Origin of the sequence: Parabacteroides faecis (assembly GCF_014647375.1) — a bacterium.
Lineage (GTDB): Bacteria > Bacteroidota > Bacteroidia > Bacteroidales > Tannerellaceae > Parabacteroides > Parabacteroides faecis.
Genome location: NZ_BMPB01000020.1, coordinates 1 through 57178, shown reverse-complemented (window position 1 = coordinate 57178; position 57178 = coordinate 1). Strand labels below are relative to the sequence as shown.

The window sequence follows — 57178 nt, the reverse complement described above, 5'->3', positions numbered from 1 at the left end:
TATTGAGTGGAATCGTTCTTTGGACATTTTTGTAAAAACAATATGAGTAAAAACAGTAAAATAACATACTAATAATTATGAAAGATGCATTGAATAACGGGCTGATAAAAGCCATGAGAGAACATCTCCCGGAGGAGACGAACCTAGCTAACTATATTATGGATATTATATCCATAGGAAAAGAAGCTGTTTATCGCCGGTTACGCGGAGAGGTTCCGTTTACTTTTTTTGAAGTATCATTATTATCCCAAAGTCTGGGGATCTCACTCGATCAGATCGTGGGAACCAACCGGGCGGAAGGGGCCGTTTTCAATCTGAATGTCTCTAATACCATGAGTCAGATCGATAATTACCATGATATTCTCAAACGGTACCATAAGCTATTTGCTTTCATCAAGGACGATCCGAAGGCAGTCCTCAGCGCGGCATGCAACATCGTGCCGTTCACTTTCTATTCGCCTTTCGAACGTTTGACGAAGTTTCGCCTCTGCCGCTGGATGCATCAGAACAACGGGATGAAGATCACTGCCAGCATGTCTGATGTTGTAGTTCCGGAGAAGGTGCTGGAGTCGCAGCGTAAGTTGATGCAGGAACTCCGGCAGGTCCCGTCTTCCTATACCATATTAGATAGCAACATTTTCCAGTCGATGGTCAGGGAGATCAAATACTTTGCAGGATTGAATATGCTGACCGACGACGATATCGACGTTATGAAGCAGGAACTCCACCGTTTGCTGGACGAAATGGAGCTGATCGCGGCACGGGGAGAGTATTCGAACGGCAACAAGGCGTACCTTTACCTGTCGAACATCAATTTTGAAGCAACCTATACATTTCTGGAAAAGGGAAGTTTCCAGCTATGTATGTTCCGCCTTTATGCCATCAACTATATGGATTCGCAGCATCCGGAGATCTGCCGTGCCCAGAAAGAATGGATCCAGTCGTTGAAACGTTATTCCACTTTGATATCGCAGAGCGGGGAGATACAGCGAATGATCTTTTTCACGAAGCAGCGTGAGATCGTCGATACATTATAATAATGTAGCCGTGTGCTAATATGCCGGTCAGCCAATTATAAAGATATTTCTTAATTGGCTGATCGGTATATTGACCTATTGGCACATTATTACTACTTTTGTCCTGCAATAAATAATAAACAGATATTATGAGGATAGAAGAAAATTACTCCCTGGAGAAGCATAATACATTCCATCTGCCGGTGAAAACACGGTGGTTCATGGAATATACCGATGAAGAAGAATTAGGACGGATCTTACGGGACGAGTATTTTCAGGAGTGTTTGTCGCTGCATATCGGATGCGGAAGCAATCTGTTGTTTATAAATGACTTTAACGGTATCGTTCTGCACTCGGCTATCAAAGGCATCAGTGTGGAGAAGGAAACCGACGAACATATCTGGCTGCGCGTCGGAGCCGCCGAGAAGTGGGACGACGTTGTTGCGCATGCCGTTGCCAACGGGTGGGGAGGGATCGAGAACCTGTCGCTGATCCCCGGCGAGGCAGGTGCCGCCGCTATCCAGAATATCGGAGCCTATGGGGCGGAGATAAAAGATGTGATAGAAAGTGTGGAAACATACAACCAGCTGACTTTTGAAAAGCGGATTTTTACGAACGAGGAATGTCAGTACGGTTATCGCTCCAGCTTCTTCAAAAACGAACATAACGATCCGTACATTGTTACATATATACTGATACGGTTGGATAAGCGCCCTGCTTTTTCCATAAACTACGGTAACCTGAAGGAGGCGCTGGCCGGTTGTCCGGAGCTTACTCTGGATGCCGTTCGCCGGACGGTGATCGCGATCCGTGAGGAGAAGCTGCCCGATCCGGAGAAGCTGGGAAATGCAGGCAGTTTCTTTATGAACCCGGTCATTTCGGCCGCCCAGTTCGGAAAACTGAAGGAGCAATATCCTGCGATACCTTCTTATCCGGCAGGCGAGGGGAAAGTGAAAGTCCCTGCCGGCTGGCTGATCGAACAGTGCGGTTTCAAAGGAAAGTCGCATGGCCAGGTAGGGGTATATGAGAAGCAGGCGTTGGTTCTCGTCAATCTGGGAGAGGCCAGGGGGCACGAGATTGCTTTGGTGGCGGAAAGTATCCGTACCGCCGTAAAAGATCGTTTTGGCATCGAGATAATGCCTGAGGTTAAATATGTAGGATAATGAAAATTACATTTCTGGGAACGGGAACTTCGACCGGGGTTCCCGAAATAGGCTGCCAGTGTGAAGTATGTACAAGCAAAGACCCTCGCGACTGGCGTCTGCGCACATCGGTATTAGTAGAAACGGAGGGCAAACGTCTCTTGTTGGACTGCGGACCGGATTTCCGCTGGCAGATGATCCAAAGTAAAACGTATCAGCTGGATGCAGTCCTGATTTCACACGAACATTATGACCATGTCGGAGGGCTGGACGACCTGCGTCCCTTTACCCGTGACAAGAGTGTGGATATATACGCGGAGGAGAATGTGGCCGAAGCGATCCGTACCCGCATACCTTACGTCTTCCGCGAACATAAATATCCGGGTGTCCCCAAACTGGAACTTCACACTATAGACAATACACCTTTCGTAGCCGCCGGTTTGCCGGTCGTGCCGATCCGTGTGATGCACGGGCGCCTGCCTATCCTGGGTTACCGGATAGGGAATATGGCCTACCTGACGGATCTGAAGTCGCTGCCGGAGGAAGAGTTTGCCAAATTGCAGGGATTGGACGTGCTTATCCTGACCGCCCTCCGGAAAGGAGAGCATCCGGCACACGAGAGCCAGGAAGAGGCGCTGGCCATGATCGGACGTTTGCGTCCGAAGGAAGCCTACCTTATTCATATGAGTCACCGCATCGGTTTGCATGCCGAGGTGGAAAAAGAATTACCCCCGCATGTGCATTTTGCGTACGACGGACTGATGCTTTTCAGTTGACAGTTGACAAGTGACAGTTGACAGTTGGAAGAACAGTCTGGTGATTGTGAGTAATCCGTATCTGTCATCTGTCAACTGTCACCTGTCAACTAGAAAGTACATCCCGTATAAAAGAACTTTCCGTTCTCTTCGTAAATCTGGTTGGAGATATGGAGTTGTGGGAAACGCTGTTCCAGCCTGACCGCCAGCGTATCGGCTATCGTCCGGAAAAGCGTGTCGGCAGGTTCAAGATAAGACAGGCTGCTGAAATAACAGATATTCCCTTCACTCTCGAACAAGTCCGCTGCCAGCCACCTGTCGCTGACCCTCCACTGCGTCGAATCGTTGCTCTTTACGTATAAGTCGAGCAATTTCGACTGTATCAGCAGGTTGACCGGGGCATTGTTGTCGAGCGTTTTGCGAAGCCTCATCTGTTCTTTCGACAGGTTGTTTTTCTGCTTCCTTTGTATGGCGGCCACTTCCTCCAGCAATTTCTTGCTGTAACTGGCCACCCAGACACCATTATATTCGTAATAGCCGAAGAACTTGTTTCCCGTATCCGGGCAATAGGTGAAAGTAATTCCCCCTCTTGCCTGTTGTTGGGGAGCGAACGACCTGAAAGCCTGTTTCAGCACATTCTCCTCGATTTGCCGCACGATGTTGTTGTCCACTTTCGCATACATGACGACACCCTGCGGATGAAACGAGAGATGCAGCGAGGCGATCTCCGGATTCTTCCGTATGATGTTCAGGTATATATCCGGAATTTCGGAAGCGAACGCCTGATAAACAGGCTCTTTCGTCAGTATGACCTTGGCGAAGACGGCGGGGCGGTTGACGGCCAGTATGGCTTCCGGTGCCGGTGCGGTCAGGGTGTACAGGTCGGTTTGTGCCAGCTCCTTACTCTTCTTCATGTCACCGAAAAAGTAGCAGACTGCCGACAGGGTAGCGAGAGCAGTTAAAATGGTAATCACTATTTCCCGCCTGTATATTCTCATGCTTTATATTTTTGCCTTCAGGAAATACTTGCACCAGGGCTTCAGGCCGCAGGCTTCGCACTTGGGTTTTCGTGCCACGCAGACATATCGTCCGTGCAGGATCAGCCAGTGGTGGGCGATGGGTATCTGTCTTTCCGGTATGTTTTTCACCAGTTCCTTTTCCGTTTCGAGCGGCGTTTTGCTGTTGTTGGTCAGGCCGATGCGGTTGGCTACGCGGAAGACGTGTGTGTCTACCGCCATCGTCGGTTTGTTGTAGACCACCGATGCGATGACATTCGCCGTTTTGCGTCCTACGCCGGGCAGCTTCTGCAACTCGTCGATGTCGGACGGCACCACGCCTCCGAAATCAGAGATCAGCATCCGTGCCATGCCGACCAGATGTTTCGATTTGTTGTTGGGATACGAGACGCTGCGGATATATTCGAACACCACCTCCGGCGTAGATGCAGCCAGCACTTCGGCTGTAGGGAAATCCCTGAACAGGGCGGGGGTGATCATATTTACACGCTTGTCGGTACACTGGGCCGACAGGATCACGGCAATAAGCAGTTGGTACGGATCGTCGTAATGAAGCTCTGTCTCAGCAACCGGTACGTTTTCTTCGAACCAGTTCAATACACCTTTATATCGTTCTTCCTTTCTCATATTGTTATTTCAATAAAGATAAGACATTTTTTCCGAGTAACAAACCCAAAAATACCGCAATAAGTCCTAAGATATTGCTAGCCAGTATATTTAGAAATGCTAATTTATAATCGCCCGTTTTCATGAGCGACATTGTATCCAGTGCGAACGAAGAGAAAGTAGTAAATCCGCCGAAAAGTCCGGTGAACAGGAAAGCTCTTGTGTTGGCAGAGAAGTTGTAATTTTCGGCCAGGCTCCAGCAGAAGCCGATAAGGAAAGAGCCGATTACGTTAACGGAAAGTATCCCGAAGGGAAAGGAGTAAAGCAACGACCGCTGCACCCACATGGAAACCCAATAGCGTAGTGCCGATCCGATTGCTCCTCCTGTAATTAAAATCAAAACCTTTATCATCTTTCATCCTCCAGTGTGTTTTCCCCGGGCTGGTTAGAGGCCCGGGGATGATGGTACATGATTTAGGTTTTCAATTTAATTGGCTGATTCGAATTGTTTCAGGAAACGGACATCGTTTTCAGAGAACATTCGAAGGTCTTTAACTTGGTATTTCAGGTTGGTTATACGTTCGATACCCATTCCCAGAGCGTAGCCGGTATAGACTTTACTGTCGATACCGCAATTTTCGAGTACATTCGGGTCTACCATACCGCAGCCGAGGATCTCTACCCAGCCGGTATGTTTACAGAAAGCACATCCTTTACCGCCGCAGAGGTTGCAGGAAATATCCATTTCCGCAGAAGGTTCCGTGAACGGGAAGTAGGAGGGGCGCAAACGTATTTTCGTTTCCGGACCGAACATTTCTTTTGCAAAGAAAAGTAATGCCTGTTTCAGGTCGGCGAATGAGACATTCTTATCGACGTAAAGCGCTTCCACCTGGTGGAAGAAGCAGTGAGCACGGTAAGAGATGGCCTCATTACGGTACACACGTCCCGGGCAGATGATACGGATGGGAGGTTCTTGATTCTCCATCACGCGGGTCTGTACCGACGAAGTGTGCGTACGCAGTAAAACGTCCGGGTTATGTTGTATGAAGAATGTGTCCTGCATATCACGCGCAGGATGATCTTCAGCGAAATTCAGGGAAGAAAACACGTGCCAGTCATCTTCGATCTCCGGTCCTTCAGCGATGCTGAATCCCAGGCGTCCGAAAATATCACAGATTTCTTTTTTAACGATCGAAAGGGGGTGGCGTGTACCGAGTTGCACCGGATAAGCGGTACGGGTCAGGTCGATGTCGTCGTTGCCTGTCTGTACGTTGTCAAAACCTTCTTTCAGTTCGTTGATCTTATTTTGAGTAGCTTCTTTCAGCTGGTTCAGAAACTGTCCCACTTCACGCTTCTGATCGGCCGCAACGTTGCGGAAATCGTTCATCAGGGAAGATATCTCACCTTTCTTGCTGAGATATTTGATACGTAAAGCTTCCAGTTCTTCGGCATTTGCAGCCTTCATATTCTCTACTTCCTGAAGCAGAGCTTTAATTTTATCGATCATTTCTAATCATATTTGTTTTCGACGTGCAAATTTACTCCTTTCTTTTGGATACTGCAACCGATTGCAGCAGGTTTTTTATTAAAAACGTGATTCTGCGGGTTGATTGCTATATTCTTGTTCCTTAATCCGGTCAGAAGTTATAGGCAAGTCCTACACCGAGTATCTCTTTGAACTGCACTTTCGCGCCGTGCTTCGTGCCGTTGTCGTCGAACGTTTTCACGTCGTTGTCATATTTCAGGGTGGTGTTGAGCGTGGCCGAGAGGAATTTGTTGATCTTCATGCTGATCAATACATCCCAGTTGACGTCGATATTCCCGAACTGGTCGTTGTACGGGGTGAAGAAGTCGGCCGTCGTGATCAGGCTCACGTTTTCCATCACCGGCATTTCGGCACGGGCTTTCAGGTAAGCGCCGCATTCGATCTTGAAACGGTCGCCCGGATCGACGCCGAATGCACCTATGTCGGAGAGGTAATCGTCTGCCACCCAGGTCATCTTCGCGGAAACGGGCGAGAGAAAGACCGAATAGTTACTCCTGGGGCGGTACTCCATACCCAGCGAAATGTTGGAGTAGGCCGGGGCAAAGAAGTTGGAGATGTAATGTTCCTTGTCCGGGTAATTGTAGCCTTTGGCGAACTGGGTGTTGAGATCGCCCATCAGGGTGTAGAACCAGACATTGTTGGTCGAATAGCCTAGCTGGGTCGAGATTCCGATCTTGTCGGTGCTCTTCCTGACACCCTGCGATTTGGTTTTCGCCAGACCGTAGTCGGCAACCAGGGTGGTCATCCATAGCCAGTTACCGCTTTTATGTGTCAGCGAGCCGTTCAGGTAAGCATTTCCGGCAACGGAGTTTTCGCCGCCTGCCGACCAGTTGGTCATGGCGGTCTGCGACAGGTTGAGGCCTGATACGCCTTTCAATACCCATTTTCCTTCTTCATATCCTTTATCGTCGGTCTGGGCATGAGTGATGCCGGCCAGCACGGCGAATACTATCATTAAGCATGTACGTTTCATATTCTGTTTTATTTTAGTTGTTTTATAAGGGGCGCCCTATTATTTAAACATGCTTGATTAATTTTTGTTCAGTAAAGGTTATAATTGAATAATAGGATACATGCTTTTTAATAAATGACCGGGTATATGCTCTCTGTAAAATAGGATGCATGCTCTTTCGGAAAAGGGTGCATGCTTTTCCGAAAAAGGGTGCGCCCTTTTTAGAAAAGGGATGCGTCCTTTTCCGGACGGGGGAAAAGTGCCTTGTTTGGGGCTGGTGAAGTTCGCCGGTCAGTTCAGCAACGCCATCAGCAGCGGCATGTAATCTTTGAGTTCCGTGCGCAGTATTTTCAGTGATTGGGAGATGCGGTAGGCGATGGTTTTGGGCGATACGCCGGTGCGTTCGGCTATCTCGTTGTAGGTAAGGTGGCCGAAGCGGTTCATCTCGAACGCCTTCCGGTATTCCTCCGGCAGCGCGTGGATTGCCTTGGCCGCCAGGGCGATCAGTTCGCTTTCCATGTAAAAGTCGGGATCTTCAAATTGCTCTTCAAACCGGGCATATAGCGCCTCGTGTACCCGTTGTTTGATCTGGTTGTGCGTGATGTTGTTGAGGCATTTATTTTTTACCATGGTGAACAGCAGCGATTTCAGGGACATTTCCGGGATCAGCGCAGAACGGTTTTCCCAAAGCCACATCATCACTTCCTGCACGATTTCTTCAGTTTCTGTTTCGGCCACATATTGGGATGCAAATGCGCATAGCCCCCTGTAATATTGTTTGTAGACCGTATCAAATACGCTTTCGTCGCCGGTTTTTAGTCTATTTAAGGTCTCTTCGTTGCTTGTAATCACTGATAGTTAATTTGATTGAATGCAAACTTAAACAAATATTTGGTGAATAAAGAATCAACGCCCGGAAAATTTCCAAAAAAATCCCGGGCGCGGACTGTGAAAAACAACTATTTCTTTTCTTTTTTTCCTTGGTTTGCAACGGCTTCCATCAATTTCTTGATCTCTTCCGGGTCACCCAGGAAATAATCTTTTACCAGGTTCAGGTTGTCATCGAATTCGAGTACGTAAGGAACGGCCGTAGGCAGGTTCAGATGCACGATATCCTCGTCCGGGATGTTGCGTACATATTTAATGATGCCCCTCAGACTGTTCCCGTGGGCCGTCACCAGGATCTGGTCGGCAGTTTCGAGCGACGGGAAAATCACGTCTTTCCAGTAAGGCAGGATGCGTTCGACGGTATCTTTCAGCGACTCCGTGCGCGGCAGCTCCTTGTCGGGTACATCTTTATAACGGATCTCGAAACGTGGGTTACGCGGATCGTCCTCGTTCAGGGCATGTGGTGCCACATCGTAGCTTCTGCGCCAGATCAGCACCTGTTCGTCGCCATACTTCTCGGCCGTCTCGCTTTTGTTGAGGCCCTGCAGTGCGCCGTAATGCTTCTCGTTCAGGCGCCAGCTTTTTTCTACCGGAATCCAGTCCTGGTCCATCCGGTCGAGTACATTATTTAATGTCTTAACAGCACGCTTCAAATAAGATGTATAGGCTTTGTCGAAAACATACCCTTCTTTACGCAGCAAATCGCCCGCCTTGCGAGCTTCCTCAATACCTTTTTCGGTAAGATCGACGTCGGTCCATCCGGTAAACCGGTTCTCCTTGTTCCAGGCACTTTCGCCGTGGCGGAGCAAAACTATCTTTTTCATGTTCTTTTTTATTTATGATAACTGTCTGTATTTTAGATAACAAACGGGGATAGGAAAAAGATTTTGAATTTTTTCTTAAAAAAGTAACATTTTCGTTTAGTATATCCTTTTTCTGAATTGTATTAATAATAGAAACAGGAGAAACAGCGATGATAGTAGACGAATACATACTGATAAAATATATCGAAGGGACACTGCCCGACGACGAACGCGCCCAGGTTGACGACTGGGTGGCAGCCTCGCCGGAAAACGCAAAGTTGCTGGAGCAGGTTTATTTTACCTTGCAGGTGACAGACCGCGTACGGGTGATGGAGTCGGTCGATCCCGAAATGGCCCTGGTCCGTTTCAAATCGAAAGTACGTAAACAAAATAAGAAAGTTAGTTTACACCGTTCCCTACAGATGCTGCAAAGAGTTGCAGCCGTACTTTTTATCCCGGTGTTAGTTTTATCTGCATACCTTTTCATGCAGATTGGGCAAGAAGAGGTGCGCATGGTCGAAGTGCGCACCAATCCCGGGGTAGTTTCGACGTTCGACCTGCCGGACGGTTCGAAAGTTTGGTTGAACGCAGGAAGTTCATTGAAATATCCTAAAAATTTCTGGCCCGAATGCCGCCAGGTCGAACTGACCGGACAAGGGTATTTTGAGGTGGCGAAGAATCCGGAGAAACCTTTTATCGTGAAAGTCGATCCGTCTTATTCGGTGGAAGTGCTCGGAACCCGCTTCGACGTATCGGCCTACAAGGATGACGAGTTTGTCTCGACCACCCTCGTCGAAGGCTCGGTGCAGCTCAACATCGCGCAGGCAGGCGGCCACGTCACCCATCAGATCCTGAAACCCGACGAGCGGGCGGAGTTTACACGGGTGGGCGGTAAGTTGTACATCACTTCGGTCAACGCCGACAACAATACCGCCTGGCGCAACGGCGAGATCATCTTCAAAAACCAACCCATGTCGCGGGTACTCAAGGCGTTGACGCGCCATTATAACGTACGGTTCGATGTGAAAGACAAGGAAGTGCTCGAAGCCATCATCACCGCGAAGTTCAAAGAGGAACAGTTGCCGCAGGTGATGGAATATCTCAAACTGGCGTCGAACGTCAAGTTTAAGATCAGCAAACCGGCGATAACGGCCGACAACCGGCTGGAAATGTCAGTCATAGAAATATCAAAAGAGTAAAATAATAGTGTAGAACCTTTTTAAATCGAAATGCCTATGTGGAAGTAGAAAAAAAGTCCAAAAACATACGGAAAGATGTTGACGCATCTCCCCGCATGCAAAAGTCCAAGCTGTTGACGCAGCTATAGTTAACTTTATATTAAATAATAAGCATCACAAAATTATGAATAAAATTGTAACCTTAGAAATTATCGGGAAGAAAAGTTTTCATCTTTTCCGAAAAATACCATTAGTTATGAGATTGAGCGTTGTATTCTTTTTCCTTAGTCTTGGTATCGCAGTAGCGGGTAATACGTATGCACAGAATGCTACGCTCTCGCTGGATATGTCGAACAGCACGATAGCCAACGTGCTCGAAGCCGTTGAGAACCAAACGGATTTCTCTTTTATCTATGATGCCAGTATCGTGAACACCAGCCGTAAGGTGTCGGTGAAAGTGGACGAAAAAAACATTTTCGATGTCTTGAACAAATTGTTCGGCGACTCCGATGTGGCCTATACGGTGGTAAACACCAAAATTATCCTCAACAAGAAAGAGGCGATCATGCAGCAGGCAGCCAAGACTGTCAAAGGAGTTGTTACGGATAAGTCCGGCGAACCGATCATCGGTGCGAACGTGCTGCAAAAAGGTACAACGAACGGGACGATAACCGATGTCGACGGCCAGTTTACATTGACCTTGCCCGATAATTCCATCATCGTTATCTCTTATATCGGATATAACCCGCAGGAAATCAAATATGCGGGACAAGCATCCCTGAAGGTGCTGCTGGAAGAAGATTCACAGAATATCGAAGAAGTGGTGGTGACTGCTTTGGGTATCAAGAAAAAAGAATCCTCCCTGACTTATTCGACCCAGCAGGTCGGCGGCGATGAGCTGACTCGTGCCAAAGACCCGAACATGATCAATGCCCTGGCAGGTAAGACCGCCGGTGTGCAGATCAACAAGAGTTCTTCCGGTTTAGGTGGATCTGCCAAAGTTTCTATCCGTGGTAACCGCTCGGTAAGCGGTAACAACCAGCCGTTATACGTTATCGACGGTGTGCCGATGCTGAACAGCAGCAACGAACAGGCAGTCAGCGCAATCGGTGGCACGGCGGACGCTGGTAACCGCGACGGTGGCGACGGTATTTCCAACCTTAACCCGGACGACATCGAGAGCATGAGCATTTTGAAAGGGGCCTCGGCTGCTGCCCTGTATGGCTCGCAAGCTGCCAACGGTGTCATCCTGATCACTACAAAGAAAGGAAAAGCGGGTGTGCAGAAAGTAACTTTCTCTTCCAACCTGACGGTGGATCATGCGATGAGTTTGCCCGAATTCCAGAACGAATATGGCATGGACAAGGAAACGAAGACGAGCTGGGGCGCGAAGGGGAATCTGGCTGATTATGATAATGCCGGCGACTTCTTCCAGAACGGGGTGACGGCCATCAACTCGCTGTCGCTTACGACCGGTAACGAAAAGATGCAGACTTACTTCTCCTATGCCAACACCAGTGCCAAGGGTATCGTGGAACATAACAAGATGCAGAAGCATAACCTGAACTTCCGTGAAACCGCCGGTTTCTTCGACGATTACCTGAAACTGGATGCTAACGTGAACCTGATGTCGCAAAGTATTAAGAACCGACCGGCTTCCGGTGGTTATTATATGAACCCGTTGGTGGGCCTTTACCGTTTCCCGCGTGGCGAGAACATCGGCGAGTACCGCACGAACTTTGAAACTTTCAACAACGACCGCAACCTGATGCAGCAAAACTGGTACACGGATGCCGAACGCGATATGGAACAGAATCCCTACTGGATCACCAACCGCATCCAAAGTAACGACAAACGTTCGCGCGCCATCGCTTCTTTGACTGCCAACGTGAAGGTGACAGATTGGTTAAGCCTGCAAGCTCGCGGAACAGTCGATTATACACACGATACATACAACCAGAAAATGTATGCCACCACCGCCCCGGCTATCGCCGGATCGAACGGCCGTTATATCGATCTGAATCATACGGAGACGCTCTATTATGGCGACGTTATGGCCATGTTTAATAAAAAGTGGGACGACTTTGCTTTGACAGGCGCCATCGGTGGTAGCATCAACAGCACGACCGTCAACTCGTTGAGGCTCGACTCGAAGACGGCTTCACTGTATTACCCCAACCAGTTCTCGGTAGCTAACATTATGATGTCTACGGCTTCTTACATCGACCAGCAGATCGACCAGAAACGTGTGATGCAGTCTATCTTCGCAACCGCCCAGCTGGGATGGAAAGAAAGTCTGTACCTGGACCTGACCGCCCGTAACGATTGGTCGTCGACCCTGGCTTATACGAAGCACAGCAGCTTCTTCTATCCCTCGGTAGGTCTGTCATGGATCATCAACAACTCGCTGACGATGCCGGAATGGATCAACTTCGGCAAGCTGAGAGGTTCGTGGAGTAAAGTAGGTAATGACCTGCCTCTTTTCATCAGCAACCCGATTGCCGGAAGCAACGACCTGATCGTGGCTGGTGGAGCTATCCAGACAAATTCAAAAGCTCCGTTCGATGAACTGAAACCTGAAATGAGTACTTCATGGGAAGTAGGTACGGAGTGGAAATTCTTCGACTACCGCCTGGACTTCGATTTCACTTACTATAAGACAAACACGAAGAACCAGTTGTTTACGTTGCCTTCTTCTGCCGGTGCAGCTTATAAATATTACTATGTGAATGCGGGTAACATTCAGAACCAGGGGGTTGAAATCAGTTTGGGCATCACGCCGGTGATGACGGAAGATTTCCGCTGGAAGACTTCCTTTAACTTCTCGACGAACAAGAACAAAGTGATCGAGCTTCACCCTGACCTGAAAACATTTGTTTATGGCGACGAAGGTTTCTCTTCTTCTTACTCTATGCGCCTTGTAGAAGGGGGTGCGCTGGGTGATATCTATGGTAAGGCGTTTGAACGCGACGAAGCGACAGGCCAAATTGTTTTCTCGAAGGATGATGATGGCGATTTGATCCCTAACGTGGTCGGTTCAGGCAACACGATCAAGGTCGGCAACAGCAACCCCGACTTTATGTTGGGTTGGGGAAATACCCTGACTTATAAAGGATTTAGCCTTTACTTCCTGATCGATGGCCGCTTTGGTGGCGATGTTTTGTCGCAGACACAGGCCGATATGGACCAGAAGGGTGTGAGCGTCGAATCAGCCGCAGCACGTAATGCCGGATTTGTAGACCTGGAAGGTACGCAAGTGAAACCGGATAAATTCTATACGGCTGTCAGCGGTCGTAACGGATGTACCGAATATTATATGTATAGTGCAACCAATATCCGCCTGCGCGAACTATCTTTAGGATATACGTTCCCGAAGAGATTGCTGGAGAAAACGAAGGTTTTCCAGGATGTACAGTTGTCATTTGTCGGTCGTAACTTATTCTTCTTCCACAAATCGGCTCCTTTCGATCCGGATGCAGTCCTTTCAACAGGCAACGACAACCAGGGTATCGATGTATTCGGTATGCCGACTACCAGAAGCTTAGGTTTCAATGTTAAATTTACATTCTAATAAAGACAGTATATTATGAAAAAGAATTATAAATATATAGCCGCAATTTTTCTGGGCGGATTGATCGGTTTTTCAGCTTGTACGGATGATTTTGAATCTTATAATACGAACCAGGCCGGTTTCCCGGACAAGTCGAAGGAGCAGGAGTTCAATAAATACGGGATTCCTCTGGGAGTTGTTCAGCAGGGCATTTACTTCAATTACGACTGGGGTGGTGGTAAAAACTGGCCTTTCCAGGTTATGCAGAACCTGAGTGCCGATATGTTTTCCGGTTATGTGCACGACTTCAACCCGTTTAACGAAGGCCGTGCGAACACAACCTACAACATGCAGGACGGATGGAACGGCTCGTTTTGGGAAAATACCTACGGGTATATCATGACGGAGATACAGAAATCCGAGGACCTGACAGAAAAGGATTATCCTTCTTTCTACGGGATCACCCAGATTCTGAAGGTGGAATTGATACATCGCGTCTCCGATTTGTACGGCCCTGTTGTCTATACACAGTTCGGATCGAAGACCGGTTCCATGCCGGATACGCAGGCTGCTGCCTATAAGGCTTTCTTTGAAGACCTCGATAACGGGATCGGTTTGATCCGCGCTTACATGGAAGCTCATCCGGATGTGGAGAACTTCGCGAAGTTCGATATCCTGATGCCGCAAGGCAAACGGACCTATTCCGAATGGATCAAGTTCGCTAACTCGCTGCGCCTCCGTCTGGCTGTCCGTATCGCTATGGCCGATCCTCAGCTGGCTGCCGCAGAAGCGAAGAAAGCATTCGCGGATGCAGGTGGTTTGCTGGAAGACGACAACGATATCGTGGCTGTTTCTACCGATGGCACCGGTTACAATAATCCGTTTGGTGAGATCAATAAAGGATGGGGCGAAGTATTCCTGAACGCGAACATGGAATCCTATATGGGAGGTTATGAAGATCCCCGCTTGCCGAAGTACTTCGATAAAGCGGCCGGTGGCGAAGGCACTGAGATCGTTCCGGTAAAGGGTACCTACAAAGGAATCCGCCAGGGTACAGGTTTCAAACATAAAAATTACAGCAAGCATTCAAAGAGTACCGTCGCACAGACAACCGATGCGGTCCTGATGACGGCAGCCGAAGTATGGTTCCTGCGTGCAGAAGCTGCTTTGAGAGGCTGGTCTTCTGAAAATCCGGGCTCTTGTTACGAAAATGGCGTCAAGGCTTCTTTTGCCCAGTGGGGTGCTAAAGAGGTGGCTACTTACCTGGAAAGTACGAAAACTCCGAAAGACTATCTGGATGCTTTCGATGCCTCTTTCAACGCAAAAGCGGTAGGTACCGTCACTCCGGCATGGGATAATGCTGCAACGAATGAGGAGAAGCTGGAAAAAATCATCACCCAGAAATGGATCGCCTGCTTCCCGGAAGGTTGCGAAGCCTGGGCCGAACAGAGACGTACGGGTTATCCTAAGTTGTTCCCGGTTCTGGTGAACGACAGCCAGGGTACGATCGACTCGAAGCTGGGCCCGCGCAGGTTGAATTTCTTTGTCGGCATCAAAACCGCCAATCCTGATCAGTATGCTGCTTTAGTAACGGCTTTAGGTGGTGCAGACAATTGCGGAACCCGCCTGTGGTGGGACACCGGAAGAAACTTTTAAAGGATACAACGTTATTAGATTGATAACACAGAGTTATTAGATTATAGTTAGAGTATGAGGTAATGAGGACGGGAGTTGCAGGAATGTGACTCCCGTTTTTTGTGAAATCAGTAATACTGGTAATAATATCTGTAATTTATATTACATTATTTCTTTTTAGACAAATTATCTTTGTACCGGTAATAAAATAGTATATTTACCGCTCAAAATAAATGAAGCACTATATGTCGATAAAACGTTTTGGCGTCTCTTTGGAAGACAACCTGTTGGAATCGCTGGATCAGTATGTGGACGAGAATGGCTTTGCCAACCGCTCGCAGGCCATCCGCTTCCTGATAGAAAAGAACGTGGCTGAGAAGAAATGGCAATGCAATCACATCGTGGCCGGCACAATTATTATCATGTACGACCAGGAAAAGAAGGCTATTTCTGCAAAGATCGTAAGCATCCAGCAGGACTATCAGGATGCGATACTGTCTTCTTCCCAATATTATGTCAATCAGAATTTCTGCCTTCACATCGTTACTGTGATGGGAACCGCCCATCGCCTGACTGAATTGTCGGATAAACTGACTGCTATCAAGGGAATTAAACACGGCAAATTGGTGATGAGTCGGGCGGATTAAGTCTATTTTTTTTGCTCGAAAGGTAACACGATTTGATTATTTTGTGTTACCGATGGGGACGATTTTACATTATACAAGAATAAATTATGAAGAAAGGATTTTTACTTATTTCAGGATTGTTGGCAGGAGCGACAGCTTATGCAACCGAACCTGTCGAACCAATGGAAATAGATAGTCTGATTAATCTGCAGGGTGTTGTCGTATCTGCGAATAAGATACAGGTGAACCGTAACAGTGTCCCGCTGACTGTCTCGGTGATAGACCGGGATCAGATAGAAGCAAGTAGCGAATCGGCTTTACTGCCGGTTCTATCGGAGCGGGTTCCCGGGTTGTTTGTGACCGAGAAGGGTGTGACTGGCTTCGGGGTTTCTACCGGATCGGCGGGAACCGTGAACATCCGCGGGGTAGGGCAAGGGAGTAAGGTACTAATGCTGTTTGACGGCCAGCCGCAGTGGGCAGGCGTTTTCGGACATTCCCTGCCGGATACTTATGTGGCTTCTGATATTGAAAGGGTGGAGGTGATCCGCGGGCCGGGTTCGTTGTTGTATGGATCGAATGCGATGGGTGGCGTGGTCAACATTATAACCCGGCAGCATAAACAGCAAGGCCGCCGTACGCAGGCCCGAGTGATGTTCGGTTCTTACAATACACAGAAATACATGGTTAACAACGGCTATAACATAGGAAATTTCAGCAGTTTCATCTCTTTGAACCATGATCGTTCGGATGGGCATAGGCCGGATTCCAAATTTAATATCACCAACGGTTTTGCCAACCTCGGATACCGTATCAACAACCAATATAAGGTTACCGGCAATTTGAGCCTGGCCAAGTACAATACCGAAGACCCCGGGACGATCACGAGCCCGTTGTTAGACCATGATATGCATATCCTTCGTGGTACAACCTCGTTCGCTTTGGAGAATCACCATGAGAAGACAAGCGGTGCCCTGCGCGTTTTTTATAACTGGGGCCACCATAAAATCAACGACGGGCATGCGGTAAATGCCGATCCTCGCGAGTTCCTTTTCTATTCCGACGACCATAACACGGGGGTACAACTATACCAGTCTTTCCGCTTGGTGGAAGGAAATACGTTTACAGCCGGTGTCGATTATAAGAATTGGGGAGGGCATGCCTGGAACGATTCGATTAACGGACCGATCGGAGAGATTGTCAAGAAATCGGTGAACGAGGTGGCCGGTTATGCAATCATGCAGCAGGATTTATTTGATATCCTGAGCCTGAATGCCGGTGTGCGTTATGAACATAGCAGTGTTTATGGCAACGAATGGGTGCCACAGGCGGGATTTGCACTCCGTCCGTTTGAAGGAAATACGATCAAAGGATCTTTTTCAAAAGGCTACAGGAGTCCGACGTTGCGTGAATTGTATATCTCATATCTCCCTTATTCAAAAGCGAATCCGGATCTGAAGCCGGAAAGTATGCTGAGTTATGAGTTATCCGTCGGGCAATATCTACTCGATAATCGCCTGCATGCCGAACTGACAGCTTTTTATATTGAAGGTAAAGATATGATCTCTGTTGTAGACCGTCAGATGTCGAATATCGGGCGTTTTTATAATAAGGGTGTCGAGTTTGAAGCCGGTTATCAGATTCTGAACAACTTGAACGTGGATATGAACTACAGTTACCTGTATATGAACAAAGATATAGTAGCCGCCCCTGCCCATAAATTTTATGCCAGTGCTACCTATATGCCCGGACGCTTTACATTTAATCTGAGTGTGCAATCTATTTTTGACCTGTATACAAATGTAGGGAATAAGCCGGAAGATAATAGAAAGGAAGACTATACGGTACTGAACGCTCGTGCCTCTTATCGTTTCGGCTCACAGGATAAAGGGTTGAAGCTGTTTGTAAAAGGAGAGAATCTGACGGCCACCCGCTATTCCATCAACGATGGTTATCCGATGCCCAAGGCTGTGTTTATGGGAGGGATTGATGTGACATTCTAGTTCCTGTTAAATAAATTACTTCTAAAGGAGGTTGTTCCGTATATTGGGGGCAATCTCCTGTGTGGTGAATGTGGCAGGCGGGAAAAAAACTTTTATCTTCCGGTTTCCCGGTGCAGTACCTCTGTTTGATTTCACGTATGAATCGGGATAGGTTATTTTTGAGAAAGGTAGGGGGAAAAAAGTAAGTCCTAAATAACTTTTTACGGTTATTTAGGACTTGACTTTTTGAATTTTATCATCTGAAATCCTGCAACTTCTTCTGTAGTTCCTGCCGGGCGAAGAAGATACGGCTTTTGACTGTTCCGAGCGGAAGATTGAGCTTTTCGGCTATCTCGTTGTACTTGTAGCCGCTGACGAACATGGAGAACGGCATTTTCAGGTCGTCATTCAAGGCGTTGATTACTTTCGTGATCTCCTGAATGTTGTATGCCTTTTCAGGCGAGTCGAAACCGGAGTCGTTGGCCACGTCCAGGTTGTAAAGGTCTGCGCTGGAGTCTACCACCGTCTGCACGCGTACCACCTTGTGGTAGTTGTTGATGAAAATGTTACGCATGACGGTCAGAACCCAACCTTTGAAATTAACGTTGTCAACGAATTTATCCTGATTATCTAAAACCTTAAGTGCTGTATCTTGCAATAAATCCTGGGCATCGTCCCGGTTTGCTGTGAGCATAAGAGCGAAATTCATCATGTTCTCTTGTAAGCCCAATAATTTTTGTTGAAATTGTATCCCATTCATAATTTTAACTTTTTGAATGTTTATAAGTCGGTTAATAGCTGTAATTCAACAACTAATACAATACAAAAATAAACTTATACTTTATAAAAAACTAATTATTTTACTAATATTAATGATGCAGCCTCACTATTAATATTTGTATGCTAAAACCGTCTGAATTTGAACGGAATATACAAGTTTTCCACTTGTAAATTGTAATATTTGCAAGTAGTGCGTCATAATTTTCAACTGCTATGATAATCAAACGTTTTCGTCTGTTTCCGGCGGCCGGTTCCGGAGCGGTCTGTTTCCGGGGCGGAAGAGGGGGAAATATCGCGGCATTCTTCCCTAAAAACAGTATATAGAGGACGACCGCCCTGAAAGCCCGCATCCTTTTGCCCAAAAAGGGTGCACTCTTTCCGAAAAGAGCATGCATCCTTTTTGGAAAAAGCCCGCACCCTTTTAAAAAATAGGGCGCATGCTTTTTTTCCAGCATGCGCCCTGTGGCTTTTCATCTTTTCAGGCCCTTTTTCAGCCTGTTTCTATGCATATATAAATCCCATAGTTTTGTGTGTATAGTTCCATAGTTTTATTTATTTTTTCTGTTGGAAGCCCTCTTTTATTCCTCTGTCCGTTCCTTATGGTTCAGGATCAGCGTCGACGGCATCTTCTGCAACGCTTCGCGGCGGTGTTCGGAGACGTCGTTCCAGCTATCGTAACTGATCAGCATGAAGTTGTAGCCGTTGAAAATAGCCGGTGTCATGTCTTTTTCCGCCAGCAGGTTCGCCTGCTTGGCCGATTCGGTGAACTGGCGGATGGCATACTGTATCTTCTCGCTGCCCGGCGTCGTCGAGCTGCTGCGGTCGAGGATGCTAGCCGAGCCGTGGGTCGTCTTGAGCAACGTCGAGGTATAATCCAGGAGGAAGAGATCCTTCTCCGAGTCGATCACCACGATCACATTGCTCGCCTTCACGAATCCCCGGTTCACGAATACGCCCACGTCGCAATTGCTTTTCCCGATAAACATCTTCGTCTTGTCTTTCAGCAGCGCGCCGGGGTAAAACCACGATTCGGGTGCTTTGAAACGGCGGAAGAAACGGTTGTAGAACGACGTGCGGTAACGGTTCGCCTCGATGTCGTCAGGCTGGTTGCTCATCGAGATGCCCGAGCCCACGAGCAGGAAGTCGAAACCCTCCGTGTTGACGATGTCCGTGATATCCTGTCCGGCGTTGTTCGACACCTCGTAGCGCGTTTCGATGTTGATCCCCAGCTTTTTCGCTCCGTAAAGGATAGGGCCGAAGCTCACTTCCTCGAAGTTGTCGGTGTGGAGCGGGTTCACGTCCGAGCCGACGGTGAGATGGAGTGCCGTAAGGTCTACCTGGTGGCGGCGGTGGGCAAACATCTGGTACGCCACGTCGAGCATGATCTGCCCGTTACCCGCGCGTCCGAACGAGAGCAACACCTTGTAGGTGCCGTCGGCCACGTCTACCGCCTTGTATTCTTTGATCTTCTCGCGCGTCTGGAAGCAGAACTTGATGAACGAAACCAGCGGGATCGTCATAAACGTCGTTACCAACGTCATCAGCACCAGCATCACGAAAATGGAGGGGGGGAGGATATGCATTTCGTAACCGATGGTAAGCACTACCAGCTCCATCAGTCCGCGCGTATTCATCAGCGCGCCGATATATAAACTGTCTTTCCAGCTCTCGCCCACGAAACGGGCGGAGAACATCGCCCCGCCGAACTTACCGACGATGGCCACCACGATGAACACCCCGCACATCCACCACAGCTCCGGACTGTTGAGCAGCCCGATCTCCGTGCGCAACCCCGTCGAGACGAAGAACAACGGCAGGAACAACGCCAGCGAGACGTCTTCCACCTTCTCGGTCATGATCTTGCGGAACTTCACGTTGCTCGGCATCACCACGCCCGCGATGAACGCACCGAACAGCGCATGCAGCCCCAGCATCTCCGTCAGGTAAGCCGAGATGATCAGGAGGAGGAACATAAAGGCGACCAGACCCTTGTCGATCACTTCTTTGTTATGATAGATATGCCCGATCATCTTCAGGAACGGACGGACGGCGAAGAACATGAAAGCGATGTAAAGCATCGAGAAGAGAATGTTGTAGATCGCACTCAGCATCGTGCCCGCCTGTGCGATGGCGATCACGACAGCCAGCAGGCACCAGGCCGTGATGTCGCCGTTGGCGGCGCTGGCGAGCGAGATCGTCCCCAGATGCGTCCGCGTCAGTCCCTTCTCCTGTATGATGCGTGCCAGCACAGGGAAGGCGGTGATACTCATGGCGATACCGATAAACAGGGCGAACGATAGGAAGGGGGTGCTTTTATCTGCATAGGTGTCGTAGACGAAGTAGGCGGTAAGCATCCCGCAGAAGAAGGGCACGATGGTGCTCGTATGGCTGATCAGGATCGTTTCCTTCAGCTTCTTCCGTACCTCGGTGATATCCAGCTCCATACCGATGGCAAACATAAACAGGATCAGCCCGAACTGGCTCAGGATGGTGATGTTGGCGAGCGACTCGACCGGGAAGAGGAACCCCGAAACTTCGGGCATGAGATGCCCCAGCACCGAGGGGCCCAGCACGATACCCGCCACGATCTCGCCGATCACCGTCGGCTGCCCGATCCGCTGGAACAACCATCCGAACAGGCGGCAGGTCAGCAGGATCGTGATGATCTGCAACAATAATATTCCGATGGGCGACTGTATATGGTGCGTCATCAGCTCCCAGAACAAAGAAAAACCTTCACCAAGGTCTTTCGGGGCGTCGTAGGCAGCAGTGATGGCGCTTTCAATCTGTTGTCTTTCTCCTTCTTTGGCGATCAGATACATTAATGAACCAAAAACCAGGATCATTATAAAATAAAAGGCAATACTCTTTGTTCCTTTACTCATATGTTATATGGGGTTTGACGCAAAATTAAGAAATATCCCGGGAATATCAATACAGTATGTTTTTTTCTTTTATCTTTGCGCTAAACCAATCTCAAATAAATCATGGAGTCTCTGAATCTAATAAAGAATGACCCTTGGCTTGCCCCTTATAAAGAGGCGATAGAAGGACGGTATCAATACGTGATTGATAAGGAAAGGAGCCTGACGAACAAAGGAAAACAAACCTTGTCGGAAATGGCTTCCGGATATCTGTACTTCGGTTTGCACAAGACCAACAAGGGCTGGGTATTCCGCGAATGGGCCCCGAACGCCACGGCCATCTACCTGATCGGTACATTCAACGACTGGAAAAAAGAAGAACGATATAAAATGAGACGCCAGGGATATGGCGTCTGGGAGATTGCTCTCGAAGAAGATCTGTTGCACCACGAAGACCTGTTCAAGCTGCTGGTCGAGTGGGACGGGGGCAGCGGCGAACGCATCCCGGCATGGATACGGCGCGTCGTACAGGACGACACGACGAAGATATTCAGCGCACAGGTCTGGAACCCGGCTACGCCGTATGTGTTCAAGAACAAGCGTTTCAAACCCGATACCGCCCCGCTCCTCATCTACGAATGTCATATCGGCATGTCGACGAACGAGGAAAAGGTCGGCTCGTACGATGAGTTCCGCCGCAACGTTCTGCCCCGCATCGCCCGCGAAGGCTACAACGCCATCCAGATCATGGCTATCCAGGAGCATCCTTATTACGGCTCCTTCGGCTACCATGTCAGCAGCTTCTTCGCCGCTTCGTCGCGTTTCGGCACGCCCGAAGAGCTGAAACAGTTGATCGACGATGCGCACGGGATGGGTATTGCGGTGATCATGGACATCGTGCACAGCCATGCTGTCAAGAATGAGGTGGAGGGCCTCGGACGTTTCGACGGCTCCTACAACCAGTATTTCCTCAGCGGTTCACGCCGCGAGCATCCGGCCTGGGACTCGCTGTGCTTCGACTATGGTAAGAACGAGGTGCTGCATTTCCTGCTTTCCAACTGTAAATTCTGGCTCGAAGAGTATAAGTTCGACGGTTTCCGTTTCGACGGTGTCACCTCGATGCTTTACTACAGCCACGGGTTGGGCGAGGCTTTCTGCAATTACGGCGACTACTTCAACGGGCATCAAGACGGCGACGCGATCGCTTACCTTACCCTTGCCAACAAACTGATACACGAAGTGAATAAAAATGCCATCACCATCGCCGAGGAAGTGAGCGGCATGCCCGGACTGGCAGCCAAATATGAAGACGGCGGCTATGGCTTCGACTATCGCATGGCGATGAACATTCCCGACTACTGGATCAAGACGATCAAGGAGAAGAAAGACGAGGACTGGCATCCTTCCTCCATCTGGTGGGAGACGACCAACCGCAGGGCCGACGAAAAGACGATCAGTTACGCCGAAAGCCACGACCAGGCGCTGGTAGGAGATAAGACCATCATCTTCCGCCTGATAGATGCGGATATGTACTGGCATATGCAGAAGGACGACCGTAACTTCGTGGTCGAACGTGGTGTGGCACTCCATAAGATGATACGCCTTGTGACGGCTTCGACCATCAACGGCGGCTACCTCAACTTTATGGGCAACGAGTTCGGGCATCCGGAGTGGATCGATTTCCCGCGCGAGGGCAACGGCTGGTCATGCAAGTACGCACGCCGCCAGTGGGAGCTGGTAGACAACATGGATTTGAAATACCACTACCTCGGCGATTTCGACCGCGAGATGATCGAGTTGATCCGCAGCGTGAAGAATTTCCAGTCCACCCCGATACAGAAGGTGTGGGACAGCGATGGCGACCAGATCCTGGCCTATATGCGCAAAGACCTCGTGTTCGTCTTCAATTTCAGTCCTTCAAAATCCTATACCGATTACGGCTTCCTTGTGCCCCAAGGCGAGTATGAGGTGGTTTTGAACACCGATGCTACCCGTTTCGGAGGCTTCGGCATCGCGGACGATTCGGTACATCATTTCACACAATTTGACCCTTTGTATAAAAAAGAGAAAAAAGAGTGGTTGAAACTGTACATTCCGGCACGTAGTGCTGTTGTACTGAGAAAAGTAAAAGTAAAGAAATAACCAAACAACAAAAACACAGTTATGTTATATCCAATGACATTTAAGCCTATCCTCAAGAAGATCATTTGGGGAGGCGCAGACATCTGCCCGTTCAAGGGCATCACGCCAGTAGAAGAAGGTATCGGCGAAAGCTGGGAACTTTCTCATGTGGAAGGAAACTATTCGATCGTCGATAACGGCGAACAGGAAGGCAAATCGCTCGACGAACTGATCCGTACCTACGGCAAGCAGTTGCTGGGTGAGAAGGTGATGGAGCAATTCGGTTCCACCTTCCCCCTGCTCATCAAGTTTATCGACGCCCGCGATGACCTCTCTATCCAGGTGCATCCGGATGACGAACTGGCCATGAAACGGCATCACTCTTTCGGAAAGACGGAAATGTGGTACGTGATAAAGGCCGAAAAGGGCGCGGGGCTTTACTCCGGTTTCTCGCAGCAGATCGACGCGGACGAGTATGTGAAACGGGTAGGCGACAACACCATCATGGATGTTTTGCAGCGCTATGAAGTCTCTCCGGGCGATGTTTTCTTCCTGCCTGCCGGACGCGTGCATGCCATCGGTGCCGGGTGCTTCATCGCCGAGATACAGCAGACCAGCAACATCACTTACCGCATATACGACTACGACCGCAAGGACGCCAACGGCAACGGGCGCGAGCTGCACACCGAACTGGCTAAGGATGCGATCGACTATACGACGCTTCCCGACTACCGCACGCATTACAAGGCGCATACCAACGCTACGGTCGAGCTTGCCAACTGCAAGTATTTCACGACCAACCTGCTCGACCTGGATACGATGATGGTGCGCGACTTCTCCGAACTCGATTCGTTTGTCGTATATATATGTATGGAGGGCAAGGCTTCCATCCGCGACAATAAGGGGAACGAGGTCTTTATCCACCAGGGGCAGACCGTGCTGATCCCGGCTGATACGGAAGTGGTGACGATCTCGCCGGCTCCGAATGCGAAGTTTATGGAAACTTATATCGGCTGATCTTTCGGGAAAAACGGTATGCGTCTTTCTGAAAACAGATTTCAGGGAACGCAGATAAAATAGAATACGCAGAGTCTTGCAGGATATTTGATTACCGATCAATATGATACCTGCACTTCTCTGCGTATTTTGCGTTGTCTGCGTTCCCTTTTGTTTTGTCAGGCTGTCCGGACGTTCTCCGTGAACCTTAGCGGGGATAGGGGAATTGGGTCAGCCCTTTGTACATGAACTGGTAGGTTGGGACTTCCAGCCCCAGCGCCTCCGCTTCGCGTATCACGTAGCCGGTCAGCGTCTCTATTTCGGTCTTGCTTCCGCGTCTGAAATCGCTGTGCATGGAGGTGGTCGAACCGTTCGGCATCATCTGCTGCGACTTGATCGACGAGAAAACGATGTCTTCCGGCAGTTTGATCCCTTTGGCCTCTATTACGCTTTGGAGTTCGTATCCCAGGGTGATGAACAGGTCGATGTGCTTGTCTATCACTTCGTTGATCGTCTCGTTGAAATAGGAGGTGACCGTAGCGGCCGTAGAGATCATAAAGAATTTCTTCCAGATCTCGAAGTCTATGTCGTCCGGATTGGTCGACAGGATGCGTGCGCTGCTAAGTATTTTCTGCAACTCGGCTTGTTTTTCCTTGTCCTTGCCGTTGAGTCCGAAGAACAGACGGTCCTTCAGCGTGAACTTTTGTACATAGCCGGGGGCGACGAGCCGCGAGCCGATGTAAACGCAGCCTTTCCATACCTTGTTGCCGGGCAACACCTGCTGTATCCGTTCGGAGATATTCGCGCCGTTGAGCAGCGGGATGATCACGGTGTCGGGACCGATCGCCGGGGCAAGGCTCCGGATATTATCCTCCAGGTCGTAACTTTTGGTGCAGCAGAACAGGTAGTCTACCGGGCCGATCTCTGCCGGATCGTCGGTGGCCAGCGTCGGACGGGCGTTTATTTTCTTAAATGATTTCTTTATTTCTAATCCGTCTTTTCTGATAACCTGCAGGTTTTCGCCCCGTGAAATGAAGAAGATATCCACGTTTTCCGAGTTCTGATAGTAGGCTGCCAGCAACCCACCGTAATAGCCTCCTACAGCTCCTATTCCGGAAATAGCAATTTTTACTTTACTCATATCTGTAATATCGGCGGTTTCAAGTTTATACTTTATTATAATAGCGCAAAGATGAAAAATAAAATCGAAACTATTTATATGAGTTTCAGTTCTTTTAGAAAGTCGGGAAAACTTTCTTCAAAATTAACACCGAAGCGGTAGTCTGTCTTTGCTTCATAGGTGCGGCGGATGCTTTCGGCGGTGAAATGCACGGCGATAGCGGCCGCTCCGATCAGGGTGAAGCCGTTCAGCAAGGCGGCCAGCAAGGCGCTTGCGAACACGTCGCCCGTCCCGTGGTAATAGCCGGGCACTTTCTTGGTGAAGGCATAGTCCACCGCATTCGTCGTCCGGTCGTAGGTAGCTGCGCCCAGCTCGTCATCTTTGAAATAAACGCCTGTCAGGACCACCTGTTTCGGTCCGAGGTCAGCCAGCTTGTGCAGCATACTTTCGATGTAGGCGTGCGTATAAGGTCCCGGCTGATAAGGCTCGTCCAGCAGCAAGGCGGCCTCGGTCAGGTTGGGCACGATGATGTCCGCTTTCTGGCAGAGCGCCCTCATTCCGGCGGCAAACTGGCGGGTGAAGCTGGTGTAGAGCTCGCCGTTGTCGCCCATCACGGGGTCGACCAGTATCAGGTTGCCGTTTCTGCGGAAGGTGTCGAAGAACTCCTTTACGATGTCCAGCTGCTCGAACGATCCGAGATAGCCGGTATAGATGGCGTCAAATGGTATGCCGAGCGACTTCCAGTGCTGCATGATCGGGTGCATATCGTCGGTCAGGTCCCTGTAGGTGTATCCGCTGATTCCTCCGGTATGGGTGGAGAGGATGGCTGTGGGGAGCGCCGAGGTCTCGATTCCTGCGGCCGATAAAATGGGTAACGCTACCGTCAGCGAGCATTTTCCGAAGCCGGAAATGTCGTGTATGGCTGCGACTCTTTTTTGGTGTGTCTTATTCTTCATTTTCTTTCTTTTTGTATCAATACAACAACAGGCGGATGCGAAATGTTGGAGGCGTATTTCCTCCGTTTCTGCCAGCCGTTGCAAAATAAGCTGATTTTATCAACAAACAGTCAGCTTTGATAGAAAAGGAGTATTTTTTCTTTCCACTCTCCCGTTTTGGCATTTTTGGAGTATTCCGGCTAAGCGATGCCCCACATTTATAAATTTCGTAAATAAAATAGTTGGAGATGGGTGCAAAACAATACATTCGGTAGGATACCTTTACATCAGAGTTAAAAAAACTCTTACCAGGGTCACTTGAGAAAATTTATTTATAGATGATTGGAGTTGAATATTTTGGTGCTGAAACTAATTTCTTCCCCCGGAAGGGTGGAGGGAACAAAAGAAGACAGAGATCAGTGTATGCCGTTTGCCTTGCAAGACGCAAACGTGGTGCTTCACCGGTATGGAATTGTAAAAAGCCTGCTGACGGCGACGATAAAACCCAGGAGGCAGGTTACGGATCTGATTATACAGGTGCTTTTATTACGGATTGGGAAATCCCTAAGGAGCCGCAGGGTACAAGAGAGGACCCCGGCGTTGATTTTGTAGTTGATTGGACTAACTAATTTTTTTATGAATTCAATGTAATTGGTGAAATCATACTTTTTACTCTATAACGTTAATCCTCATATCTAATAACGTTGTATCCCAAGCCCTTTAGTGGGCAAACATCCGCCCTGTTCGTGAGAATGGGGCGGTTTTTATTTGCCGTATTAAATAGTATTATCTATTTAATCAGAAAAAGTGTGATTCTCATTCCGAAGAAATCTTTTTAGTGGCTGCAAACCTTCGTGATATCCACAGTGAAACCATCATCCTTCGGCATGAATTTCCCTTTTTGTTTCAGGAATTCGATCAACTCATCCACATTCATATTTTCAGCCGAACAAGCATAAAAACGTTGTTCCCGGCCAAATTTCCCGATGATAGCTTCCCGCAGGCTGGCTTCCGAATAACTATTTCCTTCCATCATGAAAAGGACTTCGTGTGCATGTAACTGTTCCATATTTTAATTCTTAAATAATTTGGAACAAAGGTACACGATACTTCTATTTAAAAATGTAACAAATGTTACAGTAAATAATAACTGATGCAAATACAAACTAAATATCCTGTAATTGGCATCGGTGATGTTTTTACATTAAATCATCCAGATCTTTCTTTTTCCCTTTTTCATCTCTTTTGGCCTTTTTGCCAGCCTGTTTTTCATGCCATTTAGAGTAGGGAAGTACACCTGTATATATTGTATAGGTATATATGTTATAGGATTCGTCGATCGACTTAGCCAAAGCAGCCGTATTTCCTGTAGTCGTGCTTACTCCCACCTTTTCAATGTCCAACTCGACGGCGTAATCTTCATAATTAAATTTCTGCATGGTCAGTTTTCCGGAACTGGTTTCCAGTACATCGATATTATTATCGGCCAACCATGTTTGTATTTCGTGGAATGTTTCGTCTTTATAGAAAACGACAGTTAATGAAGATACTTTCTCTTTTCCTTCTTGCAGAACGATGACATAATCATCAGGATGAGGTTTGATGTCTGCCGTTTGTCCGTTTATCGCACTAAGGACGTTCATGGTACTGTTAAGTCCGTTACTTTTTTTGAGGACATACTGGTTTTTATTTTTGTCGTACTTGAAATGTCCTTCTTTTAAGCCATCTTCGCTGAGTCCGAGTAGTTTTGAATAAGGTAGTTGGGCATTTACGGTACACAGGGTAATGAATGCCAGTAGCAGTGTTGTCAGAATTTTTTTCATTTGACAGATGATTTAGATTGTTTTTGATTTGTTATTTTCAAGTTTTTTATATTTGAATGCGGTTGTTTCTGCTTGATTCTCTTTGTATTGTATGCAAAAAAAATAGATGCGTTTTTTATCTTTTCATAAAAAAGAAAAACCTTTCGTAGTTTATTTACGAAAGGCTTTCAGAATAAGAATGTAATTCTTTTTAAGTGACCTGGGAGGGGCTCGAACCCTCGACCCAATGATTAAGAGTCATTTGCTCTACCAACTGAGCTACCAAGTCGATGTTGGTATCTTGGAGTGACCTGGGAGGGGCTCGAACCCTCGACCCAATGATTAAGAGTCATTTGCTCTACCAACTGAGCTACCAAGTCAATCTGTTGCTATCTTCGTTTCCTGATCGTGATCTTTGTTTCTCGATTGCGGGTGCAAAGATAGGGGTTTAATTTTTCTTTGCAAATTTTTTTGTCGCTTTTTTCTGACTAAATTTTACTCGAATTCAAATATATCAGACGGAGTCGTACGCTTAAGTGCTATAAGTGAGACATCTTTGCCGACACGAACACCCTCCTGGAAAAGGCGGATATCGACGGTTTTATAGGCTAGCTCCGGATGATTATTGTCGCGGCTGAGGTGGCACAACCAGATATCCTTCAGTTTGGGGTCGTAGTTGGCGGCCAGGAATTCGGCAGCTTCGCGGTTGCTCAGGTGGCCGGTCGGACTTGCTACACGCTCTTTCAGGAAAGCGGGGTAGGTGCCGAACTTCAACATTTCCTCGTCATAGTTCGCTTCGATGATGAGATGGGTCGCCAGCCGCATGTAATGACTGACCGTATCCGTGATATGGCCCACGTCGGTAGCGAAGGTGAACTTATGATCGCCATACTCGATATAATAGCCGACGTTGTCGGTGCTGTCGTGCGGAACTTCAAAGGCGGTGATCAGGAAATCGCGTATCGAGAAAGGCACTTCCTTCTCGATGATCCGGCGCGAACCGATCAAGGTTTCCTCCACATAGCGGCTCTTTTCGATCCCCCGGTGGACGGCGGCGGTAGAATATACCGGAATGTTCATTTTCTCTCCCAGGCAACCTACCGTCTTTATATGATCGGCGTGGTCGTGGGTTATCAGGACAGCCACGATTTTAGAAAAGTCGATCGCCTTATCTTTCAACACCTTCTTTATGGTACGTATTCCGATACCAGCATCAATCAGTATCCCGAACTCGGGAGTACCCAGATAATAGCAGTTACCACTGCTTCCACTTGCTAAGCTAAGAAATGATAGTTTCATGTTTTTCTATTCCGCCTCGCGGCTCATTCTGTTTTACATAGTATATTCAGGAACGGAACGTATCAGGGATTGTCACTTCCCCGATCAGCGAGCAGTTCATGTGGTCCTTCACTTCCTCCGGAGAAAGTCCGTGGCCGAAAAGGAACATCAGCTTGGCGACGGCACTTTCCGTTGTGCTGTCGAACCCGCTTATAACGCCGGCTTCCAGTAATTTATGGCCCGTTTCGTATCGGTGCATCTCAACGCTTCCGGCGCAACACTGGGTTACATTTACGATCACGATACCACGGTCGACCGCCTCTTTGAGCATCTTCAGGAACCAGTCGTAGCTCGGAGCGTTTCCGCTGCCGAAGGTTTCCATCACGACCCCTTTCAGGTCGGGAATATTGAGGATGCTTTCCACCACTTGCGGCGAGATGCCGGGAAACAGCTTCAGGATCGCTATGTTGCGGTCGAGCAGATAGTGGGGTTTCAGCGGTTTGCGCGAAACAGGGTGATAAATCTGGCCTGTGTCATATTTGATATAGATACCGGCATGCGCCAACGCCGGGTAATTGTATGAACGGAATGCGTTGAAATTGTCCGCATTGATCTTGCTTGTCCGGTTGCCGCGCAACAGGTCGTTTTCAAAGAAGATGCAGACTTCGGGTACGATCGGTACGCCGTTTTCCTTGGCAGCAGCTATTTCGATCGCCGTGATCAGGTTTTCCTTCCCGTCCGTCCGCAACATGCCGATGGGCAACTGCGAACCAGTGAAGATGACCGGCTTGCTCAGGTTTTCGAGCATGAAACTCAAGGCAGAGGCGGTAAACGACATCGTATCCGTGCCATGCAGCACCACGAAGCCGTCGTATTTCGCATAATTGTCTGCGATGATCTTCACGATCTTCATCCAGGAGTCGGGGCCCATCTCCGACGAGTCGAGCACCGGGTCGAACTGATAGGTCGAAACCGCGTAACCGAGCTTCTTCAATTCCGGCATATTGTCTCTAAGATGCTGGAAATTAAATGATTCTAATACTCCGGTTTCGGGGTTTTCAATCATACCGATTGTTCCGCCTGTGTAGATGAGCAGGATGGAGGCCTTATCTCGCTGATCATTCATATTTACTGTCATAATGCAAAGGTAATAAATTTATTCTTCTCCCTTCAATACGGGAACGCTTATGTGATATTTTACGGCTATAATACGTGCCAGGAATATGCCCAGCGCCGCCGCGAACTGGGTGATGGAGGGATTCAGCCCGGCAAGCATACATAAATAATATACGCCTCCGCCGAACACGCACGCCAGGGCATAGATATCTTTCCGGAAGATCAGCGGTTCCTCGTTGATCAATATGTCACGCATCATACCTCCGAACGACCCTGTGATCGTTCCCATCACGATTGCCACCCACATGGGGAAGCCGAATTCGAGTGTTTTGGCGATCCCGACCACGCCGAACAGCCCCAGGCCGATGGCGTCGAATATGAAAAAGGTATTATTCAGCCGGATCACATATTTCCGGAAGATGATAACAAATAATAAGGCGAGAGCCGAAACTGTTAAATAAGAAGTCTGCTCCATCCAGAAAGGAGTCGCGTTCAGCAGGATATCGCGTATCGTACCGCCTCCGACGGCCGTCACCAGCCCGACCACATAGGCGCCAAACCAATCAAATTGTTTGGCAGAAGCTAGTCTGATCCCACTAATTGCGAAGGCGAACGTTCCGGTGTAGTCGCAAAAGGTAATGAAATCTATCATTTTGTTTTTTTCTGCAAAAGTAAGTATTTCCTTTGAATTGTGTCTGTTTCTAGCAACACAACCTAAGAATAATTTAAACCAAACGAGTTCCATACTGTTAATTATGTATAAGTTTGCATGAGTTAGTTGATTAGTCTTTAAGGCACAAGATTGAAAAAAATGAAAAAGTTTATTTGGATAGGGGTGCTGGCTCTGTTTTCGACCCAATGGATTCGGGCGCAGCACTTCCCAAAAATGGATACAAGAAATTACGTGAGCGACTCGACCACCTTTATGCCCAAGAAGCCTTGGCTGGCAGCCGGTGAGGTGTTTGGCCTGAACATGGCGATCTGGGCCTTCGACCGTTTTGCGATGAACGAAGACTTCGCCCGCATCAATGGCCGTACGATCAAGAACAATTTCAAGACAGGTCCCGTCTGGGACACGGATAAATTCTCTACCAACCTGGTGGCGCATCCTTATCATGGATCGTTGTATTTCAATGCTGCCCGTAGTAATGGGATGAACTTCTGGCAATCCATTCCCTTCGCCGCCGGAGGAAGTCTGATGTGGGAGTTCTTCATGGAGGCGGAGCCGCCCTCCATCAACGACCTGATGGCCACTACGTTCGGTGGCGTGGAACTGGGCGAGATCACCTACCGTCTGTCCGACCTTTTCATCGACGACCGTACCTCGGGAGCCGAGCGTGTCGGGCGCGAGATCCTTTCGGGACTGATATCGCCCGTGCGCGGCATCAACCGTCTGATAACAGGTGAGGCGTGGCGTCATCGTCCGCACAAAGGCCGTACCTATTCGTTTGTGCCCGTGAACTTTATCGTGAGTGCCGGTCCCCGTTTCCTGGCTGAACAGGAGCATTCGAAGCATGGCACGACCAGTATGCACCTGTCGCTGCGGCTGGATTATGGCGACCCGTTTGAAGATGAGTTCTATTCGCCCTACGAGTGGTTCCAACTGCGTGCCGGTTTCGATTTCTTCTCCAGTCAGCCCGTCATCACCCAGGTGAATGCCATCGGCGCCCTGTGGGGAAAGCGGGTGTGGGAGAAAGGGCCGCGCACGTTGACGGCAGGTATCTTCCAGCATTTTGACTATTATGACTCGCAGCTGCGCGACAGCGAGGGCGACAAGGTTTCCCCTTACCGCATCTCGGAAGCGGCAGCGGTGGGTGGCGGCCTGATCTATTACAAACGGTCGGAACCGAGTGACAAGGTGGATGCTTACGGCGAATTTTATGTGAACGGTGTCGCCCTGGGCGGTGGCTCGTCCGATTATTTCCGCCTCGACGAACGCGATTACAATATGGGAAGCGGTTACAGTGTGAAGGCTTTCACGGGGTTGACTTACAACAGGCACTGGTCGTTTCTGCTGAATATGGAGAACTACCATATCTTTACCTGGAAAGGTTACAATCCGGACATCGATTTGAGTACGGTCGACCCGAATACCTTCAGCGTACAGGGCGACAAAGGGCATTCACGCCTGACGGTGATGGGCATCAAGCTGGTTTATTTCTCCGGGAAAAAATGGAATATCGCGCTCTCGAACCGCTATTTCTCGCGGCGCACGCATTATAGCTATCATGACGACGTGAACCGCGCCACTTACGACCTCATGCTCACTTTCGGAGTGAAGATTTAAACTCGCGAAAAAAAGGATGCGCCCTTTCGATAAAAAGGGTGCATCCTCTTTTGAAAAAGCATGCACCCTTTTTCGGAAAAGCATGCATCCTTTTCAGGAGATAGGTCGGCTGCTCTGCGGACGGCCGCCTGTTGCTCGCTTGTCTCTTCTCCGCACACCTTCGTGGCGGAGCGTTTTATTTCTTCTGGTTTCTCTCCAACTCGTTCAGGTTTTCCATCTTCTTCCGTTGCAGGAATTCGTAGATGCCTTCCAGATGTTCCGTCACCCGCTGGTTGCCGAACTCGTAGACTTTGGTTACCAAGCCGTCGAGGAAGTCACGGTCGTGCGACACCACGATCAGCGTACCGTCGAAGTCGAGCAACGCCTGTTTCAGGATGTCTTTCGTTTTCATGTCCAGGTGATTCGTCGGCTCGTCGAGGATCAGCAGGTTGACCGGTTCGAGCAGCAGCTTGATCATCGCCAGACGTGTGCGCTCGCCTCCCGACAGAACCTTCACCTTCTTGGCTGAATTTTCGCCGCCGAACATGAACGCGCCCAGCAAGTCCTTGATCTTGTTGCGGATATCGCCCACCGCCACGTCGTCGATGGTCTGGAAAACCGTCAGGTTCTCGTCCAGCATCGAAGCCTGGTTCTGCGCAAAATAGCCGATCATCACGTTATGCCCGATCGTCAGTGTGCCGTCGTGTTCGATCTCTTTCATGATACATTTCACGAGGGTGGATTTTCCTTCACCGTTTTTCCCTACGAAAGCGATCTTGTCGCCCCGTTCGATGGTCAGGTTGGCGTTGCGGAACACCACATGGTCGCCATACGCCTTTGCCACGTCCTCCACGATCACCGGATAGTTGCCGGAGCGGGGAGAGGGTGGGAATTTCAGGCGAAGTGCCGAAGTGTCTTCCTCGTCCACCTCCAGTATCTCAAGTTTTTCAAGCATCTTGACGCGGCTCTGCACCTGCAGGGTCTTGGAGTATGTACCTTTGAAACGTTCGATAAATTCCCTTGTTTCGGCAATCATCTTCTGCTGCTCGTCGAAGGCTTTCTGCTGCTGTACGCGGCGTTCCTGGCGGAGTTGCAGGTAACTGCTGTAATTCACCTTGTAGTCATAGATGCGGCCCATCGTGACCTCGATCGTACGGGTGGTGATATGGTCGACAAACGCGCGGTCGTGGCTGATCACAACCACCGCCTGTCCGTTGTCGATCAGGAAGTCTTCGAGCCACTGGATCGATTCGATGTCCAGATGGTTGGTCGGCTCGTCCAGCAGCAGCACGTCGGGTTTCTTCAACAGCAACTTTGCCAGCTCGATACGCATGCGCCATCCGCCGCTGAACTCGCTGGTCTGCCGCCCGAAGTCGTCGCGCTTGAATCCCAGTCCGAGCAATGTTTTCTCGATATCGGCATCATAGTTGATCTCTTCGATCGAATAAAACTTCTCGCTGAGTGTCGAGACACGCTCGATCAGCTCCATATAACTGTCCGATTCGTAGTCGGTCCGTGTCTCCAGTTCCTTGTTGATCGCCTCGATCTCCGCTTCCATCTCATGCAGGTGGGCGAAGGCCTGTGCCGTTTCTTCAAAAACCGTCCGGCCGTCTTCCGTCATCAAGTGCTGGGGCAGGTAAGCGATCACCGTATCTTTGGGAGCCGACACTTTTCCGCGTGTCGGTTCGCGTGTCCCGGCAAGTATTTTGAGCAAAGTCGATTTGCCCGCACCGTTTTTCCCCATCAGGGCGATCCGGTCCTTCTCGTTAATCACGAAAGATATATCAGAAAAGAGGGCGCTTCCACCAAACTCTACTGTAAGTCCGTCTATAGAAATCATACGTACATTATATATATGTGTAAAAAGAAGGCGCAAAGGTAGGAAAAATGTCTGTAAAAGCAACCGGCGATCCAATTTGTCGCATAAAAAGTCCGGATTTCCCGGATATTTCCTCTCCGAAGATTTGTTTTATGAATCGAAACAACTTATCTTTGCACCCGCTAATACAAACAGCTTAAATTAATTATTCAAACATGGCAACAAAAATTAGATTGCAGAGACACGGTCGCAAAAGCTACGCTTTTTATCAGATCGTAGTCGCAGACAGCAGGGCTCCACGTGATGGAAAGTTTATTGAAAGGATAGGTTCTTATAATCCGAACACTAATCCTGCTACAGTAGATTTGAACTTCGAAAGAGCTTTGTATTGGTTACAGGTAGGTGCACAGCCTACAGACACAACTCGCAACATTCTGTCACGCGAAGGTGTATGCATGAAAAAGCATTTACTGGAAGGTGTAAAGAAAGGTGCATTCGACGAAGCAGCAGCGGAATCAAAGTTCCAGGCTTGGTTGAAAAACAAACAGGCTTCTGTTGAAGCAGTAAAGTCTAAAGACAGCGAAGCAGCTAAGGCTGCTGAAAAAGCTCGTATGGACGCTGAAAAAGAAGCTAACAAGGCAAAAGCTGAAGAAGTAGCTAAAAAGAAAGCAGAATTAGCAGCAGCTGCTGCAGCAAAGGCAGCTGAAGAAGCAGCAGCCAACGCTCCTGCAGAAGAAGCTCCCGCAGCAGAAAGCGCTGAATAATTCGCTCAATGCCAAATAAAAAAGAGGACATCTCGTTGAGGTGCCCTCTTTTTTTATGGTTGAAACCACGTGGAATGATATAACCACGTGGCTGAAAATTACTTTTTACCCAGCAGGAATCCGTTGATCTGTTCAACGAACTGTTCCTTTGAAAGCGCGCCCTGTGCGATCTGCGGTTTTCCTTTTGCCGGGATGAACAGCAGGGTAGGGATGCTCTGTATGCCGAAAGCGGCGGCCAGTTCCTTTTCGTTATCGACGTTGATCTTATAGATGATGATGTCGTTCTTATACTCTCCGGCCAGTTCCTTCAGGATCGGCGATACTTTCTTGCAGGGGCCGCACCAGTCGGCATAGAAATCCACGATGCAAGGTTTGGTGCCTTCGTACACCCATTCCGATTGATTTTTTTCGTAATTATATACTTTGGTCAGGAAATCTGCCTTGTTCAGAACGACCACTTCGCCCTGAGCAGCGACACCTCCCGTTTCGTTTTTATCCGATTTGGCAGACATGGAGCAACTGACGAGCAGCAACACGACTGAAATCAGGAATAAATCTTTCAACTTTCTCATATAAAACTTATTACTTCATTGATAATTATAGAATACAAAAATAGCAATAAAACGGATACAACTCCCATCCCTTGCGGTTAAAAGAAAAATATTAGCGTAAAAAGAAAAAAATCTCTCCAAAGATTAGGAGATATAAAAATAATCACTACCTTTGCACCGCAATCGAGAGAAAACGATAGCAAAACGTACTGGAGAGATGGCAGAGTGGTCGATTGCGGCGGTCTTGAAAACCGTTGAACTGAGAGGTTCCTGGGGTTCGAATCCCTATCTCTCCGCAGAGTATAAGAAGTCCTTGTAAACTTAGGTTTATGAGGATTTTTCTTTTTATGCAGATTACAAATGTCTTTTATCTGGAAAATTCATGTATCCTATCCGGGCAATGTATCTTTTTTGTTGAAACAACGGACAGTTTCCCTATAACTTAAAATGTATGAAAACACCTGTTATCCTGTTGTTTCCTCCCTGTAAAGTTTGTAGATTTGCTGTCATACAAATAAATACGATACCCAAATGGAAGAAACGATCCGGATACAATACTATCAGTCCCCTTGCGGAAAATTGATTATCGGTTCATACGGTGATAAACTATGCCTGTGCGACTGGCAGGATGAGGGGCGTAGAAAGTTGATCGACGCCCGGCTTCAGAAAGAATTGCATGCCGGATATGAGGAGGGCGGATCCGCGACGATCGAAGAAGCGATCACCCAGCTCGACGAATATTTCGACCATAAACGTACCTTTTTCGATATCCCCCTGCTTTTTGCCGGAACCGATTTTCAGAAAAAGGTCTGGAATGAACTATTGAAGATCCCTTATGGAGCGACCGAGTCGTACGCCGGGCTTTCCCAACGCCTGGGCAATCCCAAGGCAGTGCGTGCGGTGGCGGCGGCTAACGGTGCGAATGCCCTCTCAATTTTTGTACCCTGTCATCGTATTATCGGCAGCAACCGCCAACTGACAGGTTATGCCGGAGGTCTTCCGGCGAAGAAGCTGCTGCTCGAATTGGAGTCGCCTGCCGGCCTGTTTGGGTAACCCGTCTGCTGGCAGACGGGCGATCAAATTCCGACAATCTTCTCGAACCGCTTCTCCATACATACGCTGACGTCGGTCGTAACGAACTTCCCGTTGTAGAAAAGAGTGAACAGGGTAGCCGGGGTAGGAGCGTCCTGTGCCTGTTCCATCGTCTCCAATTTAATGATTTTCAGCGGTATACCTTTCCTTTCGGCCATCTCTGCCAGCGTACCGCGTACATGAAATTCCGTGAACGGGCAACGGTTGGTGTAATAGACGACCGCGCCGTTCTTCTCCTCGCATTCCCCGCTTCGCACGCTTGCCCTGAACGACGGGTCAGGGGCTTCGGAGTCGATTTTCAAAGCCAGCAGGCTGAAACCGTCAGGCAGCTTCTCCACCGTTTGGAAACCCTGGCGCAAAAGCCATTTGGTGTCGCTCATAAAATGGAACTTGGAGGTGCCCGCTACGGTGACCAGCCCCGCCTTTCCCTGTGCCCTGGCATCGTCGATGGCGGATTGCAACAGGGCCTTTCCGTGCCCGCATCCTTTGTACTGCCCTGAAACCCAGAAGCAGTTTATCATCAGATAACCGGGGGCATCGACGGGAACCCATGCCTTTTCGGCGGGAACATATTCGATAAATACCTTGGCGCGTTCGTCGAGACGGCGGAATACGTATCCGTTATCGAACTCTTTCCTGAGCCATTCCTTTTTCAGCTCGTAACTTTCCTTGCATTTCTTGTCGGAGAAGGCGCAGCAGATATGTTCGGTTGCGATGTTTTCCTTCGTCAGGGTGATGTATTTCGTTTCCATGATGATCTTATTTTATGGGTATGTAAATCTTGGTTAGAGCCGTTTCGCTGTCCGTCCCGGTGTAATGGATGTATTCCTCGAAAGGCATCCCGTGGCGGATGGTGTGGTTGAAGCTGACGCTGATGTTGTTGTAAAACTCCTGCAGGCTGGAATAACTGCCTTTCAACGTATAAACGGCATATTTCCCTTTCCGCAGCCGGAGTGTGCCGAAGACGCCTGCCGCTTCGACCGGCTTATCCACCGTTGCACAGGCGTAGAAGCGGCATTGTCCGGCTGTGGTGACATTCGGATCGTCGAAGCTCAGGCCGATGAAGCGGGTGGCGGCGGATAGTGCCTGCTTTTCTTCCAGGAACTTTATCAGCTTGTTCCAGGCCGTTTCGTAAGGCTTTTCCTCCCCGTATTGTCCCACGATGCGGATATAAATCAGATTTAGGTCTTCCTCCTCGCAGATTTCCGAAGGGACGGTTTCGTATTTGCCACCGCTGCTTTTCACATATTCCTGCAAGCGGGCGTTCAACCCGTTGATATAGGCTTTCGGCGAGATTCCGAACAGCTTCCTGAAGGCTTTCGAGAACGATTGCGGATTGTCGTAGCCTACCCGCGCGGCCAGTTCGGCAAGCGTCATCTCCTCCGTCTGCATATACATGATGGCCCGTTCCATCCGCTGCCTGGCCATGTAGGCATAGAGGGATTCGTCGAGGGCGGAGAGCATGATGCGGAGCAACTGCCGCCGGGATACACAGATCCTTCCGGCTATAACGTCCAGTTGTAACGGCTGGTGCAGGTTAGCGCTGATGTAATCGATTACCTGGTTCACCTTTTCCTGATAGATATTTTCGGTACTGCTTCGCATGCTTCTGATTCTTTAGCGACAAAAGTAGGCAATCTATACTGACCGGGAGTTGTCCAATCCGGCCAAATTCAGACTTGTTCTTTTGCCCGGTTCGTTATTTCGCGGATGAAACCGGTTTTTGCATCGGTGTAGCCGTCGCGGTCATGTTCGTACTCTTTTTGTAGTTTGACTTTCAATTCTCCGTAGGCTTGCGCCGTGTCGGGATGGGAGAGAAGGTAGTCGCGGAAATAGAGTTCGTCCCAGTCGCCGGAGTATCTTATGTGGAGGTGGAAGGCCTGACCTTTAAAGCCTTCGGGGGTATAGCCTTTCATAAACATCATATGAGGAGGCGGATTCCCGGGTTGGGGGGAATAGATGTAACCCTCCGCTTCGATGGTCGGGATGAGGCGGATGAGGTCGGTTTCCAGTTGTATTTCCAGCAATATGTCGATCGTCGGTTTGGCTGTCAGTCCCGGTACGGATGTGCTTCCGATATGGCTGATGCGGACGATGTTTTCCGCTCCTATGGCTTTCACGAGGCGGTCTTTTTCTGTTTCGTAACGATTGGGCCAGTCCCGGTCGTGTGCCGAGAGGATGATCGGGAACAGTTGCCAGAGTTCTTCGTTACTCATTTCGTTCAAATTCTTATTTTTCATGGCGGTAGGGTTGGAAAGGTTATTCCGGTTCGTCCGTATCCAGGCAGAAAGGATGGCCGGAGGGGTCGAGCAGTGTACGGGAAGTTTTGAAGTATTGCTCGCCTGCCAAGCTGGCTCCCAGGCTGAGGGCGTGGCGGACGGCTTCCTCCAGATCGTCGACGTAGAAGTCGAGGTGGAGCATTTGTCCCTGTCTCCCTTCTTGCCAGGGCCAGACGGGCGGTTCGTATTCTTCTATCTCCTGGAAGGCGATGACCATGCCGGTGGGAGAGGTGATGGCCGACCAGACGTTTGCCTGCGGGTGTGTCCACTGCCAGTTGAGGAGGCGGCTGTAAAAGGAGGCCATGAGGCCCGCGTCCTTACAGTCGATCACGATGTTGATCCGGTTGATTGTTGCTTGCTTTGTTTCCATGTTTCCAAAGATAAGATAAGTTTTCGAGATATGGAATTTCCGGGAAAGAGATGCTATTCGGAGGCATAACAGATGCTTCCCGGTAGCATAACAGATGCGCAAATAGGGGAGAGAAAGGAAGAATGGATGGAAATAGTCTTTTGTTTCTTACCGAAAAGGATTAATTTTGTGAGGAAACAAATAAGCAGAAATATTCATGTTCAATAAACTTGTGGCGATAGAGCCTGTAAGCCTGATTCCGTCAGCAGAAAAGAAATTGCAAGATTTTGCGAAAGAAGTAGTTATGTACGATGACATACCCGCGGGGGATGAAGAGGTGGCTGCCCGTATCGGGGATGCGGACGCTGTCCTTTTGAGTTACACCTCCCGGATCGAACGGGCGGCACTGGAGAAATGCCCGAATGTCCGCTATATCGGGATGTGCTGTTCCCTTTACTCGCCGGAGAGCGCCAATGTCGATATCCGCTATGCTAACGAACGGGGGATTGTTGTGACCGGTATCCGCGATTATGGCGACGAAGGGGTGGTGGAGTATGTTATCAGCGAGCTGGTTCGTTGCCTGCACGGCTTCGGACAGGAGGCATGGGATGAAATGCCTCGCGAGATCACCGGATTGAAAGTGGGGATCGTCGGGCTGGGTAAGTCCGGTGGGATGATTGCCGATGCCTTGAAGTTCTTCGGTGCCGATGTCGCCTATTTCGCCCGGAGCGAGAAGGAAGAGGCATGTAGGAAAGGTTACCGTTTCCTGCCACTGGGTGAGCTGCTGGCACAAAGTGAAGTGGTTTGCTGCTGCCTGAATAAGAACACGGTCTTGCTGCATGAAGCGGAATTTAAGCAGCTCGGTAATAAAAAGATATTGTTCAATACGGGGTTGTCTCCCGCCTGGGACGAGACTCCGTTTGTGAAGTGGCTGGAAGGCGACAACCTTTGTTTCTGCGATACTGCAGGTGCTTTGGGCGGTGCCCAGTTGTTGAGCCATCCGCACGTACGTTGCATGCAGGTGTCGACCGGCCGTACACGCCAGGCGTTCGACCGCCTGAGCGAAAAAGTACTGGCTAACCTCTCAGAATACGATGGGTGAGGTGATATTGAGCAGGGTGTTCACTACTGACCATCCTGCTATCTCTGCCGTTGTGCTGTAGACGTCGATGACGGCATGCACCTGATCGTTCCTGATCTCTACCCGCTGGGTATCGCCCGTAAATCCGGGGGTGGACTGCATTGTCACCTCCATGTTCGCTGGTCCTACCGAAGCCCGCGAGGCCGCTACCGTAACATTGACTTTCGTCGGGAAGAGTTGGATGGCTTCCACCGCATTTCCGGAGAAGACGACGCGCTGTTCCGTTTGCAGCGATTCATCGTAGACGGCGGTTCCTTTCAGGGCGTTAGGGCCTTTCTCGTTGAAAAAACGGGCGGTGGCGTTTCCCATCAGGGCGGCAGTCCGCAATACATCGAAGCCGCCGGTAGCCCCGGAGGCCAGGTAGACACGGGTGCCGTTTGCCTTGGCTGTCTCCGCTACCTCGCGATAAAAGAGGTCGTCGGCCAGCGCCCCGATCGAAAGGGTGACAATGGAAGTGCCGTTTTTCAGTGCAGGCAACGCCAGCTCTTTCATGGCGGCAGGCGAGGCGGCTTCCACCAGATAGTCCGGCTTCAGGGCAAGCAATTCTTCGATGGTCGCACATACCCGGCAAGGTTTCCCGTGTTGTTGCATCCGGGCAGCCAGGTTTTCTGCTTTGGAGACTGTGCGGGAATAGACCCCCACTAACTCATATTCGGGCAAAATGCCTTTGATTACAGCGTCGGCCACGATACCTCCGAGCCGTCCGCATCCAACAATTACTAACTTTTCCATGCAGGCAAAGGTACTTGATTTTAATCTGATTTCCCAAACGGGACTGGCGAATATGTGAAGGCAAAGCAGCCCCCGCAGTGAAGTCCGCAGGGGGCGATATGTTTCTTTATGATTTCGTTGGGTTGCATATGCGTCTATTTTAATCCTTTTTTGAAAAGTATCATCGATAAGGCATCCTTCACCTGCTCTTTTTCGGTGATGGCAACAGTCATAGGGATGAGTTTTCCGCTGGGTTTGGCCCGGTAGAATTCTTCTTTGATACTTTCCGTAATTTCCATCCCGGCGATACGGTCCAGGTGTTTTTCCGTGAAGTAGGAAGTGACTTTGAAAAAGCTCTGGTAGATGACCAGCCAGGCAAGGTTTTTCTTCTTTGACAGGACTTTGCATAACCAGGCCTTCCCGTCGTTGTAATAGTTCCACTCGAGTGTCAGGTCGGCGGCTGCGGCTGATGCGCTGAATTCTTCGAATGCGGGAAAACTTGCCTCCAGAACGTCGGCGATGACTTCATTAGTGGGGAAAACGTTTTTGTCTTTTAAAATCAGAGGTTCCATAATGTTGTGTATTTCGGTGTATAAAATAAAGAGAGTTGTATAAGGATATGTTGCCCGTTAAAGGGTCAATATTTTTTCTCCGTTCTTGAGATATTCGGTTAGCGGGGCTCCCATGTATCTGACGGTAACACCCAGTTTCTCGATGATTGGCTTCACTTCGAACCTTTCGCAGCAGTCCTGGCAGGCTTCGACGGTGACGCCTGCTTGAAGCATTTCCAGGATTTCCGTCTGCACCTGCGTATCCTGGGCGGCGAGTTTAACGGAGGCTCCCCAAAGGATCACGTTCACTTCTTTCCACCAGCCTCTCTTTTTGGAGTTGAGGGTGTACATCGATAACATATTGAATATGGTGTCTTTATTGTCGGTTGTCCAGAGAATGTTTAATTTGTCGTTCATAATAAGATGATTTATGTATATGGTTATGTCGATTCGCAAATGTATATAAAAAATAGAATTAAATACTCTTTGAGGGATAATCTCTACTCTTAAGGGAAAGCGCTTTTGTATATTGGAAAAATATTTTGTTATTTGGAATAAAGTGAGTAGCTTTGTCGCAAATAATTAATCATGAGAATAATCACATTTGCAGCCATAAGAGAATATTCTAAGAAACATGCTGATGCAGATGTCGCTTTGAAAGATTGGTATAAAAAGACGGAAAGAAGCGATTGGTTATGCCTGGCAGATGTAAAGCAAACATTCAATAGTGTTGATTTTGTGGGTAATGACCGATTTGTTTTTAATATAAAAGGTAATGACTATAGATTGGTTGCTATCATATTATTTGCTGCCAGAAAAGTTTTCATTCGCTTTATAGGCACACATAATGAATACGATAAAATAGACTGTTCTAAGATATAGTATTTTGCATTAGTGGGACACACTTTAAACTGTAGATAAATATGGCAAAGATAAAAGATAAAAAACAGTATGATGCAGCCTGTGCAAGAATAGAAGAACTGCTGAAGGTTGTAAATAACAATACACCTACTGATAACAAGAATTTCCTTGAACTGGATTTGCTTTCGGACTTAGTAGCCGATTACGAAGAAGAACATTTTCCAGTGGAAACCCCTCTTCTGGTAGATGTACTTAAGCTTCGTATGTATGAAATGAATCTTACCCAGACAAAGCTCTCAGAGTTGTTGAGTGTTAGTCCTTCCCGGATTAGTGAGTATCTTTCCGGTAAATGTGAACCGACATTAAAGGTAGCCAGAGATATAAGCCGGAAATTACATATTGATGCTAATATTGTTTTGGGTGTGTAATTGGATCTTATTTGTACAAAACGACTACCTTTTTTGAAATAAACCGTAGTTTTGTATAGATGTTTCTGATGAAAAGAGGATTGAATGATAGCTTAATTCTATGCCTCGCCGTCTTTCTTTTGCAGGAGGCCGATTTTTTTTTTAATCACGTAGCTCAGATAGGAGAAAATGAAGGAGATCAGGATAATTATGCAGACTCCCATAACTCCCCATATCCCGTGACTATAAGGGAAATTGGGAGGTATAGGAACAATATTCCCTGATAAAAATAGTCCGATTGCTGTTCCTGTTATTATAGGATATATCTTTCTTAACTTCTTAAATATTCTATCAATTTGAGTATTATCAAGCATACGATTTTAGATTTATGGTTTGAGTTGTAAACTTACATAATAAAAAGGAAAACTCTATATCCTTTGAAATAAAAAAGAAGGAGACCTTTCATTTATCTGAAAATTGTTCGGTTTTCGGAGTATGATCAAGTGGCCTCGTCGTTTTCATTCAACTCAAAGATAGCTTCGACGGGAGCGTTAAAATATCGGGCGATCCTTAATGCGAGGATAGTTGAAGGGATATATTTACCTGTTTCGATGGTATTTATGGTTTTGCGGGTAACCCCGATGGCAATGGCCAGTTCTTCCTGGCTGATCTTTTTTATCGCCCGGTAGACTTTTATTTTATTAATTAGTTCTTTGTTTTCCATCTGACTATTATTTATATAGAATCAACCGATGTACACCTACCGTAATAACGGCGATGAACAGAAGGATTAAACAGTACATCTTGACCGGCAAATGGATATAATCATCCAGCAAATAAATAAGTATTACGCTTATAAGTGTGGAGAATAAGCCACTGGTTCGGGCTTTGTAATCGAAACTTTTGTACATTTCGTTACTTAGAGCATAGAATAACTCTTTATTGTTCTTGATCTCCCGGCTGAGGAACAGGTTCTTAAACGTTGCATAACAGAATAATAAGCCGGAAATAGCCGACATTACACTACATATAATAATAACAGGTTTACTGAAAGGAAATTGAATTAAAATCCCTCCGGCCATCCAAAATCCAAAACTGATTATCTGTAATAACATGACATTAAATCTAGCTTTCTCTGTTTTTTCAATGATAGATGCTTCCATAATGACAAATGTGTTAACTAGTGTTTATTAATATAACCTCTAGGTTTTATAATGTAACCTATGGGTTACAAATATAAATACTTATTGTGATATACTCTATCTTTTCCTCTCTTTTTTTCATCACCATCGAAATAAAATGTTTTTTACTATCGAAATAATCTCTTCCCTGCTGACATACTGTTGTCACCGCCTCCCCATACCTTTGCTTCACAGTTCAAATATTAACATTAAAAAACTACGAAGATGGAAATGAAATTGTTTTATTTAGGGGAAGTTGCGGGGATGACGAAAGAGCAGGTGGAAGAAGCGGAAAAGTTCATCCGGGGATTTGAATATGGCATCGTTGCCACCAACAATCCGGAGACGGGACCACGCCTTTCGGGGCTCAACAACCTGGCAGGCCAGACCTTGCAGCAACTCCATTTTGCGACAGAAGCCAGCTGTCAGAAATTAGCGAACCTCCGCCTGGATCCGCGCTGTGAAGTGATGTACGCCACGATGGAGAGCGGACAGGTCCAGATCGCAGGCAAAGCCGAGATCATCACCGACGAAGCATTGAAACGCGAACTTTGGCAAGACTGGATGAACGAATACTCACCCGAAGGACCGACGGGAGAGGGCATCTGTATCATCCGCCTTATCCCGGCTTCTATCCGGGCGATGATCTGCTGATCCCGCTGCCGGTAACGTAAAAGTTGTATCTTTGTCACCAATCAATCCGACAAACGCACACAATGAACCGCCTGGAACGAATATCCGCTATACTGGTCAAGCTGCAATCCCGCCCGGTCGTCACCGCACGTGAGATAGCGGATCAGTTCGGTGTAAGTCTCCGGACGGTTTATCGCGACATCCGTTCGCTGGAAGAGTCGGGGATCCCTGTCGGCGGCGAGGCTGGGCTGGGTTACTCGCTGGTGGACGGTTTCAAGCTGCCACCCCTGATGTTCACGATCGACGAGGCCCTCTCTTTTCTCGTGGCGGAGAAACTTGTCCGCCATCAGACCGACGGCGATACCTACGATGTATTCCGCAGCGGGATGGACAAGATACGTGCCGTGCTGCGGACGGCCGACAAGGATATCCTCCATCATTTCGACCCCTATATCCGTATCTCGGGTATCCACCAGAATACGCGCACCGCCTCTGCCAACGTCCTGCAAACCCTTATGAAGGCGTTGCTGAACAAGAAACAGCTCGTCATGACCTACAAGGCGGGCTACAACTACCAGGTCACCCACCGCACGATCGAACCCCAGGGTATGTTCTTCATGGGCGGCATCTGGTATGTCCTCGCCTGGTGTAAGTTGAGGAGGGATTACCGCACCTTCCATCTCGGCAGAATCGTCCACCTCTGTCTGGGCGAAAACGGTTTCGAGGAGGAGCATCTTCCGCTCGACGAGCTGATCCCCCGGATCTATGATGTAGAGGATGAGGTCGAAGTGACGCTCCGTGTCCACCGTGACGTGGCACGCGATACGGAAGTTTCCAAATACACTTACGGACTTTATGAGGAGGTGGCGGACGGGGAGTACTTCGTCCAGAAATACCGGACCTATTCGCTCGACAAGTTCGGCCACTGGTACCTGTCGTTTGCCGACCGGGCGGAGATCATCGCGCCGGAATCTTTGAAAACGGTCGTCCGGGAGTTGATCGGCAAGATCCGCATCTGAAAGCAACTGTCTCTATATTTTCGGATAAAACCCTATTTTTCCCTTGCGCAAAAGGTCCGCACCCTTTATCGAAAAAGCATGCACCCTCTTTTCAAAAAGCATGCACCCTTTTTCCGAAAAGCATGCACCCTATTTTTCAAAAGGATGTATCCTCTTTTTGCAAGGCATGTATTCTTTTTTCCGGCAAGGCAATAGGGGCTTCTCCGTAGCGGTGGCCGTTTTAGGGAAAAGATTGATTTTCATACTTGTTTATCCTTTAACCGTCTCCCGGCTGGTCAGAATCTCGTCCATATGTCCGAGTGCCCAATCTACCAGGTTCTGGATATGAGGCATGAGTGTCGTGCCCATTTCCGTGAGGCAATATTCCACGCGGGGCGGCACTTCGGGATAGACTTTGCGGTGCACAAGGCCGTCGGATTCGAGGGTACGGAGCGTGACGGTCAGCATCCGTTGCGAGATATCGTCGATGGTCTTGTGGATGTCGCTGAAACGCATCGTGCCGTTCGCACTCAGTGTAGTCAGGACCAGCATCGACCATTTGTCGCCAAGTCGGCTGAGGACGTCCCGGACCGGGCAATTTCCTGTAGGATGAAAATTTTTCATTTTCTTTCTTTTCGTATGAAGTTGAAACTCAATAATGGTTACCTGCGTGTAAGTAGCTTATTCCGAGGTGCGTTCTTGTTTCTTTCGCCCGGATCGTCTACATTTGCTGCACAAAGGTAATAAACTTACGAAAGGTAACTATTGTTTCACTTAATAATTACAATTATGTCAAAGAAAGTAGCAGTTTTAGCAGTAAATCCGGTGAACGGATCAGGGTTGTTCCAGTATCTGGAAGCATTTTTTGAAAACGGAATTTCTTATAAGGTGTTTGCTGTTGCCGAGACGGCAGAGATCAAGACAAATTCAGGTATCAAGCTGATCGTGGATGATGTGATAGCCAACCTGAAAGGGCATGAGGACGAGTTCGATGCGCTGGTGTTCGGTTGCGGCGATGCCGTTCCGGTGTTCAGCGAAAATGCCGGCAAGCAGTACAACCAGGATATGCTGGCCGTTATCAAAGCCTTTGGTGATAAAGGCAAGATCATGATCGGACATTGTGCCGCCGCGATGATGTTTGAGATCGCAGGCGTTGCGAAAGGAAAGAAAGTGGCCGTTCACCCGTTGGCAAAGCCTGCCATCCAGTCTGCCCAGGCTACCGACGAAAAATCTGAGATAGATGGTAATTTCTACACAGCACAGTGCGAAAACGCTATCTGGACGATGCTGCCGCAGGTGGTTGAGGCACTGAAGTAATCCGTTCCTCTTCGTCCGAACGCTTGGATGAAGAAGGTATCTAAATGGAAATCAGCTAAACGTCGGGGAAAGGTTATTCGGGTAAGATACACTATCCCCGTACGTTTCTATGAGTAAATTATTTTGGCTTCACAAAGCCTACCGGGTTACGTGGCTTATCTGATAGTGTCTTTTGTACTTGCAATTCAGCCAGTGTTTTATTGATTAATTCAAGTTGTATCCGGGTATCTTCGTTGATGTCGTTGTAGTCGGTGAACGTCTCTTCGATATATTCTTTCAGGTCTTTTATTTCCTGCTTAAGTACTGTGAACTTATCGATAGGGGGCATAATTAATTTTTGGCGGACAGCAACGAAAGCACGCATAATATTTATATTTACCTGTATCGCGATGTCCGAATTGAGTACTCCTGAAAGCATAGCTAATCCCTGTTCTGTAAAAGCAAAGGGAAACTTACGAGTTCCACCCCATCTTGATGTTCCATTTTGGAATATCAAGTTTTGTTCTTCAAACTCGCTTTTTGTTAACTGAAACATAAAATCAACGGGAAAACGCTTAATGTTCCTTTGAACTGCTTTATTCAGGTTTCCGGTTGTAACCTGGTATAACTCCGCTAGATCTTTGTCCAGCATCACTTTTTGACCTCTTATTTCATAGATCTTACTTTGGATTAATTGCAATTCGTTCATAGTTAAGATATTTTTTTATGATTAATCTTAGTCTCGTAAAGATAACCATTATTTGTTTTCAGCATGCTTAAAGCCTTATTTTTTATTATCAGGCAAGATTTTAAGACTATGATGATACATGAAACGAATATTTATTTATCCCTTGTTTCTTTTAAAATGAAATCCCCTCTCCGCAATATAAACCCCGCTCAGGATAAAGACCGATCCGATCAGGGCGATCACCGTGATGATTTCGTCGATCACGATGGCGGAAGTGATCAGCGTCACCAGCGGGACAATATAGATATAGTTGGCCGTGCGGAACGGACCCAGCTCTTTGACTGCCGTGTTCCACATGATGTAACAAAGCATCGATGCTACCACACCCAGAAACAGCAGGTTAGCTGCAACGACCGGGCGGAAGAGTATCGCCGTATCCGTATTTAGGGGATGGAGCAGGAACATCGGGGTTAATGTGACAAGCCCGTAGAAAAACACCTTCCGGGTAATCAGCAATGTCGGATACCGGTTCCCCATCTGTTTCAGTATCAGGCAGTAAAACGCCCACATCAACGCTGCGATCAGCGTTAACATATCCCCCAGTGGATTGATCTTCAGTAGAAAACTACCGTTGAACACGACAAACGCCACCCCGATCAGCGCCATGACCGAGCCGTAGATTAGATTCGGTTTGATCTTCTCCCCGCGGTAAAACAGGAGCGAAAGAAACGCCGTCAGGATAGGAGCGGTGCAGATGATGAGCGACACGTTTGAAGCCAGCGTGATCCCCAGCGCCGTATTTTCGGTAATAAAATAGATCGATCCCCCGCAAAGCCCGGCGGCTACGAACATAAGTTCATCCCGTTTGCTCCTAGCGAACAGCACCTTGGGCGAAATAAACCAGATGCAGACATAAGCCAGCGCGAAACGGTAGAAAAGAATGTCGACAGGAGACAGCCCGTTATGAATCAGGATTTTTGTCGAAACGAAAGTCGTACCCCAGATAATAACCGTGATGATTGCGATCAGATGATACCAGTAAGTCAGATTATTCTTTGCCATATTTTTATGAATTTCTATTAACAATGGAGGAAAATGGTTCCGCAAATATATGTATTAAGTAAATAGGTTCTGTGTATTTGTTGAAAATAAGGAATTATTCCTATATTTGGATTCTATACAGGATAATGTGTGTTTTGGGAATATCTTTTACAACGAAAATAGGAAAAAATACTATGGCAATACTGGATCAGATCGATATTAAAATTTTACAGGCTTTGCAGAATAATGCCAAAGTGAATATGAAAGAGCTTTCGGCGGAGCTGAATATCTCTAAAACGCCTGTCTACGAACGGGTGAAAAGGCTGGAAGAAGAAGGCTATATCAGGAATTATGTCGCCCTGGTGGATAATAAGAAGGTAGGACTTCCGCTCGTGGTTTTCTGCAACGTCTCGCTGGCGGTGCACAACGATGAGCATATCCAGCGGTTCAAAGCAGAGATACAAGAGATCGACGAGGTGATGGAATGTTATTCGATCGGCGGCATCTACGACTTCTTTCTCAAGGTGGTTGTTAAAGACCTGGCCGCATACGACCAGTTTGTCTTTAACAAGCTTACCAAAGTAAATGGTATCGTCAAGATGCAAAGTTCGTTCGTGTTGAACGAGATCAAGCATACAACCGCCTTGAAGGTGGTGCCGGGTGAATGAAACTATCCGGCGCGGCGCGACAGGATATCGGCAAACTCTTTCAGGTGCGAGCCGTCGGTTCCGCAGCAACCGCCACAGATTTTCAGCGGGAAATCCCATAATAAAGTCATAAGGCGGTCTGAAAGTTCGGCGGCGGTCGACGATTGCAGGCAGGAGCAACCGTTCAGTTCCTCGGGACTGAGACTGGATGCGTTCGCCTGGATGCCGTTGAAGCGCGTTCTCACCAGTTCCGTATCGTTCATCGGATGCGACAAAGCTTCAAAGAGGACATCCGGATGCACGCAGTTCGCCATATAGCAGACGGGAGGGCGTGAGGTCTGTTTATCAATAGCCTCGATTGCTTCGTGGATGAACGTTCCGTCCATCAGTCGGCCGTTGCGTCCGATCATAAAGCTGATGATGTAGGGCAAACCGGTTGTCTCCATCGCCTTGGCCATGCCGGTTGCTTCGGTCAGTTCAGGCATGATGCCGGCAAACAGATAATCGACTCCGGACTCTTTGAAATCAAGGAGCGTAGGAAGATGATAGCTGAAAGCCTCTTCAATGGAAAAATACTTCCGGTTGCTGTAAGCATCTCCCCGGCATCCGGTCAGTCCGCCGATATAGACCGGAGCCGTGTACCGGTCCCTTAGCTCAGAAAGGAAGGCGACATTGTCCGCCAGGATATTTTTGTCCCTGAATACCGATGCGGCAATCCGTTCTTTATTCGCTCTCCGGGTAGGGGTCATCAGCAGGAGAGGGAGCCGCGAGCTTTCCGCGATATCCAGATACTGGCTGTAGATGGCAGCCAGTTGTTGCTTATGTTGTTCGTCGTATATCAATCCGGCGTGGACGATCTGTTCGTCCAGGGAGATCCGGTATTCGTGGCGTAATCTTTCGACGATAGCACCCTCTGTCAGCAGGGCGGGGCATGTGTCGTAAGATTCGGTAAAACTATGTTTGTTCATTAAAATAGAGTCTTTTTAGCCTGGACGACAAATGTAAGAAACTTTTACGGTTTCTATTTGTCCGATCTTGCTGGTTTTACATTATATAAGATGTTTCGTAGATTACTCTCTTTTACTCTTTTTCGGCAGGAGTGGCCCCTTTGCGGTGGACGATGGCGTAGCGGTTGGGTGAAATCTCTTCCCACCAGGCGAAGTTATAGTGATATCAGAAAGAGAATACTTTTAATATGATCCATAATAAGATAAAGGCGGCAAGGGCAGCCAGTAAAATCACATATTTTATTTGTAAGAAGTACTTTTGTTCATCTTGTTCGCGTTCTTTCACCTGCCGGTTGATCCGGTCGAACTCTTCGGCACTGATGTCCGGGAGTTGTGAAGCATACTTTGCACGGGTGTCTTTTCCCCGGTCACGGAGCTGTCTGAGCATCTCCCGATCTTCTTTGTTCCTTCGTATCATATCGAAAACATGGCCAGCAAAACTCATAAGCTTCTCTTTTTAAAGGATTCGTTTTTTGTCTGCTAAAATACGAAAAAAAACTGGATCAGGCTGCCAGGCGTTATGAGTAAAACAAGTTGAATGCCTGCTCTGTTATGTAAATATACAGGTGTTACTTGTTTGAATATAATTGTGATTCAGTTTGCAGATGATGAAATTACATGTTTATACTGTCTGTTACTATATATTATTGTTGGTCCTGCTGTTTTTTCCGTCTCCGGAGGCGGCTGCGGATCTATTGTTGCCGGTCGACAGTGCCGGTATGACCGAAGGCGATTCGCTGGTTCGGAAATCGATCTACCCGTCGTCGGCCACTGAGAAAAGTGATTTTTATAAGATGCTTTGGGGAGAACATTATCGGAAATTATATTCTATCCCGATCACCGTGCCTGCCGTCACCCTGCAAACGCTTTGGGGTGGGATGAAGGTGATGGAGCAGGCGACTGATTTCCAGGGATTACTTCTGGAAAACGATCAGGCACAGTTATGTCTTTTGAAGCCGCTAGGCGGATATACTACCTTCCTCGAATCGAAATTCTTCCAGGAAGTCTATAGCAAACAAGTATTCAGAAATACATATCTGGACCAGTTCATCGGCGATGCCTATACTATTATCAATCCGTTTACCTTTATCTCTGCCGATTATCTGGCGCGTTCGTCGGGGCTGAACTCAAATAATTCGCGGATCTTTTACTTGCCCGAGTATTCCACAACCGATACAGTGGCGGATGGAACGCCTATCGGAAATAAGCTGGTCAGTGTCATCGATGTGCCCGATTTTAATACCCGCCCGAATATTCTCCTGACAGAAGATTTGCTGGATACTATCCGGACGGATAAGAATTATCAGGTGAATCAGGAACTTTATATCCGCGAACGTTTGTTGGATATGGTGATAGGTGACTGGAATAAGATACCCGAAAACTGGAACTGGATAGCGCGTCGGCAGGGCGATAGCCTAACCTTCGACCCGATCGTCATCGACCGTAACCATGCTTTTACGAAGGTTGACGGCGTTTTGTTCAAACAAATGCTCCGGGTGTTGGGTCTGGGTTTCATTGTTAATTACGATCCTTCGCTGAAAAGCGTCCGCAAAGAGAACGCCTTGGGTTTTTCTTTGGATATGGCGTTGGCTTCCCAAAGTGATGCCGATGTATGGATGCAGCAGGCCCGATTTATCCGCGGGACACTGACCGATTCGGTGATAGACGATGCTTTCTCGCGTTTGCCGAAGGGAATAGAGGATAAGGAGATCGAACGGATCAGCGCGATCGTGAAACAGAGACGGGATAGGCTGGAGGAGATAGCAACGGCTTATTTCGATCAGTTGCAGCGGACTCCGGTTCTGACGGGAAGCAACCGTTCTGACCGTTTCGTCGTCGATCGTACTAATCCCGACAGTTTGTTTATCCGCATCTACGATAAAGAGACAGACCGACTGGTGTTCGACCGGAAATATAGCCGTAAAAAGACCAAAGAACTTTGGCTATACGGTCTTGAAGGTGACGACCGTTTTGAAGTGAACGGAGAAGCAAAGAAAGAAATGCCCGTCTTCTTGATCGCCGGTCGCGGTGAGAATAGTTATCGGCTGGACCCGGGTCATCATATACGGATTTACGAGTATAAGTCGGAAAAGGCCCGGTTAGACTCCATTCCTCATGCCCGTAAAGTTTTTTCGGATATACCGGAAATACATCAGTATGACTACAATAAGATCAAATATCATAAAATGTCACTCACACCCTGGGGGATTTACGACTCGGATAAAGGATTCAGTCTCGGCACATTTTTTACCTATACGATGTATGGCTTTAAACGTTCGCCGTTTACTTACCAGCACCGTGTCGGGTATAATTACCTGCAAGGGTTCATGTACCAGGGGATTTTTCCTTCTTACGACGGAAAGAAATCGTTCAATATAGAGGCGACAATCAGTTCGAAGAGGAACTTCTATAACTTTTTCGGTTTCGGGAATAATACGGACGGATATAAGGAAGCGAAGAAAAATTACAACCGTGTCCATATCCGCGAGTTCAAACTGTCGCCTTCTTTTCTGCTCAATTTCGGAAAGAATGAAAAGCTGACTGTTCGAACTTCGCTGGAAATGTTCAAGGCGAAGGAAACGAGCGACCGTTTCATCAACCTGTATTATCCCGAAGATCACCGGATTTTCAAGAATAACTACTTCTTCGACCTGGGAGCTACGCTGGAGACGGAGAAAGAGCTTTCTTCTTTTATCCCCCGGATCGGTGGAGCTGTAACAGCCGGTTGGATGATGAATCTGAGGGATGCCGGACGTAATTTTCCTTATGCCGGTGCTTCTATGGAACTGGACGTACGGATTACCGATCGTCTGACCTGGGCGACGATGGCGAAATGTAAACTGCTCTTCAACAATAAATATGAATTCTACCAGGCGGCATCCACCGAGCTACGCGGTTACCGGGATAACCGTTTTATCGGGAAACAGGCTTTTTACCAATATTCGGATATCCGGTTGGATATGGGGAAACTTAAGAATCCGTTCACCCCTTTGAAGTACGGAGTGTTTGCCGGGTTCGACTACGGCCGTGTCTGGTTCCCGGGTGAAGAATCGAAAAGGTGGCATACCTCGTACGGAGGAGGGGTATGGCTGACGTTGATCAACAAGGTCACGACGAAGTATTCATGGTTCGGTTCGACCGATAGTTTCCGTTTCATGTTCGAGCTTGGACTGGGATTTTAGCGGATGGCTTGATTTTCCGGAAGGTTTGACTAAACAAACTGAAATCCACGTTGTTTAATAAATAGTACATAAAATTAAAACAACTTAGGTGATGGAATCTAATAGTGAAAAGAAAATCAAGGTTCTCCCAAACGGACCTTACGAAGTGATCGGGGATGTCCCGGTGAATCAGTTACGTTATATCGGCGACCGGAAAGGAGCTTCCACCGGTTATAAGGAAATACAAAAGTATTCCGTTGAAGGCGTATATCATCTGTGCCGCTGCGGTGGCTCGCACAACAAACCTTTCTGCGACGGAACGCATAAAAAGATTGGCTTTAAAGGAGATACGACGGCCAGTCACGATTCGTACGATGAAATGTCTGTCCTTTATGAAGGCAAAGTGATCGATATGTTGGATGCCGAAAGCCTTTGTGCGGTAGCCCGTTTCTGCGATACGCACGGTACTGCCTGGCAACAGGTGGAGGAGGGTGACTCGAAGGATACGATTGAAATAGTAAAACAACAGTGCGCCAACTGCCCCAGTGGTCGGCTGACAGCCGTTACGAAAGATGGTAAACGGATTGAACCCGAACTGCCCGAAGGTATCAGCATCCTGGAAGATGTCCCTGCCAGCGTACACGGTCCTATCTGGGTGAAAGGCGGTATTCCTATAGAAGACGAAAACGGACGTGTCTATCCGGTGCGCAACCGTGTTACGTTATGCCGTTGCGGTCTTTCACAGAACAAACCCTTCTGCGATGGCAAGCACATGCGGAATCAGGGAGAGTTGGATGATTAATGTCTGAATGTAAACTACCGTTGGGTTTAAATAAGTATTCATACGGCAGTTGTTCTCTATTCGTTCGACAACTGTCGTATAATTATTCGATGGTTGTCGAACGAAGTAAAAACATTTGCACATACATGTAATATAATTACCTTTGTATCAAATAATATAACAACTAATTATATGAGAGGTGCAATTTATAGTAGGGTATCTACAGAAATGCAAGACTATAGTAAGCAGACAAATGAATTAAGAGACTATGCTAGTAAAAATGACATAGAAGTAGTCTATGTATTTGAAGAAAAAGAATCGGGCTTTAATAATGATAGACCAGAATTTGAGAAACTAAGAAAACTAACCAAACAGGATATTGATATTGTTCTAGTTTGGGAAATAAGTAGGCTTAGTAGACGTTCCATTTATCTACAGCAACAAATTGAGGATTTTACTAATAAGGGAATATGTATTTATTCTTATAAAGAGAACCTGCATACATTAAATAGGGATGGAACAAAAAATGATCAAGCCAACTTAGTTATAGCCATAACAGCAACAATAGCAGAACAAGAAGCAATAACTTTAAAAGCCAGAACTTTATCTGGCAAAAGACATAAGATATTAAAAGAAGGTCATAGTTATGCTTCTACAGCTCCCTATGGTTATGATTATAATAAGCTGACAAAAAGACTATCTATAAACATAGAAGAAGCAGAAATAATAAAGCGTATATTCCAATTATCAATAGATGGGTATTCGACTTATAGGATTCCTATAATCCTTAATGCAGAAGGAATATTGAGTAAGAAGAAAAACAAATGGACTCAAAATAGTATAAGAACTATACTAGATAATCCTGTTTATATGGGAAAAGCTGAATACCATATAAAGAGTGAAAAGCCTAAAAATGGTAAAACATACAGAAAACCAATAGAATCAGTATCTATAGACGTTCCTGCTATTATAACCGCAGATATATATCAGCAGTCTAAAGAACAAACAAAAGCCAGAACAAATAGAAGTAATAGTACGGGTACTAAATATTTGCCATTATTAAGAGGATTAATAGTTTGTCCTAAATGTGGCAGAAGATATGCTTATAGTAATAACTACCAATATTACCGTTGTAGTAATAAACATATTGATGGTAGTCTTTGTAATAGTAAAACTATAACTACTAAACTAGAAACTATTATATGGAATATAGTGAAAACATTCTTCTATAAGGAACTGGCAGCAGGTAAAGCACAGGAAAAGATAGAACCTTTACTGGCTGAAATAGAATCATATAAGCAGCAGATTCTTCTTTTAGATGGTAAACAGGCTGAACTTACTACTAAAGCAAACATAATAGTAGATACAGCCATTGAAATAAAGAGCCAGTTTCCTAATATGCCCACTCTTTATATCAATAAGATGAAAGAAATAGAAGTAATCAATAAGGAAGTGGGTAAATATCAGCAAGAAATTGATAGACTGGAAAAGCTCATTCATTCTAATGAATCCAGAATTAAGAATATCAATAAAGCTAGTGAGGATTCTAGTATAGTAGATAGTATTACTGATGAGGTAGAAAAGTATAATCTAGTACATAAGGCAGTAGATAAGATTATGATTTTTGGAGAAGGTAAAACTTCCATCATAGTAGTAACATTTAGTACTGGGCAAACTATTTATCTGGGTTATTTCTCTAAACGCAATAGTAAATACTATATAATCTTCCAGCCTTCACAGGATATTTACTTTGATACTCAAAATGCTAAAGGTTACATTAACCATATAAAGGAGAAGCCGACTATTAATACAGATGGTACTATTTATCTAGGTGATCTTAAAGGAGAAGATAGAGAATACGGTATTATAGACTTTGTAAATTATCTGGATATTGAAGAAAATAGACAATACTATTGAATAGAAAAGATACTTTAGAGAGCTTAATATATAACCCCTACCAGTAAATGCTGATAGGGGTTTACTGTATTTTTCCAGTCTAATAAGTAGGATTATTCAAACCACACCATGTATATTATTGAATTACAGCTAGTTAAAGCATGTGATTTGTTGAGGCTGTAATTTAAACTGTGTCAGCAAAGCAAACAAATAAAGTATTAACTTTGCTAACAGAGTTTTTTTATGAGTGAAGAATTTGATTTTGAAAGGATCAAGAACAAGGCAATCGAACAGCTCAAGGCTGGCAAGCCCTTGTTGGGTAAGGACGGAGCTTTTGCCCCGTTATTGGAGAGC

56 protein-coding genes, 3 tRNA genes and 1 pseudogene are annotated in these 57178 nt (G+C 47.5%); 26 read left to right on the top strand and 34 right to left on the bottom strand.

The features are described 5' to 3' along the window. Positions 1 to 77: 77 nt before the first annotated feature. From IEY67_RS23955 to IEY67_RS23945, 3 genes are all read left to right on the top strand, one after another. A complete protein-coding gene (locus IEY67_RS23955; protein ID WP_158583194.1) occupies positions 78 to 1037 on the top strand; it encodes a hypothetical protein in 960 nt (319 codons plus the stop codon). Between the two features lie 128 nt (positions 1038 to 1165). Next, complete coding sequence (gene murB / locus IEY67_RS23950) at positions 1166 to 2179, top strand: UDP-N-acetylmuramate dehydrogenase (RefSeq protein ID WP_183671762.1); 1014 nt, start codon at positions 1166 to 1168, stop codon at positions 2177 to 2179. After that, the gene (locus IEY67_RS23945; RefSeq protein WP_183671761.1) at positions 2179 to 2934 is read left to right on the top strand and encodes an MBL fold metallo-hydrolase; all 756 of its coding nucleotides are present in this window, start codon (positions 2179 to 2181) and stop codon (positions 2932 to 2934) included. The genes murB and IEY67_RS23945 overlap by 1 nt, the downstream gene beginning before the upstream one ends. Positions 2935 to 3023: 89 nt before the next feature. On the opposite strand, the gene IEY67_RS23940 is transcribed toward IEY67_RS23945, so the two are convergent. From IEY67_RS23940 to gpmA, 7 genes are all read right to left on the bottom strand, one after another. After that, entirely contained in the window at positions 3024 to 3911 is an 888-nt protein-coding gene (locus IEY67_RS23940; RefSeq protein ID WP_183671760.1) for a hypothetical protein, read from the bottom strand. A gap of 3 nt (positions 3912 to 3914) precedes the next feature. Then, the gene (gene nth / locus IEY67_RS23935; RefSeq protein WP_122354066.1) at positions 3915 to 4556 is read right to left on the bottom strand and encodes an endonuclease III; all 642 of its coding nucleotides are present in this window, start codon (positions 4554 to 4556) and stop codon (positions 3915 to 3917) included. A 4-nt stretch (positions 4557 to 4560) separates the two neighbouring features. Beyond that, positions 4561 to 4947: a fluoride efflux transporter CrcB gene (gene crcB, locus IEY67_RS23930; protein WP_122354065.1), complete on the bottom strand. Its 387-nt coding sequence runs from the start codon at positions 4945 to 4947 to the stop codon at positions 4561 to 4563. 75 nt (positions 4948 to 5022) lie between these two features. Next, on the bottom strand, positions 5023 to 6042 hold the full coding sequence (gene pheS, locus IEY67_RS23925) for a phenylalanine--tRNA ligase subunit alpha (RefSeq protein WP_122354064.1): 1020 nt from the start codon (positions 6040 to 6042) through the stop codon (positions 5023 to 5025). Between the two features lie 130 nt (positions 6043 to 6172). After that, the gene (locus tag IEY67_RS23920; RefSeq protein ID WP_122374520.1) at positions 6173 to 7054 is read right to left on the bottom strand and encodes a DUF3078 domain-containing protein; all 882 of its coding nucleotides are present in this window, start codon (positions 7052 to 7054) and stop codon (positions 6173 to 6175) included. Between the two features lie 270 nt (positions 7055 to 7324). Then, complete coding sequence (locus tag IEY67_RS23915; protein ID WP_122354062.1) at positions 7325 to 7885, bottom strand: RNA polymerase sigma-70 factor; 561 nt, start codon at positions 7883 to 7885, stop codon at positions 7325 to 7327. A gap of 107 nt (positions 7886 to 7992) precedes the next feature. Continuing rightward, a complete protein-coding gene (gpmA, locus tag IEY67_RS23910) occupies positions 7993 to 8745 on the bottom strand; it encodes a 2,3-diphosphoglycerate-dependent phosphoglycerate mutase (protein WP_122354061.1) in 753 nt (250 codons plus the stop codon). A 149-nt stretch (positions 8746 to 8894) separates the two neighbouring features. Between gpmA and IEY67_RS23905 the strand changes: the two genes are divergently transcribed. The 5 genes from IEY67_RS23905 to IEY67_RS23885 all read left to right on the top strand — a co-directional run bounded on the left by IEY67_RS23905 (position 8895) and on the right by IEY67_RS23885 (position 17713). After that, the gene (locus tag IEY67_RS23905) at positions 8895 to 9923 is read left to right on the top strand and encodes a FecR family protein (protein WP_122374519.1); all 1029 of its coding nucleotides are present in this window, start codon (positions 8895 to 8897) and stop codon (positions 9921 to 9923) included. A gap of 163 nt (positions 9924 to 10086) precedes the next feature. Continuing rightward, the gene (locus IEY67_RS23900) at positions 10087 to 13473 is read left to right on the top strand and encodes a TonB-dependent receptor (protein WP_370860717.1); all 3387 of its coding nucleotides are present in this window, start codon (positions 10087 to 10089) and stop codon (positions 13471 to 13473) included. Between the two features lie 15 nt (positions 13474 to 13488). Further along, positions 13489 to 15108 carry a SusD/RagB family nutrient-binding outer membrane lipoprotein gene (locus tag IEY67_RS23895; RefSeq protein WP_183671758.1) on the top strand — a complete coding sequence of 540 codons (1620 nt, stop codon included), beginning with the start codon at positions 13489 to 13491 and terminating at the stop codon, positions 15106 to 15108. A gap of 224 nt (positions 15109 to 15332) precedes the next feature. Beyond that, positions 15333 to 15734 carry a nickel-responsive transcriptional regulator NikR gene (gene nikR / locus IEY67_RS23890; protein ID WP_122354057.1) on the top strand — a complete coding sequence of 134 codons (402 nt, stop codon included), beginning with the start codon at positions 15333 to 15335 and terminating at the stop codon, positions 15732 to 15734. Between the two features lie 86 nt (positions 15735 to 15820). Then, positions 15821 to 17713 carry a TonB-dependent receptor plug domain-containing protein gene (locus IEY67_RS23885; protein WP_183671757.1) on the top strand — a complete coding sequence of 631 codons (1893 nt, stop codon included), beginning with the start codon at positions 15821 to 15823 and terminating at the stop codon, positions 17711 to 17713. Between the two features lie 235 nt (positions 17714 to 17948). On the opposite strand, the gene IEY67_RS23880 is transcribed toward IEY67_RS23885, so the two are convergent. After that, positions 17949 to 18452 carry an RNA polymerase sigma factor gene (locus IEY67_RS23880; protein ID WP_122354055.1) on the bottom strand — a complete coding sequence of 168 codons (504 nt, stop codon included), beginning with the start codon at positions 18450 to 18452 and terminating at the stop codon, positions 17949 to 17951. 598 nt (positions 18453 to 19050) lie between these two features. Beyond that, positions 19051 to 21357 carry a cation:proton antiporter gene (locus tag IEY67_RS23875; RefSeq protein WP_122354053.1) on the bottom strand — a complete coding sequence of 769 codons (2307 nt, stop codon included), beginning with the start codon at positions 21355 to 21357 and terminating at the stop codon, positions 19051 to 19053. Between the two features lie 102 nt (positions 21358 to 21459). On the opposite strand from IEY67_RS23875, the gene IEY67_RS23870 reads away from it, so the two are divergent. Further along, on the top strand, positions 21460 to 23478 hold the full coding sequence (locus IEY67_RS23870) for an alpha amylase C-terminal domain-containing protein (protein WP_122354052.1): 2019 nt from the start codon (positions 21460 to 21462) through the stop codon (positions 23476 to 23478). Positions 23479 to 23499: 21 nt separating this feature from the next. Then, entirely contained in the window at positions 23500 to 24474 is a 975-nt protein-coding gene (locus IEY67_RS23865; protein WP_183671756.1) for a type I phosphomannose isomerase catalytic subunit, read from the top strand. Positions 24475 to 24661: 187 nt separating this feature from the next. Here the strand turns inward: IEY67_RS23865 and IEY67_RS23860 are convergent, their stop codons facing one another. After that, complete coding sequence (locus tag IEY67_RS23860) at positions 24662 to 25594, bottom strand: ketopantoate reductase family protein (RefSeq protein WP_183671755.1); 933 nt, start codon at positions 25592 to 25594, stop codon at positions 24662 to 24664. 74 nt (positions 25595 to 25668) lie between these two features. Continuing rightward, complete coding sequence (locus tag IEY67_RS23855; RefSeq protein ID WP_183671754.1) at positions 25669 to 26529, bottom strand: pyridoxamine kinase; 861 nt, start codon at positions 26527 to 26529, stop codon at positions 25669 to 25671. A 317-nt stretch (positions 26530 to 26846) separates the two neighbouring features. Between IEY67_RS23855 and IEY67_RS23850 the strand changes: the two genes are divergently transcribed. Then, a complete protein-coding gene (locus IEY67_RS23850) occupies positions 26847 to 27137 on the top strand; it encodes a hypothetical protein (protein WP_221267812.1) in 291 nt (96 codons plus the stop codon). Positions 27138 to 27343: 206 nt separating this feature from the next. Here the strand turns inward: IEY67_RS23850 and IEY67_RS23845 are convergent, their stop codons facing one another. The 7 genes from IEY67_RS23845 to IEY67_RS23815 form a co-directional block, all read right to left on the bottom strand. After that, complete coding sequence (locus IEY67_RS23845; RefSeq protein ID WP_122354048.1) at positions 27344 to 27577, bottom strand: YecH family metal-binding protein; 234 nt, start codon at positions 27575 to 27577, stop codon at positions 27344 to 27346. A 130-nt stretch (positions 27578 to 27707) separates the two neighbouring features. Beyond that, a complete protein-coding gene (locus tag IEY67_RS23840) occupies positions 27708 to 28331 on the bottom strand; it encodes a hypothetical protein (protein ID WP_183671753.1) in 624 nt (207 codons plus the stop codon). A gap of 195 nt (positions 28332 to 28526) precedes the next feature. Continuing rightward, a tRNA-Lys gene (locus tag IEY67_RS23835) sits at positions 28527 to 28599 on the bottom strand. An 18-nt stretch (positions 28600 to 28617) separates the two neighbouring features. Continuing rightward, positions 28618 to 28690, bottom strand: a tRNA-Lys gene (locus tag IEY67_RS23830). A 115-nt stretch (positions 28691 to 28805) separates the two neighbouring features. After that, the gene (locus tag IEY67_RS23825) at positions 28806 to 29609 is read right to left on the bottom strand and encodes an MBL fold metallo-hydrolase (RefSeq protein WP_122354047.1); all 804 of its coding nucleotides are present in this window, start codon (positions 29607 to 29609) and stop codon (positions 28806 to 28808) included. Positions 29610 to 29655: 46 nt separating this feature from the next. Next, positions 29656 to 30714 carry an asparaginase gene (locus IEY67_RS23820; RefSeq protein WP_370449275.1) on the bottom strand — a complete coding sequence of 353 codons (1059 nt, stop codon included), beginning with the start codon at positions 30712 to 30714 and terminating at the stop codon, positions 29656 to 29658. A 30-nt stretch (positions 30715 to 30744) separates the two neighbouring features. Next, a complete protein-coding gene (locus IEY67_RS23815) occupies positions 30745 to 31356 on the bottom strand; it encodes a trimeric intracellular cation channel family protein (protein ID WP_122354045.1) in 612 nt (203 codons plus the stop codon). A gap of 159 nt (positions 31357 to 31515) precedes the next feature. Between IEY67_RS23815 and IEY67_RS23810 the strand changes: the two genes are divergently transcribed. Next, complete coding sequence (locus tag IEY67_RS23810) at positions 31516 to 32991, top strand: DUF3943 domain-containing protein (protein ID WP_122374513.1); 1476 nt, start codon at positions 31516 to 31518, stop codon at positions 32989 to 32991. Between the two features lie 175 nt (positions 32992 to 33166). Here IEY67_RS23810 and IEY67_RS23805 read toward each other — a convergent pair whose 3' ends face one another. Next, positions 33167 to 34810: an ABC-F family ATP-binding cassette domain-containing protein gene (locus IEY67_RS23805; RefSeq protein ID WP_122354043.1), complete on the bottom strand. Its 1644-nt coding sequence runs from the start codon at positions 34808 to 34810 to the stop codon at positions 33167 to 33169. 194 nt (positions 34811 to 35004) lie between these two features. On the opposite strand from IEY67_RS23805, the gene IEY67_RS23800 reads away from it, so the two are divergent. Further along, positions 35005 to 35553, top strand: a complete 549-nt coding sequence (locus IEY67_RS23800) for a 30S ribosomal protein S16 (protein WP_122354042.1) — start codon at positions 35005 to 35007, stop codon at positions 35551 to 35553. A 98-nt stretch (positions 35554 to 35651) separates the two neighbouring features. Here the strand turns inward: IEY67_RS23800 and trxA are convergent, their stop codons facing one another. Beyond that, positions 35652 to 36125, bottom strand: a complete 474-nt coding sequence (trxA, locus tag IEY67_RS23795; protein WP_122354041.1) for a thioredoxin — start codon at positions 36123 to 36125, stop codon at positions 35652 to 35654. Between the two features lie 190 nt (positions 36126 to 36315). Here trxA and IEY67_RS23790 point away from each other — a divergent pair. Further along, a tRNA-Ser gene (locus IEY67_RS23790) sits at positions 36316 to 36400 on the top strand. A gap of 235 nt (positions 36401 to 36635) precedes the next feature. Beyond that, positions 36636 to 37157, top strand: a complete 522-nt coding sequence (locus tag IEY67_RS23785) for a methylated-DNA--[protein]-cysteine S-methyltransferase (RefSeq protein WP_183671752.1) — start codon at positions 36636 to 36638, stop codon at positions 37155 to 37157. Between the two features lie 23 nt (positions 37158 to 37180). On the opposite strand, the gene IEY67_RS23780 is transcribed toward IEY67_RS23785, so the two are convergent. From IEY67_RS23780 to IEY67_RS23765, 4 genes are all read right to left on the bottom strand, one after another. Next, complete coding sequence (locus IEY67_RS23780; RefSeq protein WP_075558137.1) at positions 37181 to 37948, bottom strand: GNAT family N-acetyltransferase; 768 nt, start codon at positions 37946 to 37948, stop codon at positions 37181 to 37183. 7 nt (positions 37949 to 37955) lie between these two features. After that, entirely contained in the window at positions 37956 to 38801 is an 846-nt protein-coding gene (locus tag IEY67_RS23775) for an AraC family transcriptional regulator (RefSeq protein ID WP_183671751.1), read from the bottom strand. Positions 38802 to 38869: 68 nt separating this feature from the next. Beyond that, complete coding sequence (locus IEY67_RS23770) at positions 38870 to 39436, bottom strand: GrpB family protein (RefSeq protein ID WP_183671750.1); 567 nt, start codon at positions 39434 to 39436, stop codon at positions 38870 to 38872. 19 nt (positions 39437 to 39455) lie between these two features. Further along, positions 39456 to 39845, bottom strand: a complete 390-nt coding sequence (locus tag IEY67_RS23765) for a VOC family protein (protein ID WP_183671749.1) — start codon at positions 39843 to 39845, stop codon at positions 39456 to 39458. 196 nt (positions 39846 to 40041) lie between these two features. On the opposite strand from IEY67_RS23765, the gene IEY67_RS23760 reads away from it, so the two are divergent. Beyond that, positions 40042 to 40926 carry a D-isomer specific 2-hydroxyacid dehydrogenase family protein gene (locus tag IEY67_RS23760; protein ID WP_183671748.1) on the top strand — a complete coding sequence of 295 codons (885 nt, stop codon included), beginning with the start codon at positions 40042 to 40044 and terminating at the stop codon, positions 40924 to 40926. Here IEY67_RS23760 and IEY67_RS23755 read toward each other — a convergent pair. From IEY67_RS23755 to IEY67_RS23745, 3 genes are all read right to left on the bottom strand, one after another. Further along, on the bottom strand, positions 40909 to 41697 hold the full coding sequence (locus IEY67_RS23755; RefSeq protein ID WP_183671747.1) for an aspartate dehydrogenase domain-containing protein: 789 nt from the start codon (positions 41695 to 41697) through the stop codon (positions 40909 to 40911). The genes IEY67_RS23760 and IEY67_RS23755 overlap by 18 nt on opposite strands. Positions 41698 to 41831: 134 nt before the next feature. Then, positions 41832 to 42248 (bottom strand): DUF3788 family protein, encoded by a 417-nt coding sequence (locus tag IEY67_RS23750; protein ID WP_122374507.1) that lies wholly within the window; start codon positions 42246 to 42248, stop codon positions 41832 to 41834. Between the two features lie 57 nt (positions 42249 to 42305). Next, a complete protein-coding gene (locus IEY67_RS23745; RefSeq protein WP_075560046.1) occupies positions 42306 to 42644 on the bottom strand; it encodes a DsrE family protein in 339 nt (112 codons plus the stop codon). A gap of 171 nt (positions 42645 to 42815) precedes the next feature. Between IEY67_RS23745 and IEY67_RS23740 the strand changes: the two genes are divergently transcribed. Then, positions 42816 to 43109 (top strand): type II toxin-antitoxin system HigB family toxin, encoded by a 294-nt coding sequence (locus tag IEY67_RS23740; protein WP_122354031.1) that lies wholly within the window; start codon positions 42816 to 42818, stop codon positions 43107 to 43109. A 41-nt stretch (positions 43110 to 43150) separates the two neighbouring features. Then, a complete protein-coding gene (locus IEY67_RS23735; protein ID WP_075558127.1) occupies positions 43151 to 43516 on the top strand; it encodes a helix-turn-helix domain-containing protein in 366 nt (121 codons plus the stop codon). Positions 43517 to 43994: 478 nt separating this feature from the next. Here IEY67_RS23735 and IEY67_RS23730 read toward each other — a convergent pair whose 3' ends face one another. Beyond that, entirely contained in the window at positions 43995 to 44219 is a 225-nt protein-coding gene (locus IEY67_RS23730) for a helix-turn-helix transcriptional regulator (RefSeq protein WP_122354029.1), read from the bottom strand. 7 nt (positions 44220 to 44226) lie between these two features. After that, on the bottom strand, positions 44227 to 44658 hold the full coding sequence (locus tag IEY67_RS23725; RefSeq protein WP_122354028.1) for a hypothetical protein: 432 nt from the start codon (positions 44656 to 44658) through the stop codon (positions 44227 to 44229). 243 nt (positions 44659 to 44901) lie between these two features. Between IEY67_RS23725 and IEY67_RS23720 the strand changes: the two genes are divergently transcribed. Beyond that, positions 44902 to 45330, top strand: coding sequence for a pyridoxamine 5'-phosphate oxidase family protein (locus IEY67_RS23720; RefSeq protein WP_122361663.1), 429 nt, complete (start codon positions 44902 to 44904; stop codon positions 45328 to 45330). 62 nt (positions 45331 to 45392) lie between these two features. Further along, positions 45393 to 46328, top strand: a complete 936-nt coding sequence (locus IEY67_RS23715; protein WP_183671746.1) for a helix-turn-helix transcriptional regulator — start codon at positions 45393 to 45395, stop codon at positions 46326 to 46328. Between the two features lie 249 nt (positions 46329 to 46577). On the opposite strand, the gene IEY67_RS23710 is transcribed toward IEY67_RS23715, so the two are convergent. Then, entirely contained in the window at positions 46578 to 46931 is a 354-nt protein-coding gene (locus IEY67_RS23710) for a winged helix-turn-helix transcriptional regulator (RefSeq protein ID WP_183671745.1), read from the bottom strand. A gap of 165 nt (positions 46932 to 47096) precedes the next feature. Between IEY67_RS23710 and IEY67_RS23705 the strand changes: the two genes are divergently transcribed. Continuing rightward, on the top strand, positions 47097 to 47624 hold the full coding sequence (locus tag IEY67_RS23705; protein WP_122354024.1) for a DJ-1/PfpI family protein: 528 nt from the start codon (positions 47097 to 47099) through the stop codon (positions 47622 to 47624). A gap of 118 nt (positions 47625 to 47742) precedes the next feature. On the opposite strand, the gene IEY67_RS23700 is transcribed toward IEY67_RS23705, so the two are convergent. Both IEY67_RS23700 and IEY67_RS23695 read right to left on the bottom strand, forming a co-directional pair. Further along, entirely contained in the window at positions 47743 to 48312 is a 570-nt protein-coding gene (locus IEY67_RS23700; protein ID WP_183671744.1) for an ORF6N domain-containing protein, read from the bottom strand. A 135-nt stretch (positions 48313 to 48447) separates the two neighbouring features. Beyond that, positions 48448 to 49353, bottom strand: a complete 906-nt coding sequence (locus IEY67_RS23695) for a DMT family transporter (RefSeq protein ID WP_122354022.1) — start codon at positions 49351 to 49353, stop codon at positions 48448 to 48450. Between the two features lie 173 nt (positions 49354 to 49526). Here IEY67_RS23695 and IEY67_RS23690 point away from each other — a divergent pair, with 173 nt between their 5' ends. Beyond that, entirely contained in the window at positions 49527 to 50000 is a 474-nt protein-coding gene (locus IEY67_RS23690) for an Lrp/AsnC family transcriptional regulator (protein WP_122374501.1), read from the top strand. A gap of 2 nt (positions 50001 to 50002) precedes the next feature. Here the strand turns inward: IEY67_RS23690 and IEY67_RS23685 are convergent, their stop codons facing one another. Beyond that, positions 50003 to 50947, bottom strand: coding sequence for a homocysteine S-methyltransferase family protein (locus tag IEY67_RS23685; RefSeq protein ID WP_183671743.1), 945 nt, complete (start codon positions 50945 to 50947; stop codon positions 50003 to 50005). Between the two features lie 205 nt (positions 50948 to 51152). Then, a complete protein-coding gene (locus IEY67_RS23680) occupies positions 51153 to 51431 on the bottom strand; it encodes a hypothetical protein (RefSeq protein ID WP_122354020.1) in 279 nt (92 codons plus the stop codon). A gap of 160 nt (positions 51432 to 51591) precedes the next feature. Between IEY67_RS23680 and IEY67_RS23675 the strand changes: the two genes are divergently transcribed. The 4 genes and pseudogenes from IEY67_RS23675 to IEY67_RS23660 all read left to right on the top strand — a co-directional run. Then, positions 51592 to 54168, top strand: coding sequence for a hypothetical protein (locus IEY67_RS23675; RefSeq protein ID WP_229801188.1), 2577 nt, complete (start codon positions 51592 to 51594; stop codon positions 54166 to 54168). Between the two features lie 91 nt (positions 54169 to 54259). After that, complete coding sequence (locus IEY67_RS23670) at positions 54260 to 54949, top strand: CDGSH iron-sulfur domain-containing protein (RefSeq protein ID WP_122354019.1); 690 nt, start codon at positions 54260 to 54262, stop codon at positions 54947 to 54949. Between the two features lie 171 nt (positions 54950 to 55120). Beyond that, positions 55121 to 56845 (top strand): recombinase family protein, encoded by a 1725-nt coding sequence (locus IEY67_RS23665; protein ID WP_183671742.1) that lies wholly within the window; start codon positions 55121 to 55123, stop codon positions 56843 to 56845. Positions 56846 to 57067: 222 nt separating this feature from the next. After that, positions 57068 to 57178, top strand: a pseudogene (locus IEY67_RS23660) (transposase); the annotation flags it as partial.

Coding starts and splice junctions, on each gene's coding strand:
- IEY67_RS23955 (WP_158583194.1), top strand. CDS start 78: ATGAAAGATGCATTGAATAACGGGCTGATAAAAGCCATGAGAGAACAT.
- murB (WP_183671762.1), top strand. CDS start 1,166: ATGAGGATAGAAGAAAATTACTCCCTGGAGAAGCATAATACATTCCAT.
- IEY67_RS23945 (WP_183671761.1), top strand. CDS start 2,179: ATGAAAATTACATTTCTGGGAACGGGAACTTCGACCGGGGTTCCCGAA.
- IEY67_RS23940 (WP_183671760.1), bottom strand. CDS start 3,911: ATGAGAATATACAGGCGGGAAATAGTGATTACCATTTTAACTGCTCTC.
- nth (WP_122354066.1), bottom strand. CDS start 4,556: ATGAGAAAGGAAGAACGATATAAAGGTGTATTGAACTGGTTCGAAGAA.
- crcB (WP_122354065.1), bottom strand. CDS start 4,947: ATGATAAAGGTTTTGATTTTAATTACAGGAGGAGCAATCGGATCGGCA.
- pheS (WP_122354064.1), bottom strand. CDS start 6,042: ATGATCGATAAAATTAAAGCTCTGCTTCAGGAAGTAGAGAATATGAAG.
- IEY67_RS23920 (WP_122374520.1), bottom strand. CDS start 7,054: ATGAAACGTACATGCTTAATGATAGTATTCGCCGTGCTGGCCGGCATC.
- gpmA (WP_122354061.1), bottom strand. CDS start 8,745: ATGAAAAAGATAGTTTTGCTCCGCCACGGCGAAAGTGCCTGGAACAAG.
- IEY67_RS23905 (WP_122374519.1), top strand. CDS start 8,895: ATGATAGTAGACGAATACATACTGATAAAATATATCGAAGGGACACTG.
- IEY67_RS23900 (WP_370860717.1), top strand. CDS start 10,087: ATGAATAAAATTGTAACCTTAGAAATTATCGGGAAGAAAAGTTTTCAT.
- IEY67_RS23895 (WP_183671758.1), top strand. CDS start 13,489: ATGAAAAAGAATTATAAATATATAGCCGCAATTTTTCTGGGCGGATTG.
- nikR (WP_122354057.1), top strand. CDS start 15,333: ATGTCGATAAAACGTTTTGGCGTCTCTTTGGAAGACAACCTGTTGGAA.
- IEY67_RS23885 (WP_183671757.1), top strand. CDS start 15,821: ATGAAGAAAGGATTTTTACTTATTTCAGGATTGTTGGCAGGAGCGACA.
- IEY67_RS23880 (WP_122354055.1), bottom strand. CDS start 18,452: ATGAATGGGATACAATTTCAACAAAAATTATTGGGCTTACAAGAGAAC.
- IEY67_RS23875 (WP_122354053.1), bottom strand. CDS start 21,357: ATGAGTAAAGGAACAAAGAGTATTGCCTTTTATTTTATAATGATCCTG.
- IEY67_RS23870 (WP_122354052.1), top strand. CDS start 21,460: ATGGAGTCTCTGAATCTAATAAAGAATGACCCTTGGCTTGCCCCTTAT.
- IEY67_RS23865 (WP_183671756.1), top strand. CDS start 23,500: ATGTTATATCCAATGACATTTAAGCCTATCCTCAAGAAGATCATTTGG.
- IEY67_RS23860 (WP_183671755.1), bottom strand. CDS start 25,594: ATGAGTAAAGTAAAAATTGCTATTTCCGGAATAGGAGCTGTAGGAGGC.
- IEY67_RS23855 (WP_183671754.1), bottom strand. CDS start 26,529: ATGAAGAATAAGACACACCAAAAAAGAGTCGCAGCCATACACGACATT.
- IEY67_RS23850 (WP_221267812.1), top strand. CDS start 26,847: ATGATTGGAGTTGAATATTTTGGTGCTGAAACTAATTTCTTCCCCCGG.
- IEY67_RS23845 (WP_122354048.1), bottom strand. CDS start 27,577: ATGGAACAGTTACATGCACACGAAGTCCTTTTCATGATGGAAGGAAAT.
- IEY67_RS23840 (WP_183671753.1), bottom strand. CDS start 28,331: ATGAAAAAAATTCTGACAACACTGCTACTGGCATTCATTACCCTGTGT.
- IEY67_RS23825 (WP_122354047.1), bottom strand. CDS start 29,609: ATGAAACTATCATTTCTTAGCTTAGCAAGTGGAAGCAGTGGTAACTGC.
- IEY67_RS23820 (WP_370449275.1), bottom strand. CDS start 30,714: ATGAATGATCAGCGAGATAAGGCCTCCATCCTGCTCATCTACACAGGC.
- IEY67_RS23815 (WP_122354045.1), bottom strand. CDS start 31,356: ATGATAGATTTCATTACCTTTTGCGACTACACCGGAACGTTCGCCTTC.
- IEY67_RS23810 (WP_122374513.1), top strand. CDS start 31,516: ATGAAAAAGTTTATTTGGATAGGGGTGCTGGCTCTGTTTTCGACCCAA.
- IEY67_RS23805 (WP_122354043.1), bottom strand. CDS start 34,810: ATGATTTCTATAGACGGACTTACAGTAGAGTTTGGTGGAAGCGCCCTC.
- IEY67_RS23800 (WP_122354042.1), top strand. CDS start 35,005: ATGGCAACAAAAATTAGATTGCAGAGACACGGTCGCAAAAGCTACGCT.
- trxA (WP_122354041.1), bottom strand. CDS start 36,125: ATGAGAAAGTTGAAAGATTTATTCCTGATTTCAGTCGTGTTGCTGCTC.
- IEY67_RS23785 (WP_183671752.1), top strand. CDS start 36,636: ATGGAAGAAACGATCCGGATACAATACTATCAGTCCCCTTGCGGAAAA.
- IEY67_RS23780 (WP_075558137.1), bottom strand. CDS start 37,948: ATGGAAACGAAATACATCACCCTGACGAAGGAAAACATCGCAACCGAA.
- IEY67_RS23775 (WP_183671751.1), bottom strand. CDS start 38,801: ATGCGAAGCAGTACCGAAAATATCTATCAGGAAAAGGTGAACCAGGTA.
- IEY67_RS23770 (WP_183671750.1), bottom strand. CDS start 39,436: ATGAAAAATAAGAATTTGAACGAAATGAGTAACGAAGAACTCTGGCAA.
- IEY67_RS23765 (WP_183671749.1), bottom strand. CDS start 39,845: ATGGAAACAAAGCAAGCAACAATCAACCGGATCAACATCGTGATCGAC.
- IEY67_RS23760 (WP_183671748.1), top strand. CDS start 40,042: ATGTTCAATAAACTTGTGGCGATAGAGCCTGTAAGCCTGATTCCGTCA.
- IEY67_RS23755 (WP_183671747.1), bottom strand. CDS start 41,697: ATGGAAAAGTTAGTAATTGTTGGATGCGGACGGCTCGGAGGTATCGTG.
- IEY67_RS23750 (WP_122374507.1), bottom strand. CDS start 42,248: ATGGAACCTCTGATTTTAAAAGACAAAAACGTTTTCCCCACTAATGAA.
- IEY67_RS23745 (WP_075560046.1), bottom strand. CDS start 42,644: ATGAACGACAAATTAAACATTCTCTGGACAACCGACAATAAAGACACC.
- IEY67_RS23740 (WP_122354031.1), top strand. CDS start 42,816: ATGAGAATAATCACATTTGCAGCCATAAGAGAATATTCTAAGAAACAT.
- IEY67_RS23735 (WP_075558127.1), top strand. CDS start 43,151: ATGGCAAAGATAAAAGATAAAAAACAGTATGATGCAGCCTGTGCAAGA.
- IEY67_RS23730 (WP_122354029.1), bottom strand. CDS start 44,219: ATGGAAAACAAAGAACTAATTAATAAAATAAAAGTCTACCGGGCGATA.
- IEY67_RS23725 (WP_122354028.1), bottom strand. CDS start 44,658: ATGGAAGCATCTATCATTGAAAAAACAGAGAAAGCTAGATTTAATGTC.
- IEY67_RS23720 (WP_122361663.1), top strand. CDS start 44,902: ATGGAAATGAAATTGTTTTATTTAGGGGAAGTTGCGGGGATGACGAAA.
- IEY67_RS23715 (WP_183671746.1), top strand. CDS start 45,393: ATGAACCGCCTGGAACGAATATCCGCTATACTGGTCAAGCTGCAATCC.
- IEY67_RS23710 (WP_183671745.1), bottom strand. CDS start 46,931: ATGAAAAATTTTCATCCTACAGGAAATTGCCCGGTCCGGGACGTCCTC.
- IEY67_RS23705 (WP_122354024.1), top strand. CDS start 47,097: ATGTCAAAGAAAGTAGCAGTTTTAGCAGTAAATCCGGTGAACGGATCA.
- IEY67_RS23700 (WP_183671744.1), bottom strand. CDS start 48,312: ATGAACGAATTGCAATTAATCCAAAGTAAGATCTATGAAATAAGAGGT.
- IEY67_RS23695 (WP_122354022.1), bottom strand. CDS start 49,353: ATGGCAAAGAATAATCTGACTTACTGGTATCATCTGATCGCAATCATC.
- IEY67_RS23690 (WP_122374501.1), top strand. CDS start 49,527: ATGGCAATACTGGATCAGATCGATATTAAAATTTTACAGGCTTTGCAG.
- IEY67_RS23685 (WP_183671743.1), bottom strand. CDS start 50,947: ATGAACAAACATAGTTTTACCGAATCTTACGACACATGCCCCGCCCTG.
- IEY67_RS23680 (WP_122354020.1), bottom strand. CDS start 51,431: ATGAGTTTTGCTGGCCATGTTTTCGATATGATACGAAGGAACAAAGAA.
- IEY67_RS23675 (WP_229801188.1), top strand. CDS start 51,592: ATGATGAAATTACATGTTTATACTGTCTGTTACTATATATTATTGTTG.
- IEY67_RS23670 (WP_122354019.1), top strand. CDS start 54,260: ATGGAATCTAATAGTGAAAAGAAAATCAAGGTTCTCCCAAACGGACCT.
- IEY67_RS23665 (WP_183671742.1), top strand. CDS start 55,121: ATGAGAGGTGCAATTTATAGTAGGGTATCTACAGAAATGCAAGACTAT.